Here is a 56,005-nt window from a genome sequence, read left to right as displayed (position 1 = left end):
TCGGGCTCGCCGACCACAGCGAGCAGACCTTGGCCGACTCGTTCCGCACGGTCGCCGAAGGCCACGCGCGGGCGGCCGACGTGTTTCACACCGCGCACATGCTGGCAAGTTGGTCCGACGACCACCGCGACGCCCTCGCTCCTGTGATCGAGCGCTACGGCGAGGCGGGCGTCGACGAGCCCGAGAGGCTCCACGCCGCCGGCCTGCCCGAGACCCGGGACGGCGAAATCGGGCTACTGCGCGACCTGCAGGACCTCCACGTCCTCGCCACCCTCGTGCAGACGACCTGGACCGTGATTGCCCAGGGCGCGCAAGGGCTGCGCGACCAGGAACTGCTCGAGGTCGCCACCAGCTCGAATGCGCAGACCTCGCGCCAGCTCACCTGGCTCAACACCCGCATGAAGGCCGCCGCGCCCCAAGCACTCATCGTCGCGCCGTGAGGTGCCCGCATGCACCGCCGCTTCGGTCGCGCTGAACGACGCACGAGCGTAAATCCTCGGCCATCCGGGCACCCCGTGAAGCGGCACAGGGCCGGGCGAGGAGATGAGGGACGCCACGGACAGCGAGCGAGGGCCATCTGTGACGACCTTGCTCACATTCGGGCACGGAGAAGCGTCTCAGCCCCAGCTCACCGAGCTGCTGAGCGGTGCCGGAGTAGGATTGGTCGTGGACGTTCGCCGTTTCCCCGGCAGTCGACGCCACCCTCATGTCGCGCAGGAACAGATCCAGCAGTGGCTGCCCGCGCGGGGTGGGGTACCGATGGGAGCCGAGGCTCGGTGGGCGGCGGCGGGTGCCACGAGATGACGAGGGCTTGGACCCGTGGTGGCAGGTCGAGGCTTTTCGCGCCTACGCGGCACACACCCGTACCCAAGGAGTTCCTGGCCGCGGCCCATGCGCTGACCGTCGATGTCGCGGCCCGGGAGGAGCAGCGCGTCGCCGTCATGTGCAGCGAGTCTTTGTGGTGGCGCTGCCACCGCCGACTGATCGCTGACGTCATGGTGCTCCTACGCGAGATGCCAGTGCAGCACCTGGGTCACGACGGGAAGCTGACCGACCACATTCCGTCCGCGGGGGCGCGAGTATGCGCCGACGGGCTTCACTACGACGTGCTCGACGCATCCGGATGAGCTCCACCGTCGGCTGAGTGGGTATCTAGGTGGTACGCCGCCGTCACTGCGAACGACGTTCATCGGCATGCGCCTCGCTTGCTGCGTCGTTGAGGACTTCTCCCCACGCGGCTGCCGACCTGTACCGATGTGGAGATCGGTCGTTGACGCGAAGCGCTCTCGATGCGACCGCACCCTGGGCCGCTCTGCGGCACGAGTGGACGTTCGCGGAGGCCGACAAGCGGCGGTTTGACGCAGGTGCCAAGGGGCCGGATGCGGCAGATGCGTGTAGCGGATCGCGGCAGAGTTCTATCTCGAGATCCATCCAAGAAGGGCGCAATGGGGTTGTCTGTGTCGCGTCACCCACGGGGGGTGACGCCCCGGCGTCTCGTCGGGGACATGGTGAGGTGCAGCCCCGGGCGCCTCGTCGGGACATCGTGATGACGCCCGCCACCAGTCGACGAATCGAGCGGAGATGCCGAGAGCCGCGTACGAGTTCCGCGCCGTGGGGGACCTGCCGCCCCACCTCCTGGACGACTTCGACGGCGCCTCCGTCTTGGCTGATCCTGCGGGTAGCACGATCCACGTCGTGCTGAGGGACGAAGCCGAATTGCACGGCCTGCTGGACGCGATGAGCCGTGCGGGCGTCGAGCTCCTCGACATGCGCAGGGATCCCGTGATTGAGCCGGGCCAAGACGAGTTGTGATTCCCAAGAAGCGTTTCTCTCGCTCAGCACAGTCCGGCCGGATGCCCAGTCGTCCTATGCGGGACCGATCCGTTGAACGCTCATCCGCCGATCCGGATGCTCGTCAGTCGGCGCGTTGAGGCACCGGACGTCAAGGCGGTATTGCGGCCACGCCGTTGGGCGGTCCGATGGGCAGTTCGGCCGTCTCCGACTCGCCCAGTCGAGGCATGCTCCACAGTCCTGACTCCGGGCCAGGATCAGATCAGCAGTTGTTGTCGGGCGATGCTGACTGCCTGCTTGCGGGACCGTGCGCCCAGCTTGCGGTAGAGCGATCGGGTGTGGGTCTTGACCGTATTGGGAGATAGCTCGAGCTCGCTGGCGATCTCGCTAAGACTCATGTCGCTTTGTAGGAGCCGGAGCACACCGTGCTCGCGCCCGGTGAGCGACTCCACCGTCGCGACGCGCTCCGGGTAGGCCCGCAATCGCCGCTCGACGACGGAGAGTCTCGAGCGCATTGCGCCCATTCCATCCGAGAATTGCCTCATTCGCGTGGAAGCCTCGTCAAAGAGCTCGCGAGCCATCGACTCCTTCCCGACTTCGGCTGCGACGCGCGCCGCCACGAGCAGGTGGTGCAGCGTCATCCATGGTGCCTGGGCGGGGTCGTTGCGACGGAGGGCCAGTCCCTGCTCGACCGTTGACATGGCGGCTGCCGGACTGCCGGCTGCCGCCTGGGCCTGCGCCAGCGCTGTGAAAGCCATTGATGCCTCCGGCGCAGCCGTCAGTCCGTGCGTGTCGACGAGCCCCATGGCCCGTTCGGCAAGCGTCCGGCTGAGATCGTGTTGTCCACGCTCGGACTCGACGAGCGAGTGGGTCGACAAAGCCAGCATTCGGGTGATCGTCGGTGAAGCCCCGCTTTGGGCTGCCGTGGTGAGGGCGCGGCTGGCCGGTTCCAGATCACCCGACACGTAAGCCGCGTGACCCAAGGTCAGATGGGCGATGGCGTGATGCGCAGAGTGGGGGTTGGTCTCGAGCGCCGCTGCTCGCTGTGCCGCGGCCATCATCTCCACGGGACCGCCATAGCCGAACAGTGCTCGGATCAGTGCCGAGGCGGACTCCACAGACCGGGTTCCGTCCGGGAGCGGTCCGTAGTCGCGACACACTTCCAGGGTTGCCAGGTGTGCGGCCAGAGTCGCCTCGTCGCCCAACATTCCGGCCCTCCAGGCCGCTGTCACTCCAGCGGCAGGGTCAGCGGCGCTCGGGGGCGTGCCTACCGCCTCGAACCACCTGAGGACGGTCGCCGCTCGCCCATCGTCGACATGCGTCATCCAGTTGGCCTGCACCACCAAGGCCGCTTCGCCCCTGTCGCCTGAGGCCAGCAGGTGCTTCAGCGCCTCCTCGATGTGTCCGCGGTCGCGGAACCAGCTGGCGGCCCGCGTGTGCAGCACCGGGATACGGTCGGGCTGCTTTCCTGCGAGTTCCCCGAACGCGACAGCCGCGAACAGGCGGTGAAAGCGGAACCAGCGGCGCTCCTCATCCAAAGCCAGCACGAACATGTTCTCGTGTTCGAGCTCCTGAAGGATCTGCGCGGAGCCCGTGGTCTCCAGGACGAAGTCGCACAGTTCGGGGGAAAATCGGTCCACAATCGACATCGCGGTGATGAACTGGCGAACACGGTCGGTCTGCTGACTCAGCACCTCATCGGTCAGGTACTCGCCGATGAAGCGGTTGCTGCCGCTGAGCTGGCGGACGAACGCGTCGGGATCGGTCCGGCCCACCATCGACATGATGGCCAGACCCAGCGCCGCAGGCCATCCCTCGGTGTGGTCCCGCAGCTGCCTTGCGCCCCCCTCTCCCAGCTCCACCTGCCGCTTCGCCAGCAGCGCACGTACCTCCTCGGGGTTGAACGCCAGATCCGCAGCCCGGATCTCAGCCAGCTGGCCGCCGGCTCGTAACCGGCCCAGACGCAACCCCGGATCGGCTCGCGTCGCGATCAGAAGATGCGCCCCTAGGGGGAGGTGCTCGACGAGGAACTGCAGCTGCTCCAGACACGCCGACTCCTGCAGGACATGGAAGTCGTCGAGAACGAGGAAAACGCCCTCGGACATGGCGGCCATCGCCGTGAGCAACCTCGGCACGACACCATCGAGCAGACTCCCGCTGTTGGCGGCCACGAACCGGGCCGGATCAGCTCCCAGCCGACAGCCGGCCCTCTCGAGCGCTATTGCCACATGGACCCACAACACGGCGGGATCGTTGTCCGTCGCATCCAGGGTCAACCACGCCTGCGCCGAAGGTAAGCGATCACCGGCCAACCACTGCGCGGCCAGCGTCGTCTTTCCGTAACCTGCGGCCGCCGCTATTAGGACAACTGGATGATGTGCAGCCCTTGTCAGGCCCTCGAGCAACCTGTCCCGCGCAATCCAGTCGTCGCGGAGCGGCGGGCGCTGCATCCTTGCCAGCGAGTACGAGTCGATCGCAGTCCGAGGCTCGGAACTCTCCGACAATTCCGCAGAGTTCAGTCCCACGTGCTTCCTACCTCTCGCCCGGAGAAGCGAGACCGTGCGCCGAGTGAGCCGCGCACTCTTGAACCGACGCGGCAACGCCACGCGTAAAGCACTCGCCAGTAAAGCTGAGCACGGGCGCAAACCCCGGGCCACCCACGTCGATCGTGGCGATGAACTTCCGCACGGTTGCCCAGGCAGCCAGCGTCGCGTGGACCGGCGCGGCAGCCAACGACCGAGTGCTGTGCATCCTCGAGGCCTCCAGCGGGTTTCGAGCCCTTGCGACGCCCGATGTGCGCTGAGGAGCCATAACCCCGACCATACGGCCTGATTGCCACCGCGAACCTTAAGTGGCATAGCGGGAGACGATTTCGGTCCGATTGGATCAGATGGCTCCGAGACGTGACTGGTGAATCGCTCCGCCCTGACAAAGCGCGGTCATAGCGCACGGTCCCTGGGTAGGGTCGCGGACCACCCGGAGACTTGAACGCTGTGAGCGGGTGCGTCTTAGTGGGCGCAATGCAGCGGGGTCTGGGACGCGTCCGCCGAACCTTCCCTCAACAGGACCTCCCACGGGAACGGCGCAGGCCGGCGTGCCTGCGCGCGTGGCCCTTGTCCGTTGAGCCGGTCCGTTGAGGTGTCCCTATCCGACTGAGCCGCCGTGGTCACGAGGCGGGCCTATCGCCTACCTTGACGACTAACCACTTGTCGACCTATCTCGCCAAACTGTCCCCCGGGCGCCTCGCCATTCTTCCCCGCATGTCGACACTTCTCATGCGCGGTCGAGCGGCCCGGACGGCAGTCGGCGCGACGCCGGTTCGGCGCCCGCGCAGCTTCTCCCCGGCCCGGCCGCCGTGGGTTTCTGGTTCTCCTGCGCTGCTCGGTCGGCCGTTCTCCATTCGAAGCCCCAGGTGCCCCGAGACGCCTGGGGCTTTCCCCTTCGCAAAGGTGGCCGAGGCAGGCTGGATGCTCGCCGCCGGCCGGCTCGATCCGAGCCAGAACGAGGACAGGTCCCCGACCTGCTCCGAGGACAGAGACCTGTCCTTTGTGGTCGACTACCGACCGCTCATTGGGTCAACACCTGAGCCTCACCAATGCGGATGGGAAGCGGATCGGTTGTCAGGTCGAATTCGATGGTTCCGGACTGACCTCCGCCGGTCCACTCGACAATCCAGTGACTTGTGGCTGTGACCTGGTAGGCCCCATCGGGCTGGTCCGTCGACATCTTCTGGTAGCGGTGCCCACATGTAGGCGAGTCCTGCTTGCCGTAGTGGTCGGCGTACGGGGTGCTTTCTCCCATGCATGCCACTGTGGTCCCGTCGCCCATGTCCCACGCGATGCCAAAGACGCTGGCGGTGGCGCTGACCGACACCGATCCCTCGGTGGCCGATGCAGTGATGGGACCGAAGGTCTGAGCAGAAGGGCTCTCGACCCACAACCACACCGGGAGCCCAACCAAGCCGACCCGGTCCGGCCCCGATTCGGGGACGATGCCGATCTGGATGGGATCAAGGTCCATCGACGCGACCGCACGATTGGCGAGGACTACCGGGTCGATGAGTTGTATGCCAGCACTGACCCAGACCCGGCCGGGGCCCTCGAGTCCAGCAGCTTGATAGCAGACGTGGTACTGCCCCCCAGAGGGAATCTCCTCCCCATTGGGACCTACTTGGGGCTGCTCCGGGAGCGGCGGCCCAACGTAGCAACCGGCGCCGTTCCATACGGAGCCCTCGGGGCCACCGCAGGGAATCTCGTTGCCCTGAAATGTGCAGGTTGACGAGCCTCCGGTTCCTGAATTGTCATCGTTGTCGGGGTCGTTCTCACCGCCGTCGCCTGGGTCTTCGCAGATGAGTTTGACCTCTCCGGTGTCTGGGTCAGTTTCGTACCAGCAGTTCTCGCCGCTGGCCGCTAGCGCCGGCGTTGGACCTATCACGATGATCGCGATCGCCAAGCCGAGGCCAGCGAGTGCATCCGCTAGCACGGCTCGTCCCACAGGACGTTTGAGCTGGTAACCAGCCACCGGCCCTTCTCAAGAACGAGCGCGTACTCGATCGGTACGGGATTGCGCAACGGTTGACCTTCCGGGTCCGTTTGGTCGGGAACGGGCTTGCCAGCCTTCGACCGCTTGACCTCGGCACGGTCCTCGCAGTCGACGATGAGAACTCGGTTGTCGCTGCGCGTGCGAGGCTCCCCCAGGGTGTGCCCGTAGTCGCCGGTGACCTTGCTGCCGGAGCGCTCAATTCCTGACACGTTCTGCTGAACATTAAGAAACTCCCGGCCCGTGGCCACGGTGTTCAGGGACTTCAAGTCGATCGCACCTGCTCGGAACGCATCATCACGAACGCCTAGGTACGCCATCAGCTGTGCCGCAGCCTTCTCCTCAGGCGTCTTAGGAGTCGGCGTACTGGTGGGCGTGGGCGACGAGGATCGTGTCGGAGTGTCTTGGACTTTGGGGTCGGTGTCGTCGTCGCTGCAGCCTGTGAGGGCGAGGGCGAGGGCGAGGGCGGGGGCCACTCCCCCGAGTGCGGAGTGGTGCTTCCTCATGTGATGTCTCCTCCTGTGTTGGGCCACGCCATCACTGACCGCTGGCTGACATCGGTGGCAGCGTGCCTGTGGTGCTCTTCGGCTGCGTCGACGAGCTCGGTCAGCGAGCCGTTGTCGGAGGGATCGATCCCAACCTTTCTGTCTGCGTTGTAAAGCCCGAGGATGGTGTCGGGCACGAACACGGCCCGCGCGATGCAGCGGGCGTCGACGTCGGCGCGGTCGCCGCCGGCCGCGACGTATCGGCCGGCGAGTTCTTGGTCGAACGTTGTCATGTGCTGGTGCTTCCTTCCCGAGTCAGCTCGCGAGCCAGCCGTGTGTACGGATGATGGTCTTCGTGCGCTCCGACAGTTCCATGGGTGCGTCGCCGTCGTCGGACCGATTGCAGATCTCTTCGCGCAGGATCCGGTCGGCCTCGAGCTGGTCGCCCTCGGCCTTCATGGCGTGGGCAAGGCACAGTCGGGTGCTCTCGCCGTCGGGGTCTGCGCGCTTCGCGACGTAAGCGGCGGAGCGGGCCTTGACCAGGTCGCCGCCCGCGAGCGCCTCGGTGACGACGATGAGGGCGACGTCGGCGATCCACCCGCCCGCCATGAGGTCGACGCGGTCAGGCTCGTTGGCGAGCCATGCCCATCCTTCCTCGCGCAACTGGCTGAACGGCCGTGCCTCCCCGACGAGCTCGAGCGCGGTGCAGAGGTCGGCGACACCGTCGGCGCCTCCTCGACTCTGCCCGCGCTTGCGGAGGCGGATGAACAGGTCCAGGTCGACGAGCAGGCCGTCGTCGACCTGGTAGACGTTGACCCCGGTGAGCTTGGCGGCCGGTGCCTTGTCCGCGTAGGGCAGGTGGTCCTCGCCGGTGCGGGAGTTTGGACCGAGCCAGTCGCGAACGATGTTGGTGTAGTCACGCACCTTGCCGTCGGAGATCGAGAAGGCCTCGCGGATCTGCTCGCGGGTGGCGCCGTACTTGCGGTGCAGGGCGAGGAACGCCAGGAGCTCGGTGAAGTACGGCTTGCGCTTGGCGAGTGCCTTGCCGTGAGCGCGTGCAGCGACCGGGCCGAGCAGGGTGAGCCGCGGGCGGTCGCAGTTGGGCGAGAACCAGTCGGCGATGTCCTGGTCGAGGGTGGGGTCCTTGTCCTCGACCTCGGCGCGGACGCGGGCGGGCACCTTCGGCGCCAGGGCCTCGAGGTCCTCCTGCACGATCGCGCTTTCGCGGATGTAATCCTCGTCGGTGCCCTCGAGCAGGGAGGACAGCGGCTCGTCGACGACTCCCTCGGGGGTGTTGCGGAGCAGGGTGTACTCGCGACGCAGAGCTCCGGAGGAGTCGGTGTAGGCCTCCCAGCCGTCGGTGGCGGTCTCGTCCACGGGCGTGTCGACGTACTCCGGGGTCTCGCTCTGGGCGTAGACCAGAGCGCAGCCGCGGGCCTCGTCGCTGGTGAGGCCGACGGCGATCAGGTTGAGGCCGACGTGCTCGAGGACGACGCGACCGGTGTTGGTCATGTGCAACACGGCGCCGGGCGTGTTCGGCCGTTCGCCAACAACGACGATGGAGGTCGCGGACTGGCCGACGTGATCGTTGACCAGTTGCAGCAGCTGCTCAAGGTCGTCGGGGTCTCCGGCTGCGGCGTCGAGGAGCAGCATCCTGGCGGGCCAGGTGTCGTCGTCGACGCTGCCGGTTCGGGCCGTGGACACATCGGTGTCGTGTCGCTTCGCTCGGTCGACCGTGGTCACCGCGGCGGCGAGGATCTCCGCGGCCGCGAGCGTCCCGGCCGCACCGCTCGGGTAGTAGGTGATGCGCTCGTCCATGGCGACGGTCTCCTCCGCCACCCCGATGCAGTCGACCTGGATGCGGCGCGACCACGGGTTGACGGCCACCTGAGCAGCGAGGTGGCGGGCGAAGTCGCGGCCGTAGGTGGGGTCGCCACTGATTGTCAGCGTGGAGAGCTCCTCGCAGTTCAGCAGCCAGGTCTCGCCGGTGTCGCTCATGCCGATGGCGGCCAGCAGCGGGTAGGGCGGCTCGACGTTGCCGGTGACGGGACCGAGGTCCTCCACCGCGGTGTCCGTGCTGACGTGCCAATGGGTCTGGTCGGGACTGCCTATCCAGGGACCCGGGACGGCGGCCGGGGCGCTCAGGTGCATCGTCAGCTTGCCCAGCTCGAGCTCGACGGCTGCCAGCGGCGGCATCGTGCTGCCCCGGGCTCCGACCGCGGCCGCGAGGCGCCGCAGGGCCTCGTCGGCGAACTCCACGGTGGCGGCCGCGGCAGCACCGGTAGCCGCCAGCGTCATCTCCACCGGCGCCAGCTCGGGCGGCGGGGCGGCGATCGCTCGACCCGGCGGCCGGTTCCGGTAGGCCGAGCGCCGATGAGACCGCAGCGCCATCAACAGTGCCCCGGACAGCAGCACGCCCCCGCCGGTGAGACCGGCCAGGACCCAGGGCGCCTCGAGGATCGAGTCGTCGGCTTCGTCGACCTGGTCGACGTCGGCGGCCGGCGCCGTCGGCTCTTCTGCCTGCGGGACCTCGGGCGCGGCAGTCTCCGGGGCCTCGGTCTCCGGGGCCTCGGTCTCCGGGGCCTCGGTCTCCGGGGCCTCGGTCTCGGGGACCTCGGTCTCGGGGACTGGCGGAGTCTCCTCGGCCGGCGGATTGATCGGCTGCTGCTCGGTCTTGGGTTCGGCGGGGGTCCCGGGCTTGTCCTCGCGAGGCTGGGACTGCTGCTGCCGGTCGTCGTGCCGGGCGGGTGTCTGGGCTCCGGGGATGTTGAGCTTCCAGCCGACGTCGATCACGTCGGGGTCGGCGAGGTGGGCGCCGCCGGGCTGGGTGATGCCGGTGGAGGCCTGGTAGATCTCCGGCCACCGGTCGGCGTCGCCGAGCTCGTCGTGGGCGATGTCGCTGAGTGTGTCGTTGGGTTGCACTTTGTAGGCGTGCCGGTTCGTGTTGGAGGACGCTCCGCTGTCCGGGGCTGGCAGCTTGAGCACCCAGCCGGGCTCGAGGAAGCTGGGCCGGGAGCCGATGAGGTCGCGGTTGAGCTCGGCGATCTCCTTGTAGCGCGCACCGTCACCGAAGTGGTCCTCAGCGATCGACCACAGGCTCTCCCCCGGCATGACCGAGTGATCGACCGTCGCAAGCTCCGGCTTAGCCTCGACCTTCGCGCCGTGCTGGGCCGGAGTCTGATCGACGGTCCCGGCCTGCACATGGCCCACGACCGCCGGCGCGGACGCGGCGGCCGGGGCGGCGTCAGCGGCCTGCCCAGGGGGCGGTGCGGCGATGGGCGCTGCGATGAACAGCAGGGCAGCGAGTCCGATTAGCCCGTGGGCCGCGGCCTGCGGGCGGCCCAGACCCGGCAGTTTGGGCGCCTCGACCCTGCGGAGCCGGGCGATGGTCTCCACCACGAGGCTGAGCGTAATGAAGGCCCACGCGGCCCAGCCGATGACCTGGAACAGACCCAGGATCAGGGTGCCGTCGTCGGGTGCGAGCAGTGCGTCCTTGACTCTCTCCCAGGTCGGCGCCTGGTCGGGGACCGGGCTGGCTCCAATGGCGAGGAAGAGCGCCGGCAGGCCGATGATGATGCTGAGAACGGCGATCGTGGCGAGGAGCCCGGTCAGCCGCTGGCCGGCAGTGGGACCGGTGGGCGTGCTCTGCGCAGAAATCACTGTTCGATGCCTCCTTGGGCGCGGATGAGCCGTGCAGACGCCTCCCCGGTGACCCTCATCGAGTCGAGCCCGATGATCCCGAGGAACTTGCTGTCGTAGGTATCGGTGGTGCGCACGATCAGGGTGTCGCCGTTGACGACGGTGATGCTGCCCTGCACGCGGGCGGCGTTGAGGTAGCCCTGCGCGGCGGACTTGGCGGCGTTGATGTCGACGCGGAGCTCCTCGCCGCGGATAGCGGTCGAGCCCACTTCCTGGGCGCCGGTGCGGGCGGCCTGGGCCGCGGCGCTGCGGGCCTGCTGCTGGGCGTGCACCTTGCCGCCGACGTCGACGGTCATCCCGACGAGGATGATCATCACCAGTGACGCGGTGGCGAACCAGACGCTGATGGCGCCGCGTTCGTCGCGCTGCCGCGGCGAGAATCTCTGGCGCGGGTGCCTCATCATCGGCGCTCCCGGTAGGCGTCGACGGGGCTGCTCGCGGTTGTGGTGACCGTGCGGGTGCCGGGTATGCCGGGGATGCTCAGGTCCGACAGGGTCACCGTGCAGGTCACCGTGACGTTCACCTGGGCGGTGTTCCCGATCGGGGCGTTGAACGCCGCCGCGTTGACGGTGATGGTCGTGCTGGTGCAGTTCACGTCCTGGTCGTGCAGGCTGTTTGCGGCCGAGGACCTTCCTACGGCGATCGCCTCGCTCTGGGTTCGCTCGATTGAGGCTGCCCGTGCTGCCTCGTACGCGGCTGCTTCCACGGACTGCTTGGCGATCTCGACGCGGCCGCCGAGGATGATCATCGCCACGAACAGCCCGAAGGCCGGGACGCCGATCGCGGCCTCGATGGCCACCGATCCGCGCTCGTCCCGGTTGCGGTTGAAGGCGCGTGCCCAGACGCTTTGCGCCATCATTCGGTGAGCCTCTCGACCGGGGCGCTGGCGCTCTGGCGGACGGTCACGTGCCAGCCGGGGATTACGCTCATGGACTTGCCGGTGACGGTGATCGTGGCCGTTGTCGTGGTTCGTGACCCGGAGACGCTGGTCGCCGTCATCACGTCGGATCCGCCGGCGCCCTGGAGGAAGCCGTGTGCGGTCGCCAGTCCGGACTCGCGGGTGCCGTTCTGGCTGCCCGCCTCGCGGGCGCCCTCCTGCGCGGCCGCGAGCGCTACTTCGCGAGCGTGGTAGTACAACGCGCCCTGGACACCGAGGAACATCACCGCGAAGAGCGCCGGCATCAGGAACACCATCTGGATGGCCACTGAGCCGCGTTCGTCCCGGTGTCGGCTTGGAGGGCTGGGCAGCATGGCGGGCCTACTTGATCTTCCCGGCCTCACTTGTGACGTATGCGGTGATCGCGGCGACGACGATGCCGACGATGAGGATGACCGCGCCGGCCCAGATGACCTGCTCGATGGTGACAGAGCCTCGCTCGTCACGTCGGTGCTTGACGATGCGGTCCTCCACGCAGGTGATCACGGCGAGGGCCGTCACCTGGAGGGTGATGAAGAGCTTCAACATCGGGGTTGTTCCTTTCTGGGTGGTGGAGTTCGGGGTGTCCCGGATTGCTGTCGGTGTCAGGTCGCGAGTCGGAGCATCGACGGGGTTACGAGGATCGCCATGAAGACGATGCCGAGCAGGCTGGCGGGGATGTACATGCGCTCGGAAACGGCGTTGGCTTTCCCGAGTTCGGCGCTGAGCATCGCCGAGCGGAGTGCGGCGGCGCGGGCTCGGAGGTTGTTGTAGATCTGGGCGCCGTCCTGGCCGGACTGCTGCATGATGTCGGCGAGGTCGTCGAGCTCGGGGACGCCGAGGTCATCGGCGAGCCCGCGCAGCGCGTCCCAGGGGGCGCGGGTCATGTAGCGGGCGCGGCGCAGCTCGCTCTCGATCCGCTTGAACACCCAGGTGTCGCCGACCTCGGCCGCAGCACGCAGCGCTTGCTGGCCGCTGGAGCCGTCGCGGACTCCGGTGGCGACCATGTCAATGTAGGCACCCAGGGCCCGGTTGAACTCGATGCGCGCCTTCTTGGCGTCGTCGGAGGCGTTGTAGTTGGGCATGAACCAGAACAATGCGGCGAGCCCGAGCGACCCGAGGACGGGGATTGCAAACGGGAGCGAGAGCCCGATCAGCCCGAAGAACGCCGCGAACACCGGCGGCATGGCCAAGCCCAGCAGCGCCCAGACGACCTTCTCGCCGTAGAACCCGGTCTCGCTGATCTGCAGGATGGCCAGATCCTTGCGGGGCGTGTGTGCCCACGCTCCCCCGGGCAGGTTCTTGATTGCCCACGCGCCGATCCGGTCGACCAGCGATTGGGCTTCTGTGCTGCCCTCGACGTCGAGCGCGGCGCTGCGGCTGGGTACGACGTGGTCCGCCGAGAGCCGGTTCAGGGCGTCGGTGAGGTCGGGGTCGGACGGAGCCAGGCGCCACACGAGCAGGGCAACGGCGAGCCCGAAGAGGGTCCCGCTAGCGAGCGCGACCTGGAGGCCGGTCATGCGAGCGCTCCTTCCTTCTCCTCTTGCGCCGCTCGGCGCGCCGCTCGATGCGCGTTGCGGGCTGGGAGGTCGAGGAAGCGCGGGAGCGGTTTGGCGACTGCCATTCGGCGCATCCACAGAAGCGTGGCCACGTAGGCGGTCAGCAGGACGGCGAGGATGACCTGGCCGAGTGGGCTGCCGTAGGGCTCGATGTAGTCGCCGGTGAGGGCGAGCATGCCCAGGACGCCGAGGGTGATCACGGTGACCGTGCGGGCGGTGGTGCGCGGCTTGGCTTGGTCGGCGGCGATCTGGCGCCGGGCCCGCACGTCGGCGGCGACCGTCTCGGCCAGGGCGCCCAGAGCCTTGGCTAACCCCGCCTGGCCACGACCGCTGGCGGCGAGGATGAGCTGGCTGGCCACCACGTCGCCCGTGGAGTCGTTGAGGTCCTCGGCGAAGGCGCGCAGGACGTCTTCGGTGGTCGCGGTGTTGTTCCAGAGCCGGGAGACCATTAGGCCAACCTCGCGCTCGATGGGCGCTGGCACCGATTGCAGCGACTTGATGAGAGCGGAGCGCAGCGACTGCCCGGCCGTCAGCTTGCCGGACAGCGACCGGGTCCACTCCTCCAGCGCCTCGAGCTTCTCGACGCTCGCAGCCGCCGGTGGGGGCGTGAGCAGCAGCGGGACGCCGACGGTCGCAGCGGGGAGGAGCACGATCGCAATCACCCATCCGGTGAGCAGCGCGACCAGGAGACCGGCGACAGTGCCGCCGATGAGCAGCATCCGGGTGCGCGCGTCGAGTCGGGTGAACCAGCGACCCGCCCGGCCGACCGGCGTGAGGGTCCGGACGGGCCGCGGGGGCTTCGGGGGTGCCGCGATGAGCGCGTACGCCATGCCGATCAGGCCGATGACGATGAGCGCGCCGAACACGGCCGGCAGGAGGGCGGTCATGTGATCGCCACCCCACGGTTTGCCCCCTCGTGCACGGCAGACTCGGCCTTGTACGACTCGAGGTCGAACCCGTGGCGGGCGAGCTCTTGGGCGAGGAAGTTGTCGAGCTTCCCGGTAGCGACGGCCGGGCCGCGCTGGTCCGGGGCGAAGATCGGGGTGGTCGCGTACCCCCGCGCCGCGTCGATGCTCGGCTGGACGACCAGGATCTCCTCGACCCAGCGCTGCTTGCGGAAGGTTCCGTCGCCCGGGCCCGGGACGACGTCGGAGCGTAGGTACATCACGATGTCGATGGCGGCGGCGAGCTTGCTGATCGCGAGCTCGCGAGTGACCTGCGGGCCCTTCTCCATGGCGCAGGAGACGAGCTTCTCGATGGTGTGCTCGGCGCTGCGGGCGTGGGTGGTGCTGATCGAGCCCGGGCCGGACTCCATGGCCTTGAGCATGTTCCAGACCTCTGGGCCGCGGACCTCGCCGACGATCTGGCGAGCGAGGTTGAATCGGAAGGAGTGGTGGATCGCCTCCTCGAGGCTGAACTCACCAGCCTGGCGGCCGTCGATGCCGACCTCGCCGGATCCCGGCCGGTGCTCCCAGGCGTGGACGATCTTGTGCCGGTCGACGAGCTCATGTAGGTGCAGCTCGAACTCGGTCTCGAAGGTGCCGATCATCTCCCAGGGCGGGATGCACGAGCACAGGGCGCGGACCCACGTGGTCTTGCCCGATCCTTGGACGCCTGAGACGACGATGCTCTTGCCGGCCCGCACGCAGGCGGCGAGGAAGTCGGCCACGACCGCGCCGCACGCCTCGCGGTCGTAGACCATCTCGTCCATCGACACCTCGCGCATCCCGTGTCGCCGGATCACCACCGAGGTGTAGGCCATTACCCAAGATCCGGCCGCAAGCCGGGCGCCGCCGGGCAGGCGCAGGTCCAGGTGTGGACGCGCTTCGGTGAAGGGTCGGTTCTGCCGAGAACCGAGGTCGGCGAGGAACTCGCGCAGCTCGTCCTCGGAGTCGGCGATCGGGGCGGCTTCGACCAACGTGCCGTCGACGAGCTCCAGCCATACGGCGCACTCGGAGCCGCGGGCGATGACGACGATGTTCTCCACGTCCTCGCGCTCCACCAGCGGCTGCAGCCTGCCCAGACCGAACAGTGCTGCCTTGAGCGCTCCCTTGAGCGCGGCCTCCTGCTGGCGGCTCCACGGCAGGCGGCCGGTTGAGACGAGGGTCTCGGCCTCGGACTTGATGAACTCCTCGATGACGTCGAGGCCCATCTGCTCGCGGTCGTCCTCGGTGACCCGGCCGCCTTCCTTGTCCAGCCGCGCGGTCAGCCGGGAGGAGATCTCGGCTCGATACTGGGCGATGAGCTCCCAGTCGAGCTCGACCTCTGCCACGCCGGCGCCGTCGGCGTCGTTGGTAGGGGCGATCGCGTGAGGCTGGTCGTCGGCGCTGGCGACGAGCGGGCGCAGGGTGAAGTCCGAGCGGGTGCGGCCCGGCAGCTGATCGTCGCTGGTCCAGGCGCCGGCGAAGAGCGGGAGCGATGTCGGGTCGTGGTCCTCGCTGGTCGGTACCGGCGGCGGTGTCTGCGTGCGCGGCTGGCTGCCGTCGATGCCACGCGCGCGGGCAAACGGGGAGCTCGCGCCACGAGCACCGGGCTGGTCGGCGCGTCGCGCCGTGAGCCATTCGTCGGCGCGGAACGGCTCGCGGTCCTGGGCTCCGGGCTCACCGCGGTTGGCGCTCATGCGCGGCCTCCGCTGGTGACGGGGGTCGGGTGGGCGAGGGCGGCCTGGTTGGAGCTGAGGACGGAGTGGATCAGCGAGGCTCCGGTGCGGTAGCTGCGCACCAGGTCGCAGGACTCGAACTTGCGGGGTTTGCGGGTGCCGTGCGAGTAGACCTCCGCGGGTCCGGGATCCCAGTCCACCGATGCTGTGACGGAGATCTGGAGCGCCTTGGCGATGTGGCGCGGCGTGTAGGGACGCACTCGCGGGACGCCGGTCGGCATTGCCGGCCAGCGGCGGTCCTCGTCGACGAGGAGGAGGCCGAGTCGAGAGAGGCCACCGACGGCGGCGAACTGCTCGCGCAGCGACTTGGCCCACGAGCGTGCACCGGCCAGCGCGGGCAGTGAGCTGCGGGTGACGAGCAGGGTCAGGTCGGAGGACGCGATGAGGGGTTGCGGCCAGCCCGCGAGGCCGAGCCGACCGGCGTCGACGATGACGTCTTGGCCGTTGCGGTCCAGCGCGCGCAGTTGGTCGGCCAGCGGCTCCCACAGCGGCAGCAGGCTGGGGGCCTGCTCGTGAGAGCGGATGCCGGGCAGGAAACAGGGCGCGCGCTCGGCCGGGGCCTCGGGGTCCAGCAGCAGTGTCTCGCGAGGAAGGACGGCGGCCAGTGTCCCCTCGCGCAGCGCGATGGCGAGGTTGATCAGCCCGCCGGGGGGTTCCTGGCTTCCCTGGAAGTAGCCGGCGAAGACCGCGGAGGAACCGGTCGGGTCGGCGTCGACCAGGAGCACGGAACGGTGCCAGTTGAGGGTGAGCCCCAACGCAGTAGTGGAGACGCCGGGTGCACCGCTGGCGGATGCAAGGACGATCAGCGCCATCGCTCAGCGCTCCCGAGCGTCCAGGACCAGCGCGACCCGCCTGGTCGCAGCCCGGGCTGCCAGATCGGCGGCGTCGCCTTCGGGGACCGAGACGTCGACGACCGTCTCGCCGGTCTCCGGCACGAGGCTCACCCCAACCACGACCGCTTCCACCGTCACCGGGTCCTCGTTGGTGACCTCGCCCTGGTCGCCGGGGGTGGTGACGATCCGAACGGTGTCGCCGGCGCGGAGCGGCTCGGACGGCATCTGAGCGGGGGTGAGGCTGATGCCCACGAGCGACTCCCCTTGCCCCGGCACCAACTGGTCGGTGACCGCAGCCTCGGTCAGCAGGGTGCCGGCCCACAGGTCGGCGGCGGCGCGGCTGCCTTCGAGCTTCGCCATCTGGCTGCCGGGGACCGGGTTCAGGGTCGGGTCGACGCCTATCCGCACAACCGAGAGGTCACCGGCCTCGATGGTTTCCCCCCGGTTGATGTCGCGGCTGACGACGAGGACCGCTTGGGTGTCTGTGACCGAGGTGAACGCGAAGGCGCTACCGAGCGCTCCCGCGGCGACCAGGGCCGCGCAGAGTGCGAACAGCCATGGCCTGCGGCGCCGCTTGGGTCGTGGTCGCGGACTGTTGTTGAGATGGGGCATGGGAGGGCTGTCGGGCCTTGCCCCGACCGACAGGCCTTGAGCGGTGTTCTGCGACATGGATCCCGAGTCCTTCCCCGTCTTGGTCACCTACGTGTCAGGACAGGGCCCGGGCGATCAACGCTCGCCGAATTCGACACTTGAGCACAAGTGCGCGTTTATCGAATGTCTCGTGGGCCTTATGCGGCCGACTCCGAGATGCCATTGCCCAGTCCTGACCGGAGAGTCGTGCGGGTCGATCCCCCCGGTGGGACCAAAGCGGCAACGCCTCCGATTGCTCCGAAGTCCATGGGACCACAGAATCGTCGGGGTCGACGGAACTATTTTTGCCTGTGGATAACCGTCATGCTGCCCGTGCCTACGAACTGACTCGGGCTAGAGCCCTCTGGGTGCGCCGGCGATGTAGTTGCGCCCTTGCGCGGTGATGAGTCATCTGCAGAATCGGTCACTCTGGGCCGCCCTCGAAGGACTCTCTAGGACCGCGACTCCCGTCCGGCTTCTCCATCGAGGACGCCTCTCGGGACGGGGAACTCTCCCCGCGACGACCTGGGAAGGGAGATGCACTCAAGCTTCGGCGTCGTCGACGGCTGCCCCGCCGGCAGCCGCAGCGAGCAACACACCTGCCGTGTGTCTCACGCGGTGGGGGCGCCGGAGTTCCTGGCGCCGCGTCCCGGCTGATCGCTTACCCAGCTTCTACGCACCTAGGTGACCAGAAAGCGAGGTGGACCATGAACGCTTCCCCTACTGAGAACCGCGTCTTCGGCATCGTCACCTTCACCGAGCGCGGCGATGCCGCCCTCGAACGCTTGGCCGAGGCCCTCGTGGCCGGGTGTGACGGCTCCCCAGACGGCCTCGCCGACATCCTCGAACGGGTCTTGGAGACCCCCGTCGAGGACCTAGCCGAATGCCTCAGAGACACGACTCAACCGGACGTCGATCCACTTGGTCACGGCATCCACGAGATCGCTCCAGTGGTCGAGAGCCCAGACGAGGCCGCCCGTCGTCGACTCGGAGCCAGCGCGACAGGCGGCGGCCTCCCCGACCGCACGATCGCGCAAGGTCAGTGGTCCGTCCGCCAGCACGCTCAGACCGACGCCGACGCCTACAGCTGCCCCAGCTCGGCGACGCCGCCCGCCGCCGGCAGGAGGCTGCGATGACTGCCGCCCTCGCGCCGACGAGCTGCACATCGACGGTGCGTTGGGTCGAGTGCTGCCACACCTTGGGTTCGCTGCCCTGCATGAATCACCAGCCGCACGAAGGCGATGGCCGTGGATGCGTGCACCTGTCCACGTCCGGCTTCCGGGACGAGGAGTAGCCCAGCCCACACCCTTCGCCGCGACGGACCGGCGCGGGAGAACAGCCTCAGCCGTGCACTAGGCGCAGCCGCGGCAACGGCGGCGGGGCCGCCTCCAAGCGCTGCGTCCGCTCGAGCGTCATCGGTTGCCCGTTGCGCCGCAGCAGGCCTGCTAGCACGGTGCCGAGGCCGAGGTCGAGCACGAACCGGTCGGCCTCGGCCTCGATGAGGTACTCGATCCGTCGACCAGCGGCGGGCATCAGGTAGGTCAACGCGATCACCACGCCCCCGAGCCCACCGGGCGCACCGCGACCCTCGGCGACCGACTGCACCACGCAGATGACCCCCACGACGCCCCGAAGCGTCCAGGCCAACCGTATGAAGGGCAGCCAGTCGAAGGCCCGGCCCACCCCGCAGAGCACCCCCACGACCAACCGCCACGGCGTCGTTGCCCCAAGCATGGCCAGCTCCAGCCGGGGCCGAAGTGCCCGGTGCCTTCCGACAGCATGAGCCAACGTGGCGGCCGCCTCCGCGCCGGTCACGTCGCGGCGGTGCGTGGCCGCGACCAGACCACGGCTGACCGCTACGGAGTGAGGGCCGATCGCCACCGCGACCGGGGTGCTCGATCGGTCCACCCGGCGCACGAACAGCGCATCGACCTTGACGCCGCGGCCGCCCAGCTCCTTCAGCGCCGGAGCCATCAGATGCAATTCCGCCTCCGTCGCCAGCCGCGCCCCAGTGAACGCCGCGATCGCCAGCACCTGCAGGTGCCCCAGCGCCAGCGCGACCAGCAGGCCGCCCGCGGCCAGGAACATCACCAGTCCCAGCGTCGGCGGGAGCAGCGCGCACACGACCACGGTGAGGACCAAGCTCGTCAGGAGCGCCGGCCCCAACGTCACCACTCTCAGCACGATCATCGCGAACCCCATCCGGAACCACCTCTCAGAACTAGTGCGGGTCTCGCCACGTGCTCGCAGTGATCGTCAGGCGACCGCCGACCGACATAGGCGAACGAGACCAGTTTGTGCGCAGGTGCCGACAGCGCCGGAAGTTATCCACAGCCCGCCGTCGGCGCATCGCGCCGCGGCCAGGACGTGGATTCATGGGCCAAGGCCGCGAACCGAAAGGAGCCCCCGTGGACCCCCTCACCGCTGACGTCGCCTGGGACCGCCTCGGCTGGATTACCCAGCTGCTTCACCAAGCCGCAACGCAGGTGTGGAACGACGCAGACGAAGCGGCCACCGACTCCCCGCTTCACGACCTCGGTCTGGGTGTCTACCTCGCGCACTCCCAAGCCAGCGCCCTGCTGCCGAACGACTACAAGTTGTCTAAGGACATCGAGCCGCTCGCCGACCTCGATAACCGCACGCCGCTACAGCTGCTCACCGAAGCCGAAGAGCTGACCCGCCCGCTAGCGCTGGACCAGCCGGAACCAGTCCACGGCTCGCAACTGGTCCTCGATCTGTGTGACCTCATCCGGGAAGCCCGCCGAAATGGCTACTGACCCGCGTCTGACGTATGCCGACTTCGACGAGGAGCTCTTCGGCATGGACCAGGTTGCGATGACCACGCGCGACCTGCGCAGCGTCGGCGAGATGCTCTTCGACGTCGACAGCAAGGCCCGCCAGCTGCTGATGGACGTCAGCGGCGATGACGCCGGCACGCTGCTACGAAGCTGGCCGACGATGGTCGCGGCGGCCGCCGACCTGTGGGCCTCGCTACCCGTGGGTCGACCGGCCGTCGACGAGCCCGATCACGTCATCACCCGCCTCTCCGCCCAGGCCGCAACCGTCGAGGCCAGCCTCTCCGGCCGGAAGGCCTGGCCGGGCCAAGGCCCGACCGACCCCCGCATCAACCAGATGACCCATAACCTCGCGACTGCAGCGACTCTGGTGCGCCGCTACGGGGCCGAGCTCCCGCACGCTCACAGCGAGGCCCATCGCGACCTCGAAGCTGCCCGGACCAGGATCGTGCACGGCCTCCATCTCGCCGCCCACGCCGTCACCGTCGCCCTGCACGAACACGGACGCGACCGCGTCAACGACGCCCGCGACGCCGGCCGCCCGCTTCAGCTCGCCATGCACCACTCCCCCTACGCCGTCGCACCCATGGGGGCGTGGATTGACCGGATGTCCGCTAGCGAAAACACCGCCCGCAGCTACCTGACTGGCCGGCTCCAAGCGCTCACCGGCGAGGCGATCCCGCCCGGCGACGATCCTGGCCGACTGGCCCGCGCCCTGGCCGCCTGGGACATCCAATGCCACCGCGCCCTGGCTCGCGATCCCGCACCGTCCGACGTCCTCCTCATCACCCGCACTCAAGGGCTCATCGCCGGCGCCAGCATGGTGCTCGTCGACGCGGCCACGACCGCAGGCGTCCTCGATCCGTCGGACCGACTGGTCCCCGCGATAGCCGAAGCCGGCCGCGCATGGAACGACCTTGCCAGCCGCTGGGGCGACCTGGCACCGCCGGGCGCCCGCCTCGAGGAGTCCCTGGTGCGCGCGACCGCTGAAGTCCGCGCCGCCTACCGCCAGATCACCCACGACACCACCACCCTCGCGACGACCGAGGTCATAGCTGCGCGGCTAGGACTTCCACAGGCCACCGGGGCGACCTTGCGCGCGATCGAGGCAGGCCCCGAACTAGCGCACGTCGTCGCCGAGAAGGCCGACACACCCGACCTCATGGGGCCAGCCCAAGTCCTGTCCCGCCGGGCGCACAACGTCGTCGAGGCCGGCCTGGCCACGCCGCCGGCTGAGAGCGACGTCGTCTGGGTCTCACCCGCCGATATTCTCGCCCGGCGCGCCGTCCCGGTGCCGCAGCCCGTACGCGACGCGCTGCGTTCGGCAAGTACCGCAACCGCGTCCGCGGCATCCACCGCGGCAGCCGCCGCCGGGGTCGCTCACGCCAATTGCGGGGACCTTCGCCCGTTGCGTCCCCCGGCCGCGAACCGAGCGGGGCATGCTGGCCTCGTCACTCCGGCATCTTCGATGGATCACGGGACGGCGTGCAGAAGGCCCGAGGGCGGCGTTGATCGCTCGGCCCCCGTGGGACCACTTAGGTGACCGTCAGACACCAAGTGGGTCGCGGCCAACGAGACCCACCACAGCAGGTCGGAGGAGACGAGAGATGGAGACGGCGAGAGAGGTCATCAACGTCGGTGGCAACCGAACTCTGGTTGCGCCAGAACGCGCACGGACGCCTGCGGACACAGGCGTGGACACAGGCAAACAAGCCACCGCACCTCCTCTCGAGCCACTTCCGACACGAGACCGCTGGCCCGCACTCATCCCGGCCATGATGAACATCGGTCAAGCGGCTGCCTACATCGGAATCGCGAAGTCGACGCTCTACACCTGGCGTACGCGACGCCCGGGATTCGGACCGCGCGCCGTGAAAGCGGGCGGTGCGCTCCGATACCGCCGTTCGGATCTCGATGCGTGGATCGAGGCCCACGCCGAGGCGCTCGACCTCGAGCCTGCAGCGGACGTCGTTCGCGACGCTGAGCGCGGCTTCCCGGCCGCGTCACGCGCGTTAGATTCCCTGTCACGACGGTCAGCTCCACGGCGTCGCTGACTCTCAACAGCAAGGAACTCCGATGGCCCGGCCCACGCTGCCCCTGGGAACGTTCGGGAGCATCACCACCGAAGAGGTCCGCCCTGGCATCTACCGTGCGCGCACGCGGTTCCGCGACCTCGACGGCGTCAGCCGCCAAGTCAAGGCCACCGGCCGCAGCGCCGCCGCGGCCACACGAGAGCTCAAGGCCAAGATCGCCGACCGAAGCGCGCCCGCCGGCGACCTCCTCGATCCGGACATGCGGATCAGCCAGGTGGCCGAGGTCTGGCTGTCGCTGTATCGCGCCGAGCAACGCTCCGAACCAAGCACGGCGAACGAGTACCAACGCATCATCGCGAACGTCATCAACCCCGCTATCGGCAGCATCCGATTGCGCGAGGCCTCAGCTGGACGGCTGGAACGACTGATTAGATCGCAGGACTCGCACAGCCGCCGCAAAAAGACGAAGACGGTCCTCAAGATGATGTTCGACGCCGCTGTCATCGACGGTGCGGTCCTCACCAACCCGGTCGCCTCCACGTCGCGGCTCCGAGCTGACAAGAAGGACGTCCAAGCGCTGTCGGTGGAGGACCTCAACGCCCTCCGCTCGGCGGTGGACGCCTGGATGACCAAGAAGCGTCCTGGCCCCAAACCCACCCAGGACATCCCCGACATCGTCGACCTGCTGCTCGCGACGGGCTGCCGTATCGGCGAAGTGCTCGCGCTCCGATGGACAGACATCGACCTCAGTGCCGCCCCGCCGACAGTGTCAATCAGCGGGACCATCAAGACCGAGACCGGGAAGGGCACCTACCGCAAACCCAAGCCGAAGTCCGACTCGTCCAAGCGCACCATCGCGTTGCCGCCGTTCGCTGTCGACGTACTGATGCGCCGGCGCATCGCCCAACCGTCGAACCACCACCACGCGGTCTTCGCGACCCGGAACGGCACCTGGCACCAGGTCGGCAACATCGAGCGGCGGTGGCGCGCAATCCGCGCAGACACCGGGTTCGACTGGGTGACCCCACACACCTTCCGCAAGACAGTCGCGACATTGATCGACCGCCTGGTCGACTCGGACACTGCCGCCCGCCTTCTCGGCCACTCCTCGGACGCGATCACCAAGGAGTTCTACATCGAGAAGGACCGAACCACCCCTGACGTGACGCACGTCCTTCAGACGTTCGCCGGCGCCCCCAGGACGATCGCGTCGGACGGCTGACTCTTCGGGCCTCCTCCACGCAGCACGACCACTGAAGTGACTTAGCCGTCGACCCGACATCCCAGCCAGCGAGGCGCAACGCGAGGGTTTTTGGTCCATAAACGTGCCACAAGCCGATCTGACTCGAAACGAAACGAGCCCCTGACCTGCGTTTCCGCAGGTCAGGGGCCATTTCTCGGTCGGGCTGACAGGATTTGAACCTGCGACCCCTTGACCCCCAGTCAAGTGCGCTACCAAGCTGCGCCACAGCCCGAGTGCTCCTGGCACGAGGCCTGCGGAGCGATGGGAAGACTACCGCAGGGCCTCCGCGGTCACGGAATCGACCCGCCGTCCTCGCCGCTCCCCCGTCCTCGCAACGGTTCGCCGGGTGGAGACGGACGTAGTCCGAGTGGGCCATTTGTCGCCGAACCCCGTGAGTGCCGACCCGCGCCGTCCCACGATGGACCGTCGACCTGTGGGGGTTCCCTGATGCCAGCTGTGCCACGCCTCGGCCTGGTGGTCGCCGCCCTCGCGGCGATCGTCGGGACGGGCCTCGTCGCGCCCGCAGCGCAGGCCGCACCCGAGGCGGTCGTGCGTGAGGACAGCGGTGCGGCCGAGGCCGTCGCGCAGGCCGCCGCCCTCGCGGAGCAGCTCGCCGAGCGCGAGCAGAGCCTGGCGACCCTCAACCAGGCAGCCGACGCCCGCGACCGAGCGCTCATCGGATACCGCGCCGTGCTGGCCCGCTACGGCTACGACGGCGACCCGGACGCGGTGCGCGCCGTGCTGCCGCTGGCGTCGTACGACCTCTCGGCCGGCTTCGGGCTGACCGGCCCGCTGTGGGAGGCCGAGCACGGCGGACAGGACTTCAGCGCGTACGCCGGCGAGCCGCTGGTCGCGGTCGCCGACGGCATGGTCACCGAGGTCGCGTACGCCGGTCCCTACGGGCTGCGCACGATCCTCACGCTCCCCGACGGCACCGAGATCTGGTACTGCCACCAGACCGACACGACCGTCGTCGCCGGCCAGCAGGTCGGCATCACGGACGTCATCGGCAGCGTGGGCTCCACCGGCAACTCCACCGGTCCGCACCTCCACCTCGAGGTGCGCCCGGCCGCCGGCAGCCCCGTCGACCCGATGGACTGGCTGCAGGCCCAGGGCCTCGACCCGTGACCTGACCCGCGGGTCAGCGCTTGCGCTTCTCCCGTGGCTTCTGCTCGATGACGATCGGCGTGCCGACGAAGCCGAACTCCTCGCGGAGCCGACGCTCGATGAAGCGCTCGTAGGAGGCGTCGAGCTTGCCGCTGGTGAAGAGCACGAACGTGGGCGGGGCCACCGACGGCTGGGTCGCGAACAGGATCTTGGCCTGCTTGCCGCTGCGCACGGGGTGCGGGTGCTCGGCGACCAGGCGACCGAGGAACGTGTTGAGGGCACCGGTGCCGATGCGGGTCTCCCAGCCCTCGAGCGCCTTGTCGATGGCCGGGACGAGGCGGTCGACGTGCCAGCCGGTGCGGGCGGTGAAGTTGATCCGCGGCGCCCACTTCAGCTGGACGAGGTCGCGCTCGATCTCGCGCTCGAGGTAGTAGCGGCGCTCCTCGTCGACGAGGTCCCACTTGTTGAAGGCGATGACCATCGCGCGGCCGGCGTCGCGGATCGTCTGGATGATCCGCATGTCCTGCTCGGAGACGGTCTCGCTGGCGTCGAGCACGAGCACCGCCACCTCGGCGCGGTCGATCGCGGTCGTGGTGCGCAGCGAGGCGTAGTACTCGTGGCCGGACGCCTGGTTGACGCGCTTGCGGATGCCGGCGGTGTCGATGAAGCGCCAGGTGCGGTCACCGAGCTGGATCAGCTCGTCGACCGGGTCGACCGTGGTGCCGGCGACGTTGTCGACGACGACCCGGTCCTCCTTGGCCAGCATGTTGAGCAGGGACGACTTGCCGACGTTGGGCTTGCCGACGATCGCGATGCGGCGCGGGCCGCCGACCTCCTCGAAGGACTCCTTGGGCGTCTCCGGGAGCGCCGCGAGGATCGCGTCGAGCATGTCGCCGGACCCACGGCCGTGCAGCGCGGACACGGCGAACGGCTCGCCCAGGCCGAGGTTCCAGAGGCCGTAGGCCTCGGCCTCGGTGCGCTGGTCGTCGACCTTGTTGGCGGCCAGGACGACGGGCTTGCCCGACTTACGCAGGATGCGTACGACGGCCTCGTCGGAGTCGGTGATCCCGACGGTCGCATCCACGACGAACAGCACGGCGTCGGCCAGCGAGACGGCCACCTCGGCCTGGGCGCGGATGCGCTCGGCCATGCCGCGGGCGTCAGGGTCCCAGCCACCGGTGTCGACCACGGTGAAGGCGCGGCCGGCCCAGTTGGCGTCGTAGGACACGCGGTCCCGGGTCACGCCGGGGCGGTCCTCGACGACGGCCTCGCGGCGCCCGATGATCCGGTTGACGAGGGTGGACTTGCCCACGTTGGGTCGCCCGACCACGGCCAGGACCGGGGTGGGTCCGGTCGGCTCGTCGGTGGACGCGGCGTCGACGCCGGCGTCGTACTCAGTCATGGGTGATCACAGCTCTCTGGATGGCTCGACGAGCCCGGTGTCGGGGTCGTCCTCGGATTGTCCCGCAGGAAGCGGCCCGGGCAAGGATCGGCGCGTGTCGCCGAGCGCCGTGGCCAGCTCGGACAGCAGGTGCTCCCGGAGCAACACCGACGTGGCCGCCACGTGTTCCCGGGTGCGTGGCCAGGGCTGCTGTGTCGTCCGCCACGGCTGCCCGAACACCAGGTCGACGGTGTCGCCGCGCGCCGGGAGGGCGTTGCCGCCGCCGCCGGGCGGACGGGTGCCGAGCATCGTGACCGGTACGACCGGGGCGCCGGTGACGAGGGCGAGGTAGGCGGCACCGTGGTGGAAGCGGTGCAGCTCGCCGTCGCCGCGGGTGCCCTCGGGGAAGATGCCCGCCACTCCCCCGTCGCGGACGACGCGCAGGCACGAACGGATCGCGCCCGGGTCGGCGTGGAACCGGTCGAGCGGGATCTGGCCGGAGGCCCGCAGGAAGCGTCCGAGTCGCCCCTCGAACATCTCCTGCTTGGTCAGCGCGTGGACGGGCCGGGGCGAGAAGACCGCGAGGAGCGGCCCGTCGATGATCCCGATGTGGTTGCTCGCGAGGATCACGCCGCCCGCCTCCGGCACACGGTCGGCGTGGTGCACGACGACGGGCCACCGGGTGCGGACCAGCCGCGCGGCGGGTGGACGCAGCAGGTTCAGCAGCCGGGTGGCGGGGTGCTCGTCGGCGCTGGCAGGCAGGTCCGCCCGGTTCACGCTCGTCGTGCCTCCGCCAGCGCGACGATCCGGTCGATCACCTCGGCGAGCGTCAGGTGCGTGCTGTCGACGTGGACCGCACCCTCGGCCATGGTCAGCGGCGCGGTGGCCCGCCCGGAGTCGATGCGGTCGCGCTCGAGGAGGGACTGCTGCGTGCTGGCGACGTCCGTGCCACCCTGCTCGGCCGTACGACGCTGGGCGCGGGCGTCGGGGTCGGCGCTGAGGTAGACCTTGACCTCGGCCTGCGGCCACACGACGGACCCGATGTCGCGGCCCTCGACGACGATGCCGCCCCCACCGATGGCCTCGCGCTGCAGGTCGAGCAGGCGGGCGCGTACCTCCGGCACGGCGCTGACCGGGCTGACCGCGGCGTTGACCTCGTCGGCGCGGATCTCGACGGAGACGTCGGTGCCGTCGACGGTGATGGTCGGGCCCAGCGGGTCGGTGCCGGACTCGATGGTGGGACGCCCCGCGGCGGCCGCGACCGCCGCCGTGTCGCGTACGTCGATGCCCTCGCGCAGCAGCCACCACGTCATGGCGCGGAACATCGCACCGGTGTCGAGGTAGCGCAGGCCCAGCCGGTCGGCCACGCCGCGCGAGGTGCTCGACTTCCCCGAGCCGGACGTGCCGTCGACGGCGATGACGAGGGACCCGGTCTGTGCGGTGCTGTCGACGGTGCTCACGGGCGAGAAGGTTACCGGTGGGTCGTCCACCCGCGGGATTCGAGAGCGGCCAGCAGCTGCTCGGCGCTGCCGCGCTCGACGACGAGCTCGGTGAGGCCGACGGGGCGCCCCGGGTCGTGGTCGATGTGGACGTCCTCGATGTTGATGCCGATCTCGCCAGCGTCGCCGAAGAGACGGGCCAGCTCGCCCGGGTGGTCGGGCACCGCGACGAAGACCGAGCGGGTCGGTCGCGCCGGGCCGCCGTGCTTGCCGGGGATCGCGGCCGTCCCCGCGTTGCCGCGGGTGAGGATCTCGACGAGGTCCGGGGACCCGTCGGAGGCGACGGCCGTCATGAGGGCGTCGAGGTCCGCGCGGACCTCGGCGAGGAGGTCGAGCACGGCCTCGGAGTTGGCCTCCAGGATCTGCTGCCACAGCTCCGGGTCGCTCGCCGCGACGCGCGTGACGTCGCGGACGCCCTGGCCCGAGAGGGCGAGGTGCTCGGCCGGGGCCGCTGCCAGGCGTCCGGCGACGAGCACGGCGGCGAGGTGCGGCAGGTGGGAGATGCGGGCGACGGCCCGGTCGTGCTCCCCCGGTTCCATCACCAGCGGCGCGGCCCCGCACTCGAGCACCAGTGCCTCGACGAGGCGTACGGCGTCGGGGCGTGCGTAGCGGTGCGGCGTGACGGCCCAGGGCCGTCCGTCGAAGAGGGCCGCGCTCGCGGCGAGGGGGCCGGAGCGCTCGCTCCCGGCCATCGGGTGCGAGCCGACGTAGCGGGCGAGGTCGTCCGCTCCGACCCGGCCGGCCACCTCCTCGAAGGGGGCGGCCTTGACGCTGCCGACGTCGGTGACGACGGCATCGGTGCGGCTCAGTGCGTCGACGATGGCGTCGCCGACCGAGGCGGGCGGCACGGCCACCACGACCAGCTGAGGTCGGTCGTCCGGCGTCGCCACGCGTCCCGCCCCGAGGCCGTGGGCGGTGCGCAGGTTCTCCCCGGAGGTGTCGCGCAGCACGACCTCGATGCCGAGCCGGCTGCACACCAGGGCGATCGACGTGCCGATCAGGCCAGCACCGACGACCTCCACCGGCCCGGTCAGGGCCGGCAGGTCGTCGTCAGTCATGGCTGGTGGTCCGGGCGAGGTCGCGGCGCAGGTTGGCCGCGCCGTGGAGGTAGGCGTGGGTGATCTCCGAGCGCGGGAGGTCGGTCTCGACGTGCGCCATCAGCCGGACCACCCGCGGCATCGAGCCGGCGATCTCCAGCTCGCGGGCGCAGACCAGCGGGACGTCGGAGAAGCCGAGCTGCCGTGCGGCATAGGCCGGGAACTCGCTGGTCAGGTCGCTGGTCGCGGTGAAGATGATCGAGATGAAGTCGTCGACCTCGAGGTCGTTGGCCTCCATCACGTCCGTCACCAGCTCGGCGACCCGGTCCAGCATGTGCTCGCGGGTGTCCTCCTCGAGCTGGGTCGCCCCACGCACTGCTCTCACTGCCACGCGACGAGCCTAGCCGCGTCCGGAGTCAGAGCTGCGCGCTGTCCATCAGCTCGCCCAGCTCGGCCACGGTGAGCTCGCGCATCTCCCCCGACCGCAGGCGGGCGAGGGTGACCGGCCCGATCTGCGTGCGGGTGAGCCGGCGCACCGGGTGGCCGACCTGGGCGAGCAGGCGCCGCACGATGCGGTTGCGTCCCTCGTGGATGGTGAGCTCGACGATCGACCGGTTGCTGCCCTCGCGCCGCGGGTCACCGCCGAGCACCCGGGCCTGGGAGACCGTGACCGGGCCGTCCTCTAGCGTCACGCCGGCGAGCAGCTCGCGGATCGTCCGGACGTGGACCTCGCCGTCGACCTCGGCGACGTAGGTCTTGTCGACCTCGTGCGAGGGGTGGGCGAGGTGCTGCGCGAAGTCGCCGTCGTTGGTGAGGATGATCAGGCCCTCGGTGTCGGTGTCGAGCCGGCCGACGTGGAAGAGCCGCTCGGGCCGCTCGGCGACCAGGTCGCCCAGGGTGCGCCGGCCCTCGGGGTCCGACATCGTCGAGACGACGCCGCGCGGCTTGTGGAGCACCAGGTAGACCTTGTCGCTGATCGGGGGCAGGCGCTTGCCCTCGACCCGGATGACGGCGGTGCGCGGGTCGACCTTCGTGCCGAGCCGGGTGACGACCTCGCCGTCCACCTCGACGAGGCCGTCGAGCATGAGCTCCTCGCACTTGCGGCGGCTGGCGACGCCGGACTGCGCGAGCAGCTTCTGCAGCCGGATCAGGCCGTCCTCGTCGGTGTCGGGGCGCTGCGAGGCGGGCTGGTCGTTGTCGGGTGCGTCGTGCGGTCTCATTCGGGGTCCCTGCGGAAGCGCGAGCGAAGCGAGTGGTGTCGTGGGGTGGTCAAGAGATCTCGGTCCCGCCGTCGGGCTCGGTGCCGTCGCCGGAGTGGGGCGAGGCGTGGCGCGGAGCCGGCTGCGGCTGCTGGGGAGCGGGCGGTACGTCGACGGGAGCGGGCTCAGCAGCCGGCTCCGGCACCGGCTCGGCGTCGAGCCCGGCGACGCTGGCCAGCTCGTCCTCGAGGTCGTCCATGTCGGGCAGGTAGGGCGCGAGCTCGGGCAGCTCGTCGAGGGAGGTGACGCCGATGCGCTCGAGGAAGTAGGACGTGGTCCGGTAGAGGTTCGCGCCGCTCAGCTCGTCCTGGCCGGCCTCCTCGACCAGCCCGCGGGTCAGCAGCGTGCGCATGACACCATCCACGTTGACGCCGCGGATCGCCGACACCCGCGCACGCGACACCGGCTGCTTGTAGGCGACCACCGACAGCGTCTCGAGGGCGGCCCGGGTGAGCCGCGCCTGCTGGCCCTCGAGCACGAACGACTCGACGACGCCCGCGAACTCCGGACGCGAGTAGAACCGCCACCCACCGGCCACGGATCGCAGGTCGAACCCGCGGCCCTGCTCGGCGTACTCCCCCGCCAGCGCCTCGAGGGCGGCCTCGACCGCCTCGACCGGGTGCCCGACCACGGAGGCCAGGCGCACCGTGCCGAGGGGCTCGTCGGAGACCATCAGGATCGCCTCGAGCGCCGGGCGCAGCTCGGCGACCGCCACGTCCAGCGTGTCGTCCCCGGCGTCCTCGACGGGACCCGGGTCCGGCTGGGTGCTGTCGGGCTGCTCGCTCACTGGTCCTCCTCGGGCTCGTCGGCGGCTGCCGACGGCATGGGTGCATCATCGTCGCCCGGTGGGGCGCCGTCGAACTCGTCGTGGATGTCGACCTCGCCGTCCTCGGCGCCGGTCCAGCGCACGGTGAGCTCGCCGAGCGGGGTCACCTGGTCGAAGGACACCGCCCCCTCGCGGAACAGCTCGAGCAGCGAGAGGAAGCGAGCCACGGTGGTGAGCCGGTCCGGGGAGTCACCGCACAGCGCCCGGAAGGTCATCGTGCCGCTGCGGCGCAGCCGGTCGACGACGAGCTGGCCCTGCTCGCGAACGCTCACCTTGGCGGCGTGGATGTGCTGCAGGGACACCTCGAGCACCGGCTTGGGCTCCATCGCCCTCGCCGCCAGCCGGGCGAACTCGTCGAGCCCGATCCCGATCAGCACCTCGGGCAGCAGCGTCGCGAACTGCTCCTCGAGCCCCACCGCCCGCGGGTGCCGGCGCGACTCCGAGGACAGTCGCTCCTCGAGGACCGAGGCCACCTGCTTGAAGGCGCGGTACTGCATGAGCCGGGCGAAGAGCAGGTCGCGCGCCTCGAGCAGCGCGAGGTCCTCCTCGTCCTCCACGTCGCCCTGCGGAAGCAGGCGGGCAGCCTTGAGGTCGAGCAGGGTCGCCGCCACCACGAGGAACGACGTGGTCTGCTCGAGGTCCCAGGCGCCGCCGAGATTCTTCACGTGGGCGATGAACTCGTCGGTGACCTGCGACAACGCGACCTCGGTGATGTCGAGCTTGTGCTTGGAGATGAGTCCGAGCAGCAGGTCGAAGGGGCCCTCGAAGTTGTCCAGGCGTACGGCGAACGCCGGGGCCTCGCTGCCCGGCTCGATGGTGCCGCCGGGTGTGAGGTCCGGGACAGCGGGGCGGGCGGTGCTCACTCGTCGAGCAGCCGCTGCACCAGCGCGCTGTCGGCGCCCTGGGCCTCGAGGTCGGCGAGCACGATTGCCAGCGCCTCCCGGACGAGGCGGCCACGATCGACGGCGAGGCCGTGGTCGCGGCGCATCGTCAGGCGGGCGTGCTCGATGTCGAGCAGCTCGTCGGAGGTGACGTAGACCGTCATCTTCTCGTCGTGCCGCACGCGGCCGCTGGGCTTGCGGGGTCCGGCGGGCTCGGCGTCGTCGACCACGGCCCGGACGCGGCGCTGGCGCTGCTCGGGAGCGGGGTCCGCGGGCGCGGTCTCGGACGTCGGCCGGAACAGGTCGTCCGCGGCCGGCATGCTCACTCGGCGGGCCACCGGGTCAGCACCTCCTTGGCCAGCTGGCGGTAGGCGTCGGCGCCGGCCGACGACGAGGCGTAGGCCGTGATCGGCTCGCCGGCGACGGTCGCATCGGAGAACTTCACGGTGCGTCGGATGACGGTGTGGAAGACCTTGTCACCCCACGCCGACACGAGGCGCTCCATGACCTCGCGGCTGTGGAGCGTGCGTCCGTCGAACATCGTGCCCAGCACGCCCTCGATCTCGAGCTTGGGGTTGAGCCGCTCGCGCACCTTGTCGATCGTCGTCTTCAGCAGGGCCACGCCGCGCAGCGCGAAGTACTCGCACTCCAGCGGCACGATGACGCCGTCCGAGGCGGTCAGCGCGTTGACGGTCAGCAGGCCGAGCGAGGGCTGGCAGTCGATGAGGATGACGTCGTAGTGCTCGAGGGCCGGGGCGAGCACCCGCTGCAGGGTCTGCTCGCGCGCCACCTCGTGGACCAGCTGCACCTCGGCGGCCGACAGGTCGATGTTGGAGGGCAGCAGGTCCATGCCCTCGATGCCGGACGGGACCACCACCTCGTCGAGCACGGTCTCGCGGTCCATCAGCAGGTTGTAGATGGTCAGGTCCATCTCGTGGGGGTGCAGGCCGAGCCCCACCGACAGCGAGCCCTGGGGGTCGAAGTCGACGAGCAGCACCTTGCGCCCGAGCTCGGCGAGCGAGGCGCCGAGGTTGATCGTGGTGGTGGTCTTGCCGACCCCGCCCTTCTGGTTGCACATCGAGATCACGCGGGCGCCACCGTGCTCGGTCAGCGGCCGCGGCTCGGGGAACACCGGCATCGGACGCCCGGTCGGACCGAGGGGCGTCTCCGCCTCGAGGGTCGTCGTGGCGCGTGTCTCGAGCGGACGCTCGAAGGGGATCGGCTGGGTCACGGTCTGCTCGTCTCGCGGGGTCGGGCGGGGGTGGGGGGTCTGGTGCGGGTGCGGTGGTCGCACGAGGGGCGGCATCTGCGGGGCACTGCTGCCCGTGTCGTGACCGGGGAATCCCGCGCCGCTCATGTCTGCTCCTCGTGGGTCGGATGAGGCACCTGTCGTGCATCGGCCTGGACCTCGATTGGACCACGCCGGACGCCGTCGACTTTGTCGACACGTCGACAGTTCGCAGATGAGTTCCGGCGGGTCCCGGCCTGCTGCCGCGGCGGGACTCTACGCGGTCGTCCGTGCCGTCCGGGCGGTCACCTGTCCCCGAGCCGCCGCATGGCGACGGTCGCCAGCACGAGCTCACCGGCGCTGTCGGTGGCGTCGCAGTCCACCATCGCCTCGATGACCCAGTCGTGGTGGTCCTCGGGGTCGTGGATCGTCTGGCGTACGTCGCGCAGGCGGGCCGTGGTGCCCTCCTCGGCGCCGACCGGCTCCCCGGTCCGCTCCTCCCCCACGACCAGCAGGTCCGGCCCGCGGGCGTCGCCGTCGGTCAGGACGCGGTCGTGCTCGGCGTAGTAGTCCTCCAGCGCCGCGTCCCACACCGAGCGGCCCATGACGACCTGCCGCGGCGGGTCGGTGCGGTCGGCGGCCGCGCGCTCGAGGCGTACGAGCACGTCGAGGTCATCGCGCGACACGGCGTCGACGCGTGCCCACATCGCGTTGCGCAGCATCACCCGGAACGGGCGCTCCTGGCGCGACAGCGGCCGAGGCGGGGGCGGCGGCTCGTGGTGCGCGACCGCGCTGGAGGCGTGGTCCGGGTCCGACAGGGCCTCCCACTCGTCGAGGAGCGAGGAGTCGGTCTGGCGCACCGTCTCCCCCAGCCACTCGATGACGTCCTCGACCTCGGGCGCGTGGTGGGCGTCGGGCACCAAGTTGCGCAGCGTCCGGTAGGCGTCGGTCAGGTAGCGCAGCACCAGGCCCTCGGAGCGGGCGAGCTGGTAGCGACCCACGAAGTCGGTGAAGCCCATGCCCTGCTCCCACATCTCGCGCACGATCGACTTCGGCGACAGCGCGTCGTCGGGGAGCCACGGGTGGGTCTGGCGGTAGGTCTCGTAGAGCGCCTCGAGGAGCTCGCGGAGCGGCTGCGGCCAGGTGATCTCCTCCAGCAGCGCCATCCGCTCGTCGTACTCCAGGCCGTCGGCCTTCATCTGCCCGATCGCGTCCCCACGGGCCGCGTGCTGCTGCGCCATCAGGATCTGGCGCGGCGCCTCCAGCACCGACTCGACGATCGACACCACGTCGAGGGCGTACGTCTCCGCCTCCGGGTCGAGCACGTCGAAGGCGGCCAGCGCGAAGTGCGCCAGCGGCTGGTTGAGCGCGAAGTTGTCGGGCAGGTCGACGGTCATCACGAACCGGCGGCCGAACTCGTCGACCTCCGGCAGCCGGGTCACGATGCCCGTGCGGACGAGCGAGCGGGACAGGCGCAGGGCGCGGCGGGCCAGCCTCAGCTGCCCGCGCCGCTCCTCGTGGTTGTCGGTGACAAGCCGGCGCAGGACGGCGAAGGCGTCCTCCTCGCGGGTCACGACGTTGACGAGCATCGCGTTGTCGACCTTCATCCGGCTCTGGAGCCGCTCCGGCACCCCCGCGACGAGCTTGTCGAAGGTCTGCTCGGTCCACACCACGGTGCCCTCGGGCGCCTTCTTGAGCTGGGCCTTGGACTTCTTCTTGCCCGCGGCCTGGCGCGCGGCGATCTTGGCCTTCGCCTGCTCGTTCTCGATCACGAAGTCCGGCGCCTGTACGACGACGTAGCCGGCCGTGTCGTAGCCCGCGCGGCCGGCGCGGCCGGCGATCTGCTGGAACTCCCGCGTCCGGAGCACCCGCTGCCTGGTGCCGTCGAACTTGGCCAGCCCGGTGAACAGCACAGTGCGGATCGGCACGTTGATGCCGACGCCCAGCGTGTCGGTGCCGCAGATCACGCGCAGCAGACCGGCCTGGGCGAGCGTCTCGACGAGCCGGCGGTACTTCGGGAGCATCCCGGCGTGGTGGACGCCGATGCCGCTGCGCACCAGCCGCGACAGCGTCTTGCCGAAGCCGGCGCCGAACCGGAAGGCCCCGATCTTGGCGGCGATCGCCTCCTTGTCCACCTTCGGCCCGCCACCCGACGAGCCGAGCCGGGACTTGACCAGGTTGGTCGCGTGCTCGACAGCGGCTGCCTGCGTGAAGTGGACGACGTAGACCGGGTCTTGGCCGGTCGTCACCAGCTCCTCGAGGGTGTCGTCCAGAGGCTCCATCGACCACCGGAAGCTCAGCGGCACCGGACGCTCGGCGTCGTCGACGACGGCGGTGTCGCGGCCGGTGCGTCTCTTCAGGTCCTCCACGAAGAAGGACACGTCGCCCAGCGTGGCCGACATCAGCAGGAACTGGGCGTCGACGAGCTCCAGCAGCGGCACCTGCCAGGCCCAGCCGCGGTCGTGCTCGGAGTAGAAGTGGAACTCGTCCATCACCACGAGCCCGACGTCGGCCGCCCGACCCTCGCGCAGCGCGATGTTGGCCAGCACCTCGGCGGTGCAGCAGATGATCGGCGCGTCCGGGTTGACCGCGGCGTCGCCGGTGAGCATCCCGACGTTGTCGGCGCCGAAGACCTCGATGAGCGCGAAGAACTTCTCGCTGACGAGCGCCTTGATCGGGGCGGTGTAAAAGCTCACCTCGTCGCGGGCGAGTGCCGCGACGTGGGCGCCGATGGCGACCATCGACTTCCCCGACCCGGTCGGCGTCGCGAGGACGACGTGGTTGCCGCCGAGCAGCTCGATCACCGCCTCGTCCTGGTGCGGGTAGAGGTCGAGCCCCTGGTCGGCCACCCAGCCGGTGAAGGCGTCGTAGACCGCGTCCGGGTCCGCGCCCGTCCGGACCCGCGTGTCGAGGCGCACTGGATCCGGCATGCGTCGATCCAACCATCCACCGGTTTCAGTGGGGCAGGCGGCGTGGAACCGTGGTGAAACCGCGGGCGCGGACAGTTCCTCCCATGACCACACAACCAGGACTCGCCGTCCGTGCCTCCGGGCTCGTGAAGCAGTACGGCGACCACCGCGCCGTCGACGGGATCGACCTCGAGGTCCACCAGGGTGAGGTGTTCGGCGTCCTCGGCCCCAACGGCGCGGGCAAGACGACGATGCTGAGCATGCTCGCCACCCTGATCCGCATCGACGAGGGCCGGGCCGAGATCTTCGGCCACGACGTGCACGCCGAGCCCCACGCCGTACGACGGCTGCTGGGCGTCACCGGGCAGTTCGCCTCGGTCGACGAGAACCTCACCGCCACCGAGAACCTCTGGCTCTTCGCGCGCCTCCAGGGCCTCGGGCGCACCGAGGCCCGCACGCGCGGCGCCGAGCTGCTCGAGCAGTTCGACCTCACCGAGGCGGCGAGGAAGCCCATCTCCGCCTTCTCCGGCGGCATGCGCCGGCGTCTCGACCTCGCCGCCAGCCTGCTCACCCGGCCACCGCTGATCTTCCTCGACGAGCCCACCACGGGCCTCGACCCGCGCACCCGCGGGCAGATGTGGGACACGATCCGTGACCTCGTCCGCACCGGGTGCACGGTCCTGCTCACCACGCAGTACCTCGACGAGGCAGACCAGCTCGCCGACCGGATCGCCGTCATCGACCGCGGCCGCAAGGTCGCCGAGGGCACCGCCGACGAGCTGAAGTCGTCCGTCGGGCAGTCCGCCCTGCAGCTCCAGCTGGCCGACCCCGCCGACCTGCCGGTCGTCGCGGACGAGGCCCGGCGACTGGTGGGCGAGGAGGCGGTCCTCACCCCCGAGGCGCGACGCGCCAACGTGCCGCTGACCCGCACCGACCAGGCCGTCGACGTCCTCGTCGCGCTCCGTGACCGCGGTGTCGTCATCGAGTCGGTGACCGTCCAGAAGCCGTCGCTGGACGAGGTCTTCCTCGCGCTGACCGGCCACGACACCCACGACGGCACGCCTGCGAGCGGTGCCGACGACCACGACCTGCAGATGGAGGACGCCCGATGAGCACCACGACCGCCACCGACCCTGCCGACCTCGGCATCGACCGCGTCGGCCTGGCCGACACCGTCACCCAGACGATGACCCTGGCCTGGCGGGCGACGATGAAGATGCGCCGCAGCATGGAGGTGATGTTCGACGTCACCATCCAGCCGCTGATCTTCACCGGGATGTTCGCCTACATCTTCGGCGGCGCGATCTCGGGCGACGTCCAGAGCTACCTGCCGCTGATCATCCCCGGCCTGATCGGCCAGACCGTGCTGACGGCGTGCGTGGCCACCGGCGTCCAGCTCCGCACCGACATGGACACTGGCGTCTTCGACCGGTTCAAGGTGCTGCCGATCTCGCGCATCGCGCCGCTGGCCGGCCCGATGGTGGCCGACCTGCTGCGCTACTTCATCGCGTCGGTCCTGACCTTCGCCGTCGGCATCGCGATCGGCTACCGCCCGGGCGGTGGCGTCCCCGGTGTCGCCGCAGCCGTGCTCCTGGCCATGCTGGCGGGCTGGTCGCTGGCCTGGATCTTCACGCTCTTCGGGATCCTCGGCCGCAATGCGCAGGGCGTGCAGGCGATCTCCCTGCTCGTGATGTTCCCGCTGACGTTCCTGTCCAACGCGTTCGTCCCGACCGACACCATGCCGGAGCCGCTCCAGACGTTCGCCGAGCTCAATCCGGTGTCGCTCGTGATCACCGCCCTCCGCGACCTCGCCAATGACGGTGCCGTCACCGCGGGCGTCGGCTGGGCACTGCTCGGCTGCACCGTGATCATCGCGATCTTCGCCCCGCTGTCGGTCCGGGCGTTCAACCGGCGGATGTGACCTGCCAGGCGCGCTGCAGCCGGTCCACCGCTGCAGCCGCGCCGGGCACCAGGTCAGGGCCCGGACGACCGGCCAGCTCCACGACGAGCGGGCCGAGCCGTCCGGGCTCGGCCGCGTCCGCGAGCGCCACCATCGGCTCCCACGCCATCACCGGGATGCTGCGGTTGTAGGACCAGCGGTGCGCGACCGCGAGCAGGTGCACGGCGTCCACGTGCTGCTCGGCAGGCCCGAACCTCAGCACCCACGCGGCCAGCGCCACCATCAGCATGCCGTTGAGCGGGAGGTCGGTGAACCACAGCGTGCCCTCGGGCGAGCGGCCGGACGGGCCGGCGACGAGGTCGCGCAGCTCGTCGGCTCGAGCGTCGGGCGAGCTCGTGCCGTAGCGCACCCGGCTGACGAGGGCTGCGGACGCCGCCAGGGCGACCCACGGCGAGGCGGCCGGTCCCCCACCCGGGACGTCGCCGTCGGTCACCAGGTCGACGACGGCGTCGTAGCGGCGGACCGCGTCCGCGTGGTGGCCGCGCGCCAGCGCGAGCTCGGCCTGGGCGGTCTGCCACGTCAGGCGGGCGCCGACCTGGGCGGTCTCGCCGTCCGGCGGGCCGAACCGCTCGAGCAGGGCCGCCGCCTCGTCGACGTCGCCGTCCAGCAGCGGCGCGATGGCGGTCGCCACCTGGAGGCTGTAGGCGTCGGTCATCGAGTGGATGCGCTCCAGCAGCGGCCACGCCACCTCCGCGTGGCGCGCCGCCCGGTGGTGGTCGCCGACGGCCATCGCCAGCTGGCCCAGCTCGGCGTGGAGCGAGGCGCGGAGGTAGGGCGGCAACGGCCCGTCCAGGGCCGCCTCGGCGTACGTCCGTGCGGCGTCCACGTCGCCCTCGTTCTCGGAGACGATCGCCGCCCACAGCAGCAGCGCGCTGGCCATCGCGGGTCTCGACTCGCGCGCGGCGACCTCGGCGAGGCGGGCGGGCGCCGGTCCGTCGGCGACGTGGACCGTGTGCGCGATCAGTCCCCACACACCGACGGGCCTGTCCCCCTGCAGGAGGAGGTCACGCAAGCCGCCGAGGTCGGCCCCCGGCATCCAGCTGAGGTGAAGCATCAGGACGCCGGCGGCCTCCTGGGCGGGCCGTCGCAGGTCAGGCGGCACGTCCCAACCGGCGAGCAGCTCGGACGCGGCGTCGCAGACGGCGAAGATCCTCGGCTGGTCACCCGTGACGGTCCACAGGCTGCCGAGCAGCGCCACCAGTCGCGCGACCGTCTCGCGGTCTCCGGTCGCGAGGGCGTGTCGGAGCACGTCGGTGAGGTTGTTCTGGTCGCGCACGAGCAGGTCCACGAGCGCGACCTGGTCGCCGCTGACGACGAGGTCGTGGGAGCGCTCGGCCAGGTCGTGCGCCCACCTGAGCTGCGCCTCTGCGGCGGCCTCCTCCTCGCCGCTGTGCGCCAGGCGGGCGGCGGCGTACTCGCGGATCGTCTCCAGCGCCCGGAATCGGGCGGTGCCGCCGTCCTCGGTGACCACCAGCAGGGACTGCTCGGCGAGCGCGTCGACCAGGTCGGAGCCGTCGGCGCCCAGCACCGACACGGCCGTCGCCCGGTCGAACCCGTCCTGGAAGACCGAGAGCCACGCCAGCGCCCGCTGCTCGTCGGCGCCCAGCAGGTCCCACGACCAGGCGATGACCGCCTCCAGCGTGCGGTGGCGGTCGGGGGTGGTGCGGTCGCGGCTGCGCAGGGCGGCGAACCGGTCGTCGAGCGCAGCAGCCACCTCGGCGACCGTCATCGTCCGGACGCGGGCGGCCGCGAGCTCGACGGCGAGGGGCAGCCCGTCGAGCCGCTCGACGACGTCGCGCACCACGGTGGGCTCGAGCACGGCGTCCGGCCGCCTCGCCGTGGCGCGCTGCACGAACAGCTGCCCGGCGTCGACCGCGGAGAGCTGGCTCAGCGGGACCGCGCGCTCGGCCGCCAGCCGCAGCGGCGCCCGGCTGGTGGCCAGCACCTGCAGGTCGCGGGTCGTGGCGAGCAGGAAGGCCACCAGCGCGGCCACCGGCTCGAGGACGTGCTCGCAGTTGTCGAGGACCAGCAGGGTCGGCCCCGCGTCGAGCTCCTGCGCCAGCCGGCTGCGTACGTCGGCCTGCTGGGTCGCGGTGAGCGCCAGCCGGGTCGTCACCGAGCCCCGGACGCCGAGGGCCGCACCGACCGCGACCACGACGTCGTCACCCGCGCCGACGCCGACGAGCTCGACCACGTGCACGCGGGGCAGCATCGACTCGCGCGCCAGCACCTGGGCGATACTGGTCTTGCCGATGCCCCCGGGACCGAGCACCGTGACCAGCCGGGCCGCGGAGAGGGCCGAGCGCAGCCGGTCGAGGTCCTGCTCGCGGCCCAGCAGCCCGGTCGCGTCGTACCTCACCCCGGTGCGCACCGGGTCGTCGGCGGCCAGCAGCTCGGCGTGCAGCCGCTGGAGGGCGGCCTCCGGGTCGACGCCGAGCCGCTCGGCCAGGTCGGCCCGGTAGGTCTCGTAGCGCGCCAGCGCGGTGGCCGGTCCGGCGGTCGCGGCCTCGGCGCGCAGCAGCGCGAGGAGGACCTCGCCGTCGTCGAGGCGCCGCTGGTGCGCGGCCGCCAGGTCGTCGAGCGCCTCGGCGTGCCGGCCCAGCCGCGCGGCGGCCAGAGCCGCGACCTCCCGCGCGGTCGTACGTCGCCGGTCCGCGGCGTGCCGCAGGTCGCCGAGCGGTCCGGCCCCGGGGACGCCCACCTCCATCGCCGCCGCCGATGACGCGAGGCGGAAGGCCTCGGTGGCCTCGCCGGAGGCAAGCGCAGCGCGTGCGGCCGCGAGGTGGGCCGCTTGGAGGCGGGCATCGACGTCCTCGTCGGCCAGGCCGAGCCGGTAGCCGCCCTCGACCCGCTGGACGGCGTCCGGCGCCGTGGCCGAGCGGGTGCGGGACACCAGCACCTGCAGCGCCTTGGCCGGGTGCGCGGGCTCCGCGTCGGGCCAGATCTCCTGCACGAGCCGACCGTCGCTCACCCCCGCCGGCTCGGCGACCAGCACCGCGAGCAGCGCCCCCACCCGCTCGCCGGGCAGCGGCACGCCGTCCCACGAGACCCCGTCGAGCAGGCGCAGCACGGCTACTCCCTGGCCCGGGGGTGGGCGGTGGCGAACACCTCGCGCAGGTTGTCGACCGTGACGAGCGTGTAGACCTGCGTGGTCGTGACGGACGCGTGCCCGAGGAGCTCCTGGACGACGCGCACGTCGGCGCCTCCGTCGAGCAGGTGGGTGGCGAACGAGTGCCGCAGCGTGTGCGGGGAGACCGACGCGGTCACTCCGGCACGATCGGCGGCCTTGACCAGCACCGCCCACGCGCTCTGCCGCGACAACCGGCCACCGCGAGAGTTGAGGAACATCGCCGGGCCGCCCTTGCCGGCACCGACCAGCTCGGGCCGTGCACGCGTGAGGTAGGCCGCCACGGCGTCGCGCGCGTAGCCGCCGACCGGCACCAGCCGCTCCTTGCCGCCCTTGCCGCGCAGCAGCACCGTGCCGTCGACCTGGTCGAGGTCGTCGACGTCCAGCCCGACCGCCTCGGAGATGCGCGCCCCGGTGCCGTAGAGCAGCTCGAGCAGGGCCCGGTCGCGCAGCGCGAGGACCGTGTCGGGAGCGCCCGCCGCCTCGAGGATCGCCTCGACGTCGGACAGCGGCAGCGCCTTGGGCAGCCGCTTCGCGGGCGTGGGCGGCTTGACCGCGGCCGCCGGGTCGCCCGTCGCCAGGCCGTCGGAGACGGCGAACTTGTGGAAGCCGCGCACGGCCACGACCGTCCGCGCCGCAGACGTCGCGCTCAGCGGCGGATGGGCCTCGCTCCCCTCACGCAGGCTGACCAGGAACGCGGCCACCGTCGCCTCGGTGATGGCGTCCAGGTCGTCGATGCCCTGCCCGGTCAGGAACTCGTCGTAGCGGGCCAGGTCACGCCGGTAGGAGCTCAGCGTGTTGACCGCCAGCCCGCGCTCGACCGCCAGGTGGTCGAGGTAGGTGCGGACCGCGCGGTCCAGCCTCGCCCCAGAGCTCACCCGAGGACGGTATCGAGTTCCACCGACTCGATGCCCACGGCTTCGCCGACCGGCGCGTTGGTGAGCTCGCCGGCGTGGGTGTTGAGGCCGAGGGCCAGGCTCCTGTCGTCGCGCAGCGCCTGCTGCCAGCCCTTGTCGGCGAGGGCCACGGCGTAGGGCAGCGTCGCGTTGGTGAGGGCGTACGTCGAGGTGTTCGGCACCGCGCCGGGCATGTTGGCCACGCAGTAGAACACCGAGTCGTGCACCTCGTAGGTCGGGTCGTCGTGCGTCGTGGCGTGGGAGTCCTCGAAGCAGCCGCCCTGGTCGATGGCGATGTCCACCAGGACCGAGCCGGGCTTCATCCGCGAGACGAGGTCGTTGCTCACCAGCTTGGGCGCCGCGGCGCCCGGGATGAGGACCGCACCGATCACCATGTCGGCCTCCATCACCTGCTGCTCGATGGCGAGCTTGGACGAGGCGAGGCCGTGGACCCGGTTGTTGTAGCGCCAGAACGACATCCGCAGCTTGTCGAGGTCGGTGTCGAGGAGCGTCACGTCGGCGCCCATGCCGAGCGCGATGTTGGCGGCGTTCTGGCCGGAGACGCCGGCGCCGATGATGACGACCTTGGCGTTGGCCACGCCACCGACGCCACCCATGAGGACCCCACGGCCTCCGTTGGCCTTGAGCAGGGAGTGCGCGCCGACCTGCGGTGCGAGGCAGCCGGCGACCTCCGACATCGGGTAGAGCAGCGGCAGCCCGCCCGAGGGCAGCTGGACCGTCTCGTAGGCGATGGCGGTGACCTTGCGGGCAATCAGCTCCTCGGTCAGCGGCTTGTCGGCGGCGAGGTGGAGGTAGGTGAAGAGGGTCTGGCCCCCCCGCATCCGCTCGTACTCCTCGGCGACGGGCTCCTTGACCTTGAGGACCATGTCGGCGGTGCCCCACACGTCGTCGGCGGTGTCGAGCATCGTGGCGCCCGCGGCGACGTACTCCTCGTCGGGGATCTGCGATCCCTCGCCGGCGGTCTTCTGCACGACGACCTCGTGCCCGTGCTGGACGAGCTCGTGCACGCCGATCGGGGTCAGGGCCACGCGGTACTCGCGGTTCTTGACTTCCTTGGGTACGCCGACCTTCATGCCTTGCTCCTCAGGGACTCGGGGGCCACCACGGTGTGGCCCGCCTCACAGCGAGGGCGAGACTACTCCCGGGAGGCCCCTACGGGGCGTCGAGGGCCCCGCGGCGCTTGAGCACGTCGTACGCCAGCACCGCCTGCGCCAGCGGCCCCTGCCGCACCCGCCCCTCGAGGACGGCCTCGAGCAGGTCGGCCATGGGCGCCCAGAACCGCTCCATCTCGGCCTCCTCGTGCTCCATCTCGAAGTCCCCCCGCGGCGCGTGGGTCAGCCCGCGCGCCAGGAAGATCTCGTGCACCTCGTCGCTGATCCCCGCGCTGGAGAAGGTGCTCAGCAGCAGCCGCCAGTCGGCGGCGTCGAGCTCGACCTCCTCGCGCAGCTCGCGCCTCGCCGTCTCGACGGCCGACTCGTCGCCCGCGTCCCGCAGGCCGGCGGGGAGCTCGACGAACTCGTGCCCGCTGGTGTGGCGGTACTGCCGCAGGCACATCACCCGCTCGTCGTCGTCGACCGCGAGCACGACGACCGCGCCGGGGTGCTCCAGGCTGAGCCGGCTGAACTCCTCCGAGTGCCCGGGCCGGGTGATCCGGTCCTCGCGCAGCGCGACCACCCAGTCGTCGCGGTGCAGGTCCTGGCTGGACACGACGGGCCACGCCATCGGCCGGTCGGCCAGCTCGTCCTGGCGGCCGTGGGTGCTCGGGTCGGTCATGCCTCGACGCTAGCCCAGAGGCACATGCGGGTGGACAGGGTGAGTTAGGTTCGGCTGCATGACGTTGTCGACCCTCACCAAGCACGAAGCGAAGACCCGGTCGGACCTCCTCGAGGTCCTGCGGTACGACATCGACGTGGACACGACCGGCCTGCTCGAGGGCGAGGTGTGGCGCTCCACCAGCACCATCGCGTTCACGTGCTCCGAGCCCGGCGCGACCACCTTCGTGGACGTCGCGATGGACGTGGTCCGCGCGACCCTCAACGGTGCGGACGTCGACGTCTCCGCCGCGGCCGACGGTCGCCTGCCGCTCCCCGCGCTCGCGGCCGACAACGTCCTGGTCGTCGAGGCGAGCACCACCAACACCGCCACCGGCGAGGGCATCCTGCGCACGGTCGACCCGACCGACAAGCTGGTCTACGTCTGGACCAGCCTCGAGCCCGACGAGGCCCGCCGCGTGTGGGCCTGCTTCGACCAGCCCGACCTCAAGGCACCCCACCGCTTCGTCGTGACCGCGCCGTCGTCGTGGCTCGTCACCTCCAACGGCGCGCCCGAGTCGGTCGAGGACGCGGAGACCGACGACGCGCGGGTGTGGGCCTTCCCCGACACGCCCCGCCTGTCGACATACGTCGTCGTGGTCAACGCCGGCCCGTTCCACGAGGTGCGGCAGCAGCACGACGGCTACGACCTGGGCTTCTACTGCCGTCAGTCGCTCGTGCCGATCCTCGAGCGTGACCTCGACGAGATGGTCACCCTCACGCGGCAGGGCCTCGCGTTCTTCGGCGAGCGATTCGGCTACCCGTTCCCGCAGGAGCGCTACGACCAGGTCTTCGTGCCGAACCTCGGCGGCGCGATGGAGAACTGGGGCTGCGTCACCTACGGCGACGGCCAGCTCTTCCGCACTCCCCCGACCCACGCGCAGCGCGCCGTCCGCGCGGAGTTCATCTTCCACGAGATGGCGCACATGTGGTTCGGCGACCTCGTGACGATGCAGTGGTGGGACGACCTCTGGCTCAACGAGGCGTTCGCCTCCTGGGCGGCCAACTGGGGCATGGCGGGGGCGAGCGAGTTCACCGAGCAGTGGGCCACCTTCCTCGCCGCCTTCAAGCGCACCGCCTACGAGATGGACATGAGCCCGGCTCGCCACCCGATCCGCAGCGACGTGCCCGACGTGTCGTCGGCGATGTCCAACTTCGACGCCATCACCTACGTCAAGGGCCAGAGCGTGCTGCACCAGCTCGTCGCCTACATCGGCGAGGACGCGTTCGTCGAGGGCCTGCGCGACTACTTCAGCCGCTACGCCTTCTCCAACACCCGCCTCGACGACCTGATGGACTGCTACTCGCGGGCCTCGGGTCGCGACCTGTCTGCCTGGACCAAGGCGTGGCTCGACGAGGCCGGCACCGACGTCATCTCGCTCGTCGACGGCGAGCTCGTCGTGGAGACGACCGACGACCAGGAGCCCCGCCCCCACCGCCTCGACGTGGCTGTCTTCGACGCCTCGGGCGACTCCCTCGTCCCGGTCGGCCGCTCCTCGCACGAGGTGACCGGTCCGCGCACCCCGATCGACCTGCCCGAGGGCGACCTCCGCCTGGTCAACGCCGGCGACTACACGTTCGCCGCCGTCAAGCCGGACCCGACCTCGTTGCGACTGATGCTCGAGCGTGTCCAGCAGCTCGACGACCCGCTCGACCGGGCGCTCGTGGCTGCCACCGCCGGCCAGCTGCTGCTGCTCGGCGACGTCGCCCCTCGCGACGTGTCGAGCGCGCTCACCCGCGCCCTGTCGACGGAGACCAGCCCGGCGCTCGTGGAGCCCTTCCTGAGCCAGGCGCTCCTGGTCGCCGACCGGTGGGCGCCGGCCGACGAGTCGCCCGGCCTGCTGGCCGCGCTGGCCGACGCCGTGGTCGGGCTCGTCGACGTGCCCGACGCCCGCCAGGCGGCCCTGCGCACGCTCGCGGCGTCAGCCTCGACCGACGAGCACTGGTCGGTCCTGCAGGCGGCCGCTGACCGGGCGACCGACCTCGACCTGGCCTGGCGGATGGCCGTGCGCCGCGCCGAGCTCGGCGACTACGACGAGGACGTCGTACGCCGTCTGCTCGAGTCCGACCCCGACCCGGACGCCGGCATGCGCCGCCTCGGGGTCCTTGCCGCCCGTCCCGACGTCGAGGCCAAGGAGGAGGTGTGGCGGGCGTTCTTCGTCGACTACGCCGTGCCGGCCAGCCGGGAGACCCTCGTGCTGGGCTCGACGTTCTGGCGTCCCGGCCAGGCCGAGCTCCTCGCGCCGTTCACGCACCGCTACCTCGAGGAGCTGCACACGCTCAAGGGCGGGCTCCTCAACCAGGGGCTCACCATCCGCGCGATGTACCCCCTCGGTGCGGGCGACGAGTCGTTCCTCGCCGCCGCCGAGGCCGCGGCCGACGACACCAGCCTGATGGCCTACGCCCGCAACCAGCTCCGCGCGAACTCGTTCGTCCTCGGCCGGGTCCTGCAGGCCCGCCGCCTCTGACGTCCGACCTGCTGCGCTTCAGCGATCCCCGGTCAGCCGGGGATCGCTGACGTTGTCAGGCCTTGCACGGCCTGACAACCTCAGCGAGAGCCTGACAACGTCCCCGCGGGGCGTCAGTCCTCGGTGCCCTCGTCCTTGCGGCGCAGACCCGACTCGTCGAGCGGGAAGCGCTCGGAGCGCTGCCGCTCGATGGCCGCGCCGACCAGGCCGGCGAACAGCGGGTGCGGCCGGGTGGGACGCGAGCGCAGCTCGGGGTGCGCCTGCGTGGCGACGTAGTAGGGGTGCACGTCGGCGGGCAGCTCGACGAACTCCACCAGCCCGAGCTCGGGGTTCACGCCCGAGAACACCAGGCCCGCCGCGGCGAGGGGCTCGCGGTAGGCGTCGTTGAACTCGTAGCGGTGGCGGTGCCGCTCCTCGACGGTGCCGGAGCCGTAGGCCGCCCGCACCACGCTGCCCTCCGCGAGGTCGGCCTTCTGCAGGCCGAGCCGCATGGTGCCGCCGAGGTCGCCGGCACCCTCGACGTACTTCTTCTGCTCCTCGATGGTGGAGATGACCGGCTCGACGGTGTCGGGGTCGAACTCCGTCGACCCCGCCTTGGTCAGTCCCGCCACGTTGCGGGCGTACTCGATCACCATGCACTGCAGGCCCAGGCACAGCCCGAGCGTCGGGATGCCGTGGGTGCGGGTGTAGTTCAGCGCACCGAGCTTGCCCTCGATGCCGCGCACACCGAAGCCGCCGGGCACGAGCACCGCGTCGACGTCGGCGAGGTGCTTGGCCGCACCCGCCTCGGTCTGGCACTCGTCGGAGGCGACCCACCGGATGTGCACCTTGGCGTCGTGGGCGAAGCCGCCGGCACGCAGCGCCTCGCTGACGGAGAGGTAGGCGTCGGGCAGGTCGATGTACTTGCCGACGAGCGCGACGGTGACCTCCTCGGAGGGGTGGTGCACCCGGCGCAGCAGGTCGTCCCAGTCGGTCCAGTTGACGTCGCGGAACGGCAGGTCGAGGCGGCGTACGACGTAGGCGTCGAGGCCCTCGCGGTGCAGCACCTTCGGGATGTCGTAGATCGACGGCGCGTCGGCGCACGTCACGACGGCCTCGTCGTCCACGTCGCACATGAGGGCGATCTTGCGCTTGATGCCCTCGGGCAGGTCGCGATCGGAGCGGCACACGATCGCGTCGGGCTGGATGCCGATGGAGCGCAGGGCGGCGACCGAGTGCTGGGTGGGCTTGGTCTTCAGCTCGCCGGACGGACCGATGTAGGGCACCAGGGACACGTGGATGAAGAAGCAGTTGTCGCGCCCGATCTCGTGCCGGGTCTGGCGGGCGGCCTCGAGGAACGGCAGCGACTCGATGTCGCCGACGGTGCCGCCGACCTCGGTGATGACCACGTCGATGTCCGGGCCGCCCATCGCCAGGATGCGGTCCTTGATCTCGTTGGTGATGTGCGGGATGACCTGCACGGTGTCGCCGAGGTAGTCGCCGCGGCGCTCCTTGGCGATGACCGTCGAGTAGACCTGACCGGTCGTGACGTTGGCGATCTGGTTGAGATCGGTGTCGAGGAACCGCTCGTAGTGACCGATGTCGAGGTCGGTCTCGGCACCGTCGTTGGTCACGAAGACCTCACCGTGCTGGAACGGGTTCATCGTGCCGGGATCCACGTTGAGGTAGGGATCCAGCTTCTGCATCGTGACGCGCAGTCCGCGCGCCTTCAGCAGGTTGCCCAGGCTCGAGGCGGTGAGCCCCTTGCCGAGGGAGGAGGCGACGCCTCCGGTGACGAATACGTGCTTGGTCGGCGTGCGGCTCTTCACGGGCTTTTACCCTACCCGAGGGGGACGGGTCCGTCCGCACCCGACGCACCGAACGCCCCACCCGGAGTCGTCAGCGAGCGCTGGAGGGTGAGGATCGTCGCGACCCGGCCGGCGGCCGTGTCGACGCCGTCGAGCGTCGCCACGGCGGCTGAGACCGGGTCCGCGCGGAGCCGGCCGAGCTGGCCCTCCCCGCCGTCGGAGGTGGCGCCCGCCACGACCACGCCGCCCGCCTGGACGGCGAGTCCCTGGGCGAGCCCGGCGAGGATCGCGTCGGAGCCCTCGTCACCGGCGTCCGTGCCCAGCACGACCAGCACGAGCGGCGAGCGCTGCGCGACCTCGCCGGGCTTGGCCATCAGGCCGGCGCCGCTGACGGCGTCGACGATGGCACGGGCCTTGCCGTTGACGTCCTGGCCCGCGGCCTCCTTGGTCGCAATCGCGAGGCCGAGCAGCTGTCCGATCCGGTCGTACGTCGACGCCTCGGCGGCGACGTCGCCCTCGGCCTGCTGGGTCAGCAGCTGGCTGCCCAGCGTGTCGACCAGCGACTTCTGGCCGGGGTCGACGACGTCCGCGGACAGGTCGTAGCGTGCGCTGACCGTGCCGCCGGCGGCGGTCACCTGCTCGGTGAGCGCGGTGACGACCTGCTCGTCGGCGCCCGGCACGGTCACCACGGCGACCGAGCGGTCGGCGAGGCGACCGCTGAGCGTGGCCGGCCCCAGCGCGGACACGACGCTCTCGGTGTAGTCGGTCTGCGCCCGGTCCGCCGCAGGGGCGGTCTCCGCCTCCCCGGACGAGGTCGCGGCGGTGGGGCCGACGTCGGAGAGCGGGCCGCCGCCGAGGACGATCCCCGCCGCGAGGGCGAGGAAGACGGCGACGATGGTGAGCAGGTGGTGGCGCAGGGTGATCACGGAAGAATTCCTCGGACGTTGTCGATCAGGTCTGACGTGGTGCTGGTGACGGACGGCGAGACCTCGTCGACCCACTGCTGGCCGACCGGGGTGACGCTCACGGCCGCTGCGAGGGCGAGCACCCCGGCGACCAGGGCGCCGACGAGGTGACGGGGCCGGACCGCACCGTCGTAGAGCCGCGGCAGGGCCGCCGCGTCCACGAGGTCGGGCCCGAGCTTGAGGCGGGTCAGGAACGTGCTGGCCAGGCCGCTGCGGCGCCGGTCGAGGAACTCGGCGAGGGTGGCGTGCATGCCCACGCCGACGATCAGCGAGGCCTCGTGCGCCGAGGCGAGCAGCAGGGCGGCGTCCTCGGTCGTGGCGGACGTCTCGAAGCGCAGCGGGCGAATGCCGAGCCGCTCGAACGGCTCCGTCGCGCTGCGCGGAGCGCCCCGCTCGACGAGGACGACCACGTCGCGGGCCCGGCGCAGGACGGCGGCCGCGGGCAGGTCGTCGGAGCCGCCGGTCACCACGATGACGTCCGGTCGGTGCCCGGCGCTGGCCAGGGCGTCCGCACCGCGGTCGACCCCGACCAGGACGGGGCGCTGCTCGCGCACGAAGGGCTTGATGCCGCGCAGCTCCTGCTCCCAACCGTGGGACCGCACGGCGACCACGACGGGGCGACCGGCCATCTCGGTGGCGGTGCGTGGCACCCCGTGGCCGTGGAGCAGGAGGTCCTGCTCGCGGCGGAGGAACTCGGTGCTGTTGTGGGTGAAGCTCTCGAGCTGCGCGGAGAGGCCGGTGCGGGCGCCGTCCATCTCGGAGGCGACGAGGTCGACGGTCAGCTCGCGGCCCTCGGCGACCTGGGTGCCGCCGGCGTGCACCGCGTCCCCGTCGACCCGGAGGGCGGCTCCGTCGCGGACCCGGTCGAAGATCTCCGGACCGACGCTGTCGACGACCGTGAGCCCGGCCTCGACGAGCAGTTGCGGACCCATGTTCGGGTAGCGGCCCGAGATCATCGGGCTGGCGTTGACCACGGCCACGACGCCGGCGTCGACGAGCGCCTGGGCGCTGGCGCGGTCCATGTCGAGGTGGTCGAGGACGGCGACGTCCCCTGCGTGCAGGCGGCCGAGGACGCTGGCCGTACGGCGGTGGACCCGGGCGGGACCGCGCACACCGGGGAGGGCGGGGGCTTGGCGGGAGCGGACTGCGAACTTCATGACCGCGCCATGGTGTCAGCCGCGGGCAGGCCTCTCGGGGAGGCACGCCCGCTCGGGCGCGGCGGCCTCGAGCAGCTCCCGGGCGTGCGCGCGCGCACTATCGGAGTCCTCGACGCCGGCGAGCATCCGCGACAGCTCACGCTCGCGGTCGTCGTCGGTCAAGGAGACGAGTCCCGAGGTCGTGACCGTGCCGTCGCTGGACTTGTGGACGACCACGTGACGGTCGGCGTAGGCCGCGACCTGCGGCAGGTGGGTCACGACCAGCACCTGCGACGTGCGCGCCAGGGCGGCGAGCCGGCGCCCGACCTCGATGGCGGCCTTGCCGCCGACGCCGGCGTCGACCTCGTCGAAGACGAACGTCGGGACGGACCCGGTCTCGGCCAGGGAGACCTCGAGGGCGAGCATCACGCGGGAGAGCTCACCGCCGGACGCGCCCTTGTGCAGGGGGCGGGCGTCGGCGCCCGTGTTGGCGGCGAGCAGGAACTCGACGTCGTCGATGCCGTGCGCCCCGGCACGCACCCAGCGGCCGTCGACCAGCAGCTGTGGTCCGGCCGGCGTCTCCGGAGCGGGTGTGTCCTGCTGGGTGATCGCGATGGTGACCGTGGCGTGCGGCATGGCCAGGGAGGTGAGCTCGTCGCTCACCGCCTCGCCGAGCCGTTGGGCAGCGTCGTGACGCTGGGCGCTGAGGGTGCCGGCGAGGTCACCGAGCTCGGTGCGGATGCGGTCGCGTCGGGACTCCAGCTCGGCGATCTGCCCGTCGGTGTCCTCGAGGTCCAGCAGCCGCTTCGCGCCGTCCTCGGCCCACGCGAGCACCTCGTCGATCGTCTCGCCGTACTTGCGGGTGAGCGCCGTCAGCGCCGCCCGTCGCTCCGAGACGGCCGCGAGACGGCCCGGGTCGGTCTCGAGGGAGGCGGCGTAGGACGCGACGTCGCCGGCGAGGTCGACGAGCAGGTGGCTCAGCTCGGCGAGCCGGTCGGCGAGCTCCCCCGCCGCGGGGTCGTGGTCGCGGACGCCGTCGAGCGCCCGCCGCGCCGCGCTGGTCGTGGCCAGGGAATCGGGTGCGCCCTCCTCGCTGGAGAGCGCCTCGCGAGCCGTCTCGGCCGCGGTGCGCAGCGCGTCGGCGAACCCCAGGCGCGTCTCCTCGGCGGCGAGCTCGGCGTCCTCCCCGGGGTGCGGGTCGACCGCCTCGACCTCCCCGAGGCCGAACCGCAGCTGGTCGGCCTCCCGCGCGCGCTCGCGAGCCGAGCCGACCACCTCGGCGAGCGTCCGCTCGGTCACGACCAGCTCGGCCCACAGGGCGGCGTACGACGACGCGGTCGCGGCCAGCGCCTCGCCGCCGAACCGGTCGAGCGAGGCACGCTGGGCACCGGACCGGAGCAGGCGGTGCTGGTCGGACTGGCCGTGCACGGCCACGAGGGGCTCGGCGACCTCGGCCAGGGTCGCCACCGGCACCGACGCGCCGCCGACCCAGGCCCGCGAGCGCCCCTGCGCGGCGACGTTGCGGGCGAGGACGACCTGGTCCTCCTCCACCTCACCGCCGGCGTCCTCCACGGCCGTGCGGAAGCCGGCGAGGTCGCTGACGGCGACGACCCCCTCGACGCGGGCCTGCTTGGCGCCCGAGCGCACGGCGCCCGGGTCGGCGCGGCCGCCGAGCAGCAGACCGAGCGCGGTCACGACCATCGTCTTGCCGGCGCCCGTCTCGCCCGTGATGACGGTCAGGCCGGGCCCGAGCTCGAGCGTCGAGGACTCGATGACCCCGAGCTCACTGATCCGCAGCTCCTCAAGCATCGGCGTCACCGTTGTCGCGGCGTCGGCGCTCGGCGGCGCCACGCCACCCCTCGACCGGCAGGTCGAACTTGGCCACCAGCCGGTCGGTGAACGACGCGTGCTGCAACCGGACGAGACGCACCGGACGGGCACCACGGCGCACCTCGATGCGGGCGCCCGGGGGCAGGTCGACCGTGCGGCGACCGTCGCACCACAGGACGCCGGAGCCCTCGGTGTTGGACAGCACCTCGACGGCGAGCACCGACGTGGGCGCCACCACCATCGGTCGGGCGAACAGCGCGTGGGCGCTCAACGGGACCATCAGCAGGGCCTCGACCTCGGGCCACACCACCGGGCCGCCCGCGCTGAAGTTGTAGGCGGTCGATCCCGTCGGGGTGGCGCAGACGACGCCGTCGCAGCCCCACCGCGACAGCGGGCGCCCGTCGACCTCGACGACGACCTCGAGCATGCGCTCGCGCGCGGCCTTCTCGACGCTCGCCTCGTTGAGGGCGAAGGTGGAGAACCGCACCTCCTTGCCCACCAGCACGCAGACGTCGAGGGTGAGCCGGTCCTCGGCGGTGTAGTCCCGGGCGACGATGGCGGCGATCGTGGACTCGACGTCCTCCTGCTCCGCCTCGGCGAGGAATCCCACGTGGCCGAGGTTGACCCCCAGCAGCGGGGTGCTCGTCGCATGGGTCAGCTCGGCCGCGCGGAGGATCGAGCCGTCGCCGCCGATGACCAGCACCAGCTCGCAGCCCTCACCTGGCACGTCGTCGGGACGGGTCGTCTCGACGAGGCCGTCGACGTCGGCCAGGCCCAGGTCGGCAGCCTCGTCCGCGAGCAGTCGTACGGCGATGCCGTGGGCGGTCAGGCTCTGGACGCAGGCCCGAGCCACGTCCCGCGCCTCGGCCCGGCCGGTGTGGGCGAGCACCAGGACTCGGCGCTGGGGACTGTGGGTGCTCACGGGTCCACCCTCTCACCCGCCACCCCCATCGACCCGGCGCGCTCGACCTCGGCGCGGATCGCGTCCGCACCGATCGAGGCCGGACCGCGACGCAGCAGGAGGAAGAACTCGACGTTGCCGGAGGGTCCGGGGAGCGGGCTCACCGTGACGGCCACCGCACCCCAGCCGCGCTCGGCGGCGAGGTCGGCGATCGTGGTGACCGCCTCGGCCCGCAGCGCGAGGTCACGGACCACCCCACCCTTGCCGACGCGCTCCTTGCCGACTTCGAACTGCGGCTTCACCATCAGCGCCAGCGCGCCGTCCTCGCGGGTGACGGACAGCAGCGGGTCGAGCACCAGGGCGAGGGAGATGAAGGACAGGTCGCCCACCACCAGGTCGACGGGGTCGCCGACGATGTCGAGGGTGAGCTCGCGGATGTTGGTGCGGTCGTGCACCTGCACCCGCTCGTCGCTCTGCAGCGACCAGGCCAGCTGTCCGTAGCCGACGTCCACCGCCACGACCTCCCGCGCCCCGGCCCGCAGGAGCACGTCGGTGAAGCCGCCGGTGGACGCACCGGCGTCCAGGCAGCGCTTGCCGCCGACGGTGAGGCCGTGCTCGGCAAACGCCTTCAGCGCCCCGGCCAGCTTGTGCCCGCCCCGGGAGACGTAGTCGACGGACGTGGGGTCGTCCTTCACCACGATCGCGACGTCGGTCGTGACGCCGGTCGCCGGCTTCGTGGCGCGTGCTCCCGAGACCGTCACCCGGCCGGCGGCGACCAGCTCGCTGGCGTGCTCGCGCGAACGGGCCAGGCCGCGCCGGACGAGCTCCTGGTCCAGCCGTAGACGTCTGGGCGGCACGGGCGTTCAGACGCCCCGGGGGTCGCCGGACGCGTCGGGCCGGGCGTCGAGGGCGCGACGCAGCTGCTCGTGGGCGCGCTCGAACACCGCGACGTGCTCGGCCACCGGTGCGTCGGCCAGCGCCGCCACCTCCGCCAGCACGCGGTCGACCGACTCGACGCCGGTCGGCTCGTGGTCGGGCAGCTCGCTCATGGCCGCGAGCCTACTCGGCGCCGAGCTGTCGGACCGGTCCGGGAGGCGTCGTGTCGGAGACGTCGGCCGCGCTGCCCGACTCGTCGAGGTGGCGCCAGCACGCCGTCGCCGCGACGCGCCACCAGTCGGCGTCGCCGCCCTCCCCCTCGATGGTCAGCCGACCGTCCGCGACGCTCGCGGTCCAGCCGCCGAGCTCGACCTTCGCGTCGGTGACCGTCGGCACGGGCTGCGGCTCGAACAGGCCCGCCAGCGTCGGGGAGATGTACGTCGGTCGCAGCCGGGGCGGCGCCGAGGCGAGGTCCTCGATCCAGGTCACACCGGTGAGCACCAGCAGCGAGGGCGCATCGATCGCATGGGCGCCCTCGATGTCGGTGTCGAGCCGGTCGCCGACCATGAGCGGCCGGTCGCCACCCACGCGCAGGACGGTCTCCTCCATCAGCGGCTTCTCGGGCTTGCCGGCCACGATCGCGTCGACGCCCGCGAAGCCGGTGATGGTCCGCACGAGGACGCCGTGGCCGGGCGCCAGTCCGTAGGGAGTGGGGATCGTCAGGTCGGCGTTGCTCGCCACGTAGGGCAGGCCGTCGCGCACGAGGGTCGAGACGCGCATGATGTCGCGCCAGCGGACGTCGGGTCCGTAGCCGCTCGCCACCGCCACGGCACCCTCGGGGTCGTCCACCGGCTCGAGGCCCGCCTCGAGCAGCGCGACCTTCAGACCTTCACCTCCGAGCATCAGCACGCGCGCACCCGCGCCGTGCTCCTCGACCAGGACCCGTGCCGCGGCCTGGGCGGAGGTGACCACGTCGTGCGCCTCGGCCGAGACACCCACCTTGGTCAGCTTCGCCGCCACCTGGTCAGGGGTGCGCGAGGCGTTGTTGGTCACGAACGCCACGTGGCGGCCGGACTCACGCACCCGGTCGATCGCCGCGGCGACCCCGTCGATCGCCTCGCCCCCGACGTAGACCACACCGTCCAGGTCGAACATGACCAGGTCGTGGCCCTCGACGAGGGCAGTCTCGGACTCCTCGAGCATGGTCCACCCCTTTCCGGATTGTGACGAGCGTCCCCCTACGATGCTCCGATGGACCTCGCCACCGTCGTGCCTCCGTACGTGGCGAAGCCCCTCGAGCTGCTCCCGTTCCGGGCGGTGATGCTGTCCCCGACCCGCGTGGGCGACCCCGCCTCCGCGCGAGCACTGGCGCGACCCTATCGCGACGTCGCCGAGCGACTCACGCAGTGGATCGACCGCGGCGACGCGCGTGCCGACGGCGGGCCAGCCCTCTACCTCCACGAGTACACCGCCGCCGGCCTCACGGTCCGCGGGCTCGTCGGTGCCCTCCGCATGTCCGAGCGCGCGGACACGTTGGCCGACCGCGCGGTCTGGCCCCACGAGGCGATCCACCCCGAGCAGGCCGGGGAGCTGGCCGAGCGGATGCTGCAGATGGACCTCAACCCCGCTCCCATCCTCCTGGTGCACCACGGCAGCCAGGAGCTCCGCGACCTGATGGACGAGGTGACGGCCGCCGAGCCGGACTGGCGCTACCTCGACCGCACCGGACAGCGCCAGCGGCTCTGGGCCGTGCGGGACGAGCGGGCGATCGCCCGCATCGGGCACCTCATCTCCAGCAGCTCGTGCCTCCTCGCGGACGGCCACCACCGGTACGCCGCCTACCTGCGACTCCAGGAGGAGCACCCGGGCACCCCGTGGGACGCCGGGCTCGCGATGCTGGTCGACCAGGCCGACACTCCCCTGTTCCTCGGCGCCATCCACCGGACCCTGCCGACCGTGCGCCTCGACGTGCTCGTCGAGGCGACCCGTGCGGCTGGGGCCGAGGTGACCGCGCGATCACGACAGCAGGCACTCGGCGCCCTCGACAGCACGCACCTCGTGCTGACGGACGGGGAGACGTGGTACGCCGTCGCGCCCCACGGCCTCGACCGGGAGGCTGCGGTGTCGTGGCTGCACGACCACGTCCTCCCCCGGCTGCCCGAACCGCCGCCCCGCCTCGAGCACCACCACACGGTGGAGGAGGCGCTGACCGCGACCTCCCACACGGCGCCCGCGGTGCTGCTGCCGAGTCCCGACTTCGCGCAGGTCAAGGCGCTCGTCGAGTCCGGGGGGCTCCTGCCGGAGAAGGCGACCTCGTTCCAGCCGAAGCCGAGCCTCGGCGTCATCATGCGACCGGTGAGCGACGGATGATGCGTGCCGTCGAGGCCACCACCTCGACCCGCGACCGTGTCGCTCCCCCTGCCTGGTAGAACCGGCAGCAGATGGCGCCGGTGACCTCGACCGTGTCGCCGGGTCTCCAGCCGGCAATCCGGCGGCGCAGTGCGGCGCTCCAGGCGGAGCACGGGATCGAGTCGACCCGCTGGCTCGTCATTGTCACGGTCTTGGTCGCGCCGGGGCTCCGCGGCACCGAGATCCGGAAGCTCACCAGCGCGTCTCCGCTCGGTAGCTCGACGGCGACGGGGACGCTCGTGAGCCGGCCGACGAGCCGCACCTCGTTGGCACCGTCGCCGTCACCGTCGTCGGCAGGCAGTTGCACGCGGGGCTCGCGAGGCGAGCCGTCGCGCGAGCGCCCCTTGCGAGGGGTCGTGGTCTTCTTCGTGTCAGTCGTCGTGCCCGGTGTGGTCACAAGTGCACCTCCTGGAGACGACTGTCCCGGGTGATTGCGACACCTCGCCGTCCAGACGTGGCGGCCCTGTGGACAGCGCCCTCGAGGCACGCCCTGTGGACGTCCAGCGGGG

54 protein-coding genes and 1 tRNA gene (1 of these 55 cut by a window edge) are annotated in these 56,005 nt (G+C 71.1%); 15 read left to right on the top strand and 40 right to left on the bottom strand.

Going from position 1 to position 56,005, the window contains the following annotated elements; genetic code table 11:
* From AC1DP1_RS19825 to AC1DP1_RS19810, 4 genes are all read left to right on the top strand, one after another.
* On the top strand, nt 1-440 hold the 3' portion of the coding sequence (locus AC1DP1_RS19825) for a hypothetical protein (protein ID WP_477508299.1). It extends 22 nt beyond the left edge of the window; 440 of the gene's 462 nt are visible here — the last part of the coding sequence; the start codon falls outside the window, past its left edge; it ends in the stop codon at nt 438-440.
* 103 nt (nt 441-543) lie between these two features.
* Nucleotides 544-804, top strand: coding sequence for a DUF488 family protein (locus AC1DP1_RS19820; RefSeq protein ID WP_477508298.1), 261 nt, complete (start codon nt 544-546; stop codon nt 802-804).
* Nucleotides 801-1,127, top strand: a complete 327-nt coding sequence (locus tag AC1DP1_RS19815; protein ID WP_477508297.1) for a DUF488 family protein — start codon at nt 801-803, stop codon at nt 1,125-1,127. The genes AC1DP1_RS19820 and AC1DP1_RS19815 overlap by 4 nt, the downstream gene beginning before the upstream one ends.
* 484 nt (nt 1,128-1,611) lie before the next feature.
* Nucleotides 1,612-1,812, top strand: coding sequence for a hypothetical protein (locus AC1DP1_RS19810; protein WP_477508296.1), 201 nt, complete (start codon nt 1,612-1,614; stop codon nt 1,810-1,812).
* Between the two features lie 236 nt (nt 1,813-2,048).
* Here the strand turns inward: AC1DP1_RS19810 and AC1DP1_RS19805 are convergent, their stop codons facing one another.
* Nucleotides 2,049-4,316, bottom strand: coding sequence for a winged helix-turn-helix domain-containing protein (locus AC1DP1_RS19805; RefSeq protein ID WP_477508295.1), 2,268 nt, complete (start codon nt 4,314-4,316; stop codon nt 2,049-2,051).
* A 149-nt stretch (nt 4,317-4,465) separates the two neighbouring features.
* Here AC1DP1_RS19805 and AC1DP1_RS19800 point away from each other — a divergent pair, with 149 nt between their 5' ends.
* Complete coding sequence (locus tag AC1DP1_RS19800; RefSeq protein WP_477508294.1) at nt 4,466-4,594, top strand: hypothetical protein; 129 nt, start codon at nt 4,466-4,468, stop codon at nt 4,592-4,594.
* Nucleotides 4,595-5,358: 764 nt separating this feature from the next.
* On the opposite strand, the gene AC1DP1_RS19795 is transcribed toward AC1DP1_RS19800, so the two are convergent.
* From AC1DP1_RS19795 to AC1DP1_RS19735, 13 genes are read right to left on the bottom strand one after another with little or no spacing between them, the layout of a single operon-like run.
* The gene (locus AC1DP1_RS19795) at nt 5,359-6,312 is read right to left on the bottom strand and encodes a hypothetical protein (RefSeq protein WP_477508293.1); all 954 of its coding nucleotides are present in this window, start codon (nt 6,310-6,312) and stop codon (nt 5,359-5,361) included.
* Nucleotides 6,267-6,836 (bottom strand): hypothetical protein, encoded by a 570-nt coding sequence (locus AC1DP1_RS19790; protein ID WP_477508292.1) that lies wholly within the window; start codon nt 6,834-6,836, stop codon nt 6,267-6,269. Before AC1DP1_RS19790 ends, AC1DP1_RS19795 begins: the two co-directional genes overlap by 46 nt.
* A complete protein-coding gene (locus AC1DP1_RS19785) occupies nt 6,833-7,108 on the bottom strand; it encodes a hypothetical protein (RefSeq protein WP_477508291.1) in 276 nt (91 codons plus the stop codon). Before AC1DP1_RS19785 ends, AC1DP1_RS19790 begins: the two co-directional genes overlap by 4 nt.
* A gap of 22 nt (nt 7,109-7,130) precedes the next feature.
* On the bottom strand, nt 7,131-10,475 hold the full coding sequence (locus AC1DP1_RS19780) for a LysM peptidoglycan-binding domain-containing protein (RefSeq protein WP_477508290.1): 3,345 nt from the start codon (nt 10,473-10,475) through the stop codon (nt 7,131-7,133).
* Nucleotides 10,472-10,918: a TadE/TadG family type IV pilus assembly protein gene (locus tag AC1DP1_RS19775; protein WP_477508289.1), complete on the bottom strand. Its 447-nt coding sequence runs from the start codon at nt 10,916-10,918 to the stop codon at nt 10,472-10,474. The genes AC1DP1_RS19780 and AC1DP1_RS19775 overlap by 4 nt, the downstream gene beginning before the upstream one ends.
* A complete protein-coding gene (locus AC1DP1_RS19770; RefSeq protein WP_477508288.1) occupies nt 10,915-11,313 on the bottom strand; it encodes a TadE/TadG family type IV pilus assembly protein in 399 nt (132 codons plus the stop codon). The genes AC1DP1_RS19775 and AC1DP1_RS19770 overlap by 4 nt, the downstream gene beginning before the upstream one ends.
* A gap of 56 nt (nt 11,314-11,369) precedes the next feature.
* Nucleotides 11,370-11,720, bottom strand: coding sequence for a TadE family protein (locus AC1DP1_RS19765; RefSeq protein ID WP_477508287.1), 351 nt, complete (start codon nt 11,718-11,720; stop codon nt 11,370-11,372).
* 52 nt (nt 11,721-11,772) lie between these two features.
* Nucleotides 11,773-11,979, bottom strand: a complete 207-nt coding sequence (locus AC1DP1_RS19760) for a hypothetical protein (RefSeq protein ID WP_378542848.1) — start codon at nt 11,977-11,979, stop codon at nt 11,773-11,775.
* Between the two features lie 56 nt (nt 11,980-12,035).
* A complete protein-coding gene (locus tag AC1DP1_RS19755; protein WP_477508286.1) occupies nt 12,036-12,950 on the bottom strand; it encodes a type II secretion system F family protein in 915 nt (304 codons plus the stop codon).
* Nucleotides 12,947-13,876 carry a type II secretion system F family protein gene (locus AC1DP1_RS19750; protein ID WP_477508285.1) on the bottom strand — a complete coding sequence of 310 codons (930 nt, stop codon included), beginning with the start codon at nt 13,874-13,876 and terminating at the stop codon, nt 12,947-12,949. Before AC1DP1_RS19750 ends, AC1DP1_RS19755 begins: the two co-directional genes overlap by 4 nt.
* On the bottom strand, nt 13,873-15,609 hold the full coding sequence (locus tag AC1DP1_RS19745) for a CpaF family protein (RefSeq protein WP_477508284.1): 1,737 nt from the start codon (nt 15,607-15,609) through the stop codon (nt 13,873-13,875). The genes AC1DP1_RS19750 and AC1DP1_RS19745 overlap by 4 nt, the downstream gene beginning before the upstream one ends.
* Nucleotides 15,606-16,460, bottom strand: a complete 855-nt coding sequence (locus AC1DP1_RS19740) for a CpaE/TadZ family protein (protein WP_477508283.1) — start codon at nt 16,458-16,460, stop codon at nt 15,606-15,608. The genes AC1DP1_RS19745 and AC1DP1_RS19740 overlap by 4 nt, the downstream gene beginning before the upstream one ends.
* Before the next feature lie 3 nt (nt 16,461-16,463).
* Entirely contained in the window at nt 16,464-17,150 is a 687-nt protein-coding gene (locus AC1DP1_RS19735) for an SAF domain-containing protein (RefSeq protein ID WP_477508282.1), read from the bottom strand.
* 668 nt (nt 17,151-17,818) lie between these two features.
* On the opposite strand from AC1DP1_RS19735, the gene AC1DP1_RS19730 reads away from it, so the two are divergent.
* Nucleotides 17,819-18,247, top strand: coding sequence for a hypothetical protein (locus tag AC1DP1_RS19730; RefSeq protein ID WP_477508281.1), 429 nt, complete (start codon nt 17,819-17,821; stop codon nt 18,245-18,247).
* Between the two features lie 205 nt (nt 18,248-18,452).
* Here AC1DP1_RS19730 and AC1DP1_RS19725 read toward each other — a convergent pair whose 3' ends face one another.
* The gene (locus AC1DP1_RS19725; RefSeq protein ID WP_477508280.1) at nt 18,453-19,313 is read right to left on the bottom strand and encodes a hypothetical protein; all 861 of its coding nucleotides are present in this window, start codon (nt 19,311-19,313) and stop codon (nt 18,453-18,455) included.
* A 206-nt stretch (nt 19,314-19,519) separates the two neighbouring features.
* Here AC1DP1_RS19725 and AC1DP1_RS19720 point away from each other — a divergent pair, with 206 nt between their 5' ends.
* From AC1DP1_RS19720 to AC1DP1_RS19705, 4 genes are read left to right on the top strand one after another with little or no spacing between them, the layout of a single operon-like run.
* Nucleotides 19,520-19,888, top strand: coding sequence for a hypothetical protein (locus tag AC1DP1_RS19720; RefSeq protein WP_477508279.1), 369 nt, complete (start codon nt 19,520-19,522; stop codon nt 19,886-19,888).
* A complete protein-coding gene (locus tag AC1DP1_RS19715; protein WP_477508278.1) occupies nt 19,878-21,449 on the top strand; it encodes a hypothetical protein in 1,572 nt (523 codons plus the stop codon). Before AC1DP1_RS19720 ends, AC1DP1_RS19715 begins: the two co-directional genes overlap by 11 nt.
* A complete protein-coding gene (locus AC1DP1_RS19710; protein WP_477508277.1) occupies nt 21,346-21,960 on the top strand; it encodes a helix-turn-helix transcriptional regulator in 615 nt (204 codons plus the stop codon). The genes AC1DP1_RS19715 and AC1DP1_RS19710 overlap by 104 nt, the downstream gene beginning before the upstream one ends.
* Nucleotides 21,961-21,982: 22 nt before the next feature.
* Complete coding sequence (locus AC1DP1_RS19705) at nt 21,983-23,161, top strand: tyrosine-type recombinase/integrase (protein WP_477508276.1); 1,179 nt, start codon at nt 21,983-21,985, stop codon at nt 23,159-23,161.
* Nucleotides 23,162-23,340: 179 nt separating this feature from the next.
* Here the strand turns inward: AC1DP1_RS19705 and AC1DP1_RS19700 are convergent.
* A tRNA-Pro gene (locus AC1DP1_RS19700) sits at nt 23,341-23,414 on the bottom strand.
* Nucleotides 23,415-23,629: 215 nt separating this feature from the next.
* Here AC1DP1_RS19700 and AC1DP1_RS19695 point away from each other — a divergent pair.
* Nucleotides 23,630-24,310 carry a M23 family metallopeptidase gene (locus AC1DP1_RS19695; protein WP_477508275.1) on the top strand — a complete coding sequence of 227 codons (681 nt, stop codon included), beginning with the start codon at nt 23,630-23,632 and terminating at the stop codon, nt 24,308-24,310.
* Nucleotides 24,311-24,323: 13 nt separating this feature from the next.
* Here the strand turns inward: AC1DP1_RS19695 and der are convergent, their stop codons facing one another.
* From der to AC1DP1_RS19640, 11 genes are all read right to left on the bottom strand, one after another.
* Nucleotides 24,324-25,691: a ribosome biogenesis GTPase Der gene (gene der / locus AC1DP1_RS19690; RefSeq protein ID WP_477508274.1), complete on the bottom strand. Its 1,368-nt coding sequence runs from the start codon at nt 25,689-25,691 to the stop codon at nt 24,324-24,326.
* A 6-nt stretch (nt 25,692-25,697) separates the two neighbouring features.
* Nucleotides 25,698-26,447, bottom strand: coding sequence for a lysophospholipid acyltransferase family protein (locus tag AC1DP1_RS19685; RefSeq protein WP_477508273.1), 750 nt, complete (start codon nt 26,445-26,447; stop codon nt 25,698-25,700).
* A complete protein-coding gene (gene cmk / locus AC1DP1_RS19680; RefSeq protein ID WP_457189769.1) occupies nt 26,444-27,130 on the bottom strand; it encodes a (d)CMP kinase in 687 nt (228 codons plus the stop codon). Before cmk ends, AC1DP1_RS19685 begins: the two co-directional genes overlap by 4 nt.
* Nucleotides 27,131-27,141: 11 nt before the next feature.
* The gene (locus AC1DP1_RS19675) at nt 27,142-28,227 is read right to left on the bottom strand and encodes a prephenate dehydrogenase (RefSeq protein ID WP_477508272.1); all 1,086 of its coding nucleotides are present in this window, start codon (nt 28,225-28,227) and stop codon (nt 27,142-27,144) included.
* Nucleotides 28,220-28,597 (bottom strand): chorismate mutase, encoded by a 378-nt coding sequence (gene aroH, locus AC1DP1_RS19670; RefSeq protein WP_457189765.1) that lies wholly within the window; start codon nt 28,595-28,597, stop codon nt 28,220-28,222. The genes AC1DP1_RS19675 and aroH overlap by 8 nt, the downstream gene beginning before the upstream one ends.
* A 25-nt stretch (nt 28,598-28,622) precedes the next feature.
* Complete coding sequence (locus tag AC1DP1_RS19665; protein ID WP_457189763.1) at nt 28,623-29,426, bottom strand: pseudouridine synthase; 804 nt, start codon at nt 29,424-29,426, stop codon at nt 28,623-28,625.
* Between the two features lie 49 nt (nt 29,427-29,475).
* Nucleotides 29,476-30,252 carry an SMC-Scp complex subunit ScpB gene (scpB, locus tag AC1DP1_RS19660; protein ID WP_477508271.1) on the bottom strand — a complete coding sequence of 259 codons (777 nt, stop codon included), beginning with the start codon at nt 30,250-30,252 and terminating at the stop codon, nt 29,476-29,478.
* Nucleotides 30,249-31,154: a segregation and condensation protein A gene (locus AC1DP1_RS19655; protein ID WP_477508270.1), complete on the bottom strand. Its 906-nt coding sequence runs from the start codon at nt 31,152-31,154 to the stop codon at nt 30,249-30,251. Before AC1DP1_RS19655 ends, scpB begins: the two co-directional genes overlap by 4 nt.
* On the bottom strand, nt 31,151-31,492 hold the full coding sequence (locus tag AC1DP1_RS19650; protein WP_477508316.1) for a hypothetical protein: 342 nt from the start codon (nt 31,490-31,492) through the stop codon (nt 31,151-31,153). The genes AC1DP1_RS19655 and AC1DP1_RS19650 overlap by 4 nt, the downstream gene beginning before the upstream one ends.
* A 2-nt stretch (nt 31,493-31,494) precedes the next feature.
* On the bottom strand, nt 31,495-32,403 hold the full coding sequence (locus AC1DP1_RS19645; protein WP_477508269.1) for a ParA family protein: 909 nt from the start codon (nt 32,401-32,403) through the stop codon (nt 31,495-31,497).
* A 302-nt stretch (nt 32,404-32,705) separates the two neighbouring features.
* Nucleotides 32,706-35,330 (bottom strand): DEAD/DEAH box helicase, encoded by a 2,625-nt coding sequence (locus tag AC1DP1_RS19640; RefSeq protein WP_477508268.1) that lies wholly within the window; start codon nt 35,328-35,330, stop codon nt 32,706-32,708.
* Between the two features lie 83 nt (nt 35,331-35,413).
* On the opposite strand from AC1DP1_RS19640, the gene AC1DP1_RS19635 reads away from it, so the two are divergent.
* Together AC1DP1_RS19635 and AC1DP1_RS19630 are read left to right on the top strand one after the other, a co-directional pair.
* Nucleotides 35,414-36,421 carry an ATP-binding cassette domain-containing protein gene (locus tag AC1DP1_RS19635; protein ID WP_477508267.1) on the top strand — a complete coding sequence of 336 codons (1,008 nt, stop codon included), beginning with the start codon at nt 35,414-35,416 and terminating at the stop codon, nt 36,419-36,421.
* Nucleotides 36,418-37,230, top strand: coding sequence for an ABC transporter permease (locus AC1DP1_RS19630; protein ID WP_300053603.1), 813 nt, complete (start codon nt 36,418-36,420; stop codon nt 37,228-37,230). The genes AC1DP1_RS19635 and AC1DP1_RS19630 overlap by 4 nt, the downstream gene beginning before the upstream one ends.
* Here AC1DP1_RS19630 and AC1DP1_RS19625 read toward each other — a convergent pair.
* The 4 genes from AC1DP1_RS19625 to AC1DP1_RS19610 form a co-directional block, all read right to left on the bottom strand.
* Complete coding sequence (locus tag AC1DP1_RS19625; RefSeq protein ID WP_477508266.1) at nt 37,214-40,339, bottom strand: ATP-binding protein; 3,126 nt, start codon at nt 40,337-40,339, stop codon at nt 37,214-37,216. The genes AC1DP1_RS19630 and AC1DP1_RS19625 overlap by 17 nt on opposite strands.
* 2 nt (nt 40,340-40,341) lie before the next feature.
* A complete protein-coding gene (gene xerD / locus AC1DP1_RS19620) occupies nt 40,342-41,274 on the bottom strand; it encodes a site-specific tyrosine recombinase XerD (RefSeq protein WP_477508265.1) in 933 nt (310 codons plus the stop codon).
* On the bottom strand, nt 41,271-42,386 hold the full coding sequence (gene ald, locus AC1DP1_RS19615; protein ID WP_477508264.1) for an alanine dehydrogenase: 1,116 nt from the start codon (nt 42,384-42,386) through the stop codon (nt 41,271-41,273). The genes xerD and ald overlap by 4 nt, the downstream gene beginning before the upstream one ends.
* Before the next feature lie 79 nt (nt 42,387-42,465).
* A complete protein-coding gene (locus tag AC1DP1_RS19610; protein ID WP_477508263.1) occupies nt 42,466-43,086 on the bottom strand; it encodes an NUDIX domain-containing protein in 621 nt (206 codons plus the stop codon).
* 58 nt (nt 43,087-43,144) lie between these two features.
* On the opposite strand from AC1DP1_RS19610, the gene pepN reads away from it, so the two are divergent.
* A complete protein-coding gene (gene pepN, locus AC1DP1_RS19605) occupies nt 43,145-45,592 on the top strand; it encodes an aminopeptidase N (protein ID WP_477508262.1) in 2,448 nt (815 codons plus the stop codon).
* A 113-nt stretch (nt 45,593-45,705) separates the two neighbouring features.
* Here pepN and AC1DP1_RS19600 read toward each other — a convergent pair whose 3' ends face one another.
* The 8 genes from AC1DP1_RS19600 to AC1DP1_RS19565 are packed head-to-tail and all read right to left on the bottom strand — an operon-like array spanning nt 45,706 to nt 54,290.
* On the bottom strand, nt 45,706-47,400 hold the full coding sequence (locus AC1DP1_RS19600) for a CTP synthase (RefSeq protein WP_457192292.1): 1,695 nt from the start codon (nt 47,398-47,400) through the stop codon (nt 45,706-45,708).
* Between the two features lie 11 nt (nt 47,401-47,411).
* A complete protein-coding gene (locus AC1DP1_RS19595) occupies nt 47,412-48,305 on the bottom strand; it encodes a copper transporter (RefSeq protein WP_477508261.1) in 894 nt (297 codons plus the stop codon).
* Complete coding sequence (steA, locus tag AC1DP1_RS19590) at nt 48,302-49,501, bottom strand: putative cytokinetic ring protein SteA (protein WP_477508260.1); 1,200 nt, start codon at nt 49,499-49,501, stop codon at nt 48,302-48,304. The genes AC1DP1_RS19595 and steA overlap by 4 nt, the downstream gene beginning before the upstream one ends.
* 15 nt (nt 49,502-49,516) lie before the next feature.
* Nucleotides 49,517-51,289 (bottom strand): DNA repair protein RecN, encoded by a 1,773-nt coding sequence (recN, locus tag AC1DP1_RS19585; RefSeq protein ID WP_477508259.1) that lies wholly within the window; start codon nt 51,287-51,289, stop codon nt 49,517-49,519.
* Nucleotides 51,282-52,232 carry an NAD kinase gene (locus tag AC1DP1_RS19580; RefSeq protein WP_457192299.1) on the bottom strand — a complete coding sequence of 317 codons (951 nt, stop codon included), beginning with the start codon at nt 52,230-52,232 and terminating at the stop codon, nt 51,282-51,284. Before AC1DP1_RS19580 ends, recN begins: the two co-directional genes overlap by 8 nt.
* Nucleotides 52,229-53,068, bottom strand: coding sequence for a TlyA family RNA methyltransferase (locus AC1DP1_RS19575; protein WP_477508258.1), 840 nt, complete (start codon nt 53,066-53,068; stop codon nt 52,229-52,231). Before AC1DP1_RS19575 ends, AC1DP1_RS19580 begins: the two co-directional genes overlap by 4 nt.
* A 6-nt stretch (nt 53,069-53,074) precedes the next feature.
* Nucleotides 53,075-53,260, bottom strand: coding sequence for a hypothetical protein (locus tag AC1DP1_RS19570; protein WP_191197359.1), 186 nt, complete (start codon nt 53,258-53,260; stop codon nt 53,075-53,077).
* Nucleotides 53,261-53,270: 10 nt separating this feature from the next.
* Entirely contained in the window at nt 53,271-54,290 is a 1,020-nt protein-coding gene (locus AC1DP1_RS19565; protein ID WP_477508257.1) for an HAD-IIA family hydrolase, read from the bottom strand.
* Between the two features lie 48 nt (nt 54,291-54,338).
* Between AC1DP1_RS19565 and AC1DP1_RS19560 the strand changes: the two genes are divergently transcribed.
* Complete coding sequence (locus tag AC1DP1_RS19560) at nt 54,339-55,457, top strand: DUF1015 family protein (RefSeq protein ID WP_477508256.1); 1,119 nt, start codon at nt 54,339-54,341, stop codon at nt 55,455-55,457.
* Here the strand turns inward: AC1DP1_RS19560 and AC1DP1_RS19555 are convergent.
* The gene (locus AC1DP1_RS19555) at nt 55,432-55,893 is read right to left on the bottom strand and encodes a single-stranded DNA-binding protein (protein WP_477508255.1); all 462 of its coding nucleotides are present in this window, start codon (nt 55,891-55,893) and stop codon (nt 55,432-55,434) included. The genes AC1DP1_RS19560 and AC1DP1_RS19555 overlap by 26 nt on opposite strands.
* Nucleotides 55,894-56,005: the final 112 nt, after the last annotated feature.

This window comes from Nocardioides sp. P4_G10, assembly GCF_056401175.1.
This window is presented reverse-complemented; position numbering and strand designations above follow the sequence as displayed.

Bases quoted from the DNA above. Each gene is read 5' to 3' on its own strand.
- AC1DP1_RS19820 (WP_477508298.1), top strand. From the start codon at position 544: ATGAGGGACGCCACGGACAGCGAGCGAGGGCCATCTGTGACGACCTTG.
- AC1DP1_RS19815 (WP_477508297.1), top strand. From the start codon at position 801: ATGACGAGGGCTTGGACCCGTGGTGGCAGGTCGAGGCTTTTCGCGCCT.
- AC1DP1_RS19800 (WP_477508294.1), top strand. From the start codon at position 4,466: ATGAACTTCCGCACGGTTGCCCAGGCAGCCAGCGTCGCGTGGACCGGC.
- AC1DP1_RS19790 (WP_477508292.1), bottom strand. From the start codon at position 6,836: ATGAGGAAGCACCACTCCGCACTCGGGGGAGTGGCCCCCGCCCTCGCC.
- AC1DP1_RS19785 (WP_477508291.1), bottom strand. From the start codon at position 7,108: ATGACAACGTTCGACCAAGAACTCGCCGGCCGATACGTCGCGGCCGGC.
- AC1DP1_RS19775 (WP_477508289.1), bottom strand. From the start codon at position 10,918: ATGATGAGGCACCCGCGCCAGAGATTCTCGCCGCGGCAGCGCGACGAA.
- AC1DP1_RS19760 (WP_378542848.1), bottom strand. From the start codon at position 11,979: ATGTTGAAGCTCTTCATCACCCTCCAGGTGACGGCCCTCGCCGTGATC.
- AC1DP1_RS19755 (WP_477508286.1), bottom strand. From the start codon at position 12,950: ATGACCGGCCTCCAGGTCGCGCTCGCTAGCGGGACCCTCTTCGGGCTC.
- AC1DP1_RS19750 (WP_477508285.1), bottom strand. From the start codon at position 13,876: ATGACCGCCCTCCTGCCGGCCGTGTTCGGCGCGCTCATCGTCATCGGC.
- AC1DP1_RS19745 (WP_477508284.1), bottom strand. From the start codon at position 15,609: ATGAGCGCCAACCGCGGTGAGCCCGGAGCCCAGGACCGCGAGCCGTTC.
- AC1DP1_RS19740 (WP_477508283.1), bottom strand. From the start codon at position 16,460: ATGGCGCTGATCGTCCTTGCATCCGCCAGCGGTGCACCCGGCGTCTCC.
- AC1DP1_RS19735 (WP_477508282.1), bottom strand. From the start codon at position 17,150: ATGTCGCAGAACACCGCTCAAGGCCTGTCGGTCGGGGCAAGGCCCGAC.
- AC1DP1_RS19730 (WP_477508281.1), top strand. From the start codon at position 17,819: ATGAACGCTTCCCCTACTGAGAACCGCGTCTTCGGCATCGTCACCTTC.
- AC1DP1_RS19725 (WP_477508280.1), bottom strand. From the start codon at position 19,313: ATGGGGTTCGCGATGATCGTGCTGAGAGTGGTGACGTTGGGGCCGGCG.
- AC1DP1_RS19715 (WP_477508278.1), top strand. From the start codon at position 19,878: ATGGCTACTGACCCGCGTCTGACGTATGCCGACTTCGACGAGGAGCTC.
- AC1DP1_RS19710 (WP_477508277.1), top strand. From the start codon at position 21,346: ATGCTGGCCTCGTCACTCCGGCATCTTCGATGGATCACGGGACGGCGT.
- AC1DP1_RS19705 (WP_477508276.1), top strand. From the start codon at position 21,983: ATGGCCCGGCCCACGCTGCCCCTGGGAACGTTCGGGAGCATCACCACC.
- AC1DP1_RS19695 (WP_477508275.1), top strand. From the start codon at position 23,630: ATGCCAGCTGTGCCACGCCTCGGCCTGGTGGTCGCCGCCCTCGCGGCG.
- der (WP_477508274.1), bottom strand. From the start codon at position 25,691: ATGACTGAGTACGACGCCGGCGTCGACGCCGCGTCCACCGACGAGCCG.
- AC1DP1_RS19675 (WP_477508272.1), bottom strand. From the start codon at position 28,227: ATGACTGACGACGACCTGCCGGCCCTGACCGGGCCGGTGGAGGTCGTC.
- AC1DP1_RS19665 (WP_457189763.1), bottom strand. From the start codon at position 29,426: ATGAGACCGCACGACGCACCCGACAACGACCAGCCCGCCTCGCAGCGC.
- AC1DP1_RS19650 (WP_477508316.1), bottom strand. From the start codon at position 31,492: ATGCCGGCCGCGGACGACCTGTTCCGGCCGACGTCCGAGACCGCGCCC.
- AC1DP1_RS19640 (WP_477508268.1), bottom strand. From the start codon at position 35,330: ATGCCGGATCCAGTGCGCCTCGACACGCGGGTCCGGACGGGCGCGGAC.
- AC1DP1_RS19635 (WP_477508267.1), top strand. From the start codon at position 35,414: ATGACCACACAACCAGGACTCGCCGTCCGTGCCTCCGGGCTCGTGAAG.
- AC1DP1_RS19630 (WP_300053603.1), top strand. From the start codon at position 36,418: ATGAGCACCACGACCGCCACCGACCCTGCCGACCTCGGCATCGACCGC.
- ald (WP_477508264.1), bottom strand. From the start codon at position 42,386: ATGAAGGTCGGCGTACCCAAGGAAGTCAAGAACCGCGAGTACCGCGTG.
- AC1DP1_RS19610 (WP_477508263.1), bottom strand. From the start codon at position 43,086: ATGACCGACCCGAGCACCCACGGCCGCCAGGACGAGCTGGCCGACCGG.
- pepN (WP_477508262.1), top strand. From the start codon at position 43,145: ATGACGTTGTCGACCCTCACCAAGCACGAAGCGAAGACCCGGTCGGAC.
- steA (WP_477508260.1), bottom strand. From the start codon at position 49,501: ATGAAGTTCGCAGTCCGCTCCCGCCAAGCCCCCGCCCTCCCCGGTGTG.
- recN (WP_477508259.1), bottom strand. From the start codon at position 51,289: ATGCTTGAGGAGCTGCGGATCAGTGAGCTCGGGGTCATCGAGTCCTCG.
- AC1DP1_RS19570 (WP_191197359.1), bottom strand. From the start codon at position 53,260: ATGAGCGAGCTGCCCGACCACGAGCCGACCGGCGTCGAGTCGGTCGAC.
- AC1DP1_RS19565 (WP_477508257.1), bottom strand. From the start codon at position 54,290: ATGCTCGAGGAGTCCGAGACTGCCCTCGTCGAGGGCCACGACCTGGTC.
- AC1DP1_RS19560 (WP_477508256.1), top strand. From the start codon at position 54,339: ATGGACCTCGCCACCGTCGTGCCTCCGTACGTGGCGAAGCCCCTCGAG.